This window comes from Massilia putida (genome assembly GCF_001941825.1).
Taxonomy (GTDB): Bacteria; Pseudomonadota; Gammaproteobacteria; order Burkholderiales; family Burkholderiaceae_D; genus Telluria; species Telluria putida.
The window spans coordinates 1,092,752-1,150,422 of sequence record NZ_CP019038.1; the positions used below are offsets into that span (position 1 = coordinate 1,092,752).

Consider the following 57,671-nt stretch of genomic DNA (forward strand, 5'->3'; position numbering starts at 1 on the left):
ACCGCTGTTCCTTTCGCGAGACGCTCGCGGCAAGAAACACCGTGCGCAGCGCCCATCCGCGCGCACATGCGGCGGATCATAACGTCGATCGCCGGGTTCTCCGGTCTAATGGACGCAGCTCTCCGGTGTTCACCCATGACCAACCCGATCGCCAGGCTCGTTCACCTGTCGTGCCGCCATCCGTGGGCGGTGGTCGGGGCCTTTGCACTGTTGGTGCTTGCCTCTGGGCTCTATGTCGCACGCCATTTCGCGATCAATACGGATGTCGGACAGTTGATCGACGCACAAACGCCATGGGCCCGCCGCGACGCCGCCATCGCCGCCGCGTTCCCGAACCGGGGCGACACGACCCTGGCCGTCGTGCGCGCCCCGGCGCCCGAGTTCGCGGCCCAGGCGGCGCGCGAACTGGCCGACCGCCTGCGCCGCCGGCCCGCCCTGTTCCGCACGGTCGATCTCGGCCCCGGCGACGACTTCTTCCGCCGCGCGGGCCTGCTCTACCTCGACGCGCCGGACGTGGCCGCGCTGGCGCAACGGCTCGCCGACGCCCGCCCGCTGCTGGACGCCCTCGCGCACGACCCGTCGCTGCGCGGCCTGGCGAACCTGCTGTCGGTCACGCTGGGCACGCCGCTGCTCACCGGCCAGGTCACGCTCGCGCACATGGCGCCGCTGCTGGCGCAGAGCGCCGCCACCGTCGAGGCGGTGCTTGCCGGGCGGCCCGCCGCGCTGTCCTGGCAGCGTCTCGTGACGACACCGGCGGCCGCCACGGAGGCCGGCCTGGTGGAAGTCAGGCCCGTGCTCGACTACAACGCCCTGCTGCCGGGCGCCGCGTCCAGCGACGCGATCCGCGCGGCCGCCGCCGACCTGCGCCTGGCCGAGCGCCACGGGGCGCACGTGGCGCTGACGGGGGCCGTGCCGCTGTCCGACGACGAATTCGCGTCGCTGCAGGAAGGCTCGCCGCTGGTCGGGGCCATCCCCGTCGCGATCGTGCTCGTGCTGCTGTGGCGCGCGCTGCGCTCGACACCGCTCGTGCTGGCGCTGTGCGCGACGATGCTGGGCGGTCTCGCGCTGACGGCGGCGCTGGGCCTCATGATGGTGGGCGCGCTGAACCTGATCTCCATCGCGTTCGCCATCCTGTTCGTCGGGCTGGGCATCGACTTCGGCATCCAGTTCGGCATGCGCTTCCGCGAATTGCGGCGCATCCGGCCCGGCACGGGCCCCGCGCTGCTGGCGACGGCGCGCGCGCTCGCGCTGCCGCTCACGCTCGCGGCGACGGCCACCGCGTTCGGCTTCCTCGCATTCCTGCCGACGGCTTACCGCGGCGTGGCAGAGCTGGGACAGATCGCGGGGGTCGGCATCCTGTGCGTCGCCCTGCCCGCCTGCGTGACCGTGCTGCCCGCCCTGATCCGCCTCGCCGATCCGCCGCCGGGCACGGTCGCGCCCGGTTATCCGTGGCTGGCGGGCGTGGACAACGCGCTGCAGACCCATCGCAAGACCGTGCTCGCGGCCACGCTGGCCCTCGTCATCGGCGGCATCCCCCTGCTGTGGCGCCTGACATTCGACTTCGATCCGCTGCACCTGAAGAATCCCGGCAGTGAATCGATGGCGACGCTGACCTCCCTCGCGCAGGGCACCGACATCGGTCTCGACAACGTGCAGGTGCTCGCCCCGTCGCTCGCGCAGGCGGCGGCGCTGGCCGTGCGCCTGGAGCGCCTGCCCGACGTGGCCCATGCGCTGACGGCGGCGAGCCTCGTGCCCGACCGGCAGCCGGAAAAACTGGCCGCCATCGCCGCCGCCGCCGTCCGCCTCGATCCGGCGCTCGACCGGCCGCCGGCCGCGCCGGCGCCCGACCCGCAGCGTGTCGCGGCGCTGCGGACGGCCGCGCTGTCGCTGCACAATGCCGCACTCGACCATCCGGGCCCGGGCGCGGACGCCGCCGCGCGGCTCGCGCAAGCGCTGACCGCATTGGCGCGCGCCGGCCCGGCCACCCGCGACCGCGCCGACCACGCGCTCGCGGGGCCGCTGCGGCTGGCGCTGGACGGCTTGCGCCTTGCGCTGCACCCGGCACCGGTGACGCTCGCGACCTTGCCCGCGCCGCTGCGCCGCAACTGGATCGCACCCGACGGCCGCGCGCTCGTCGACGTGAGTCCCAAACGCCCCGCCGGGACGGGATTCGGCGACGACAGCCGGCTGGGGCGCTTCGCCGACGCCGTGCTGCGCGTCGCGCCGGACGCCACCGGTGGCCCGATCTCCGTGCGCCATGCGGCCGACCTGATCATCGCGGCCTTCGTGCAGGCGGCACTGCTCGCCGTCGGAACGATCGCGCTGCTGTTGTGGATCGCGTTCCGGCGCGTCGGCGACGTGCTGCTGACGATGGTGCCGCTGCTCGTGTCGAGCCTCGCCACGCTCGAGGCGTGCGTGCTGCTGGGCATCCACCTGAATTTCGCGAACATCATCGCGTTGCCGCTGCTGCTGGGCGTCGGCGTGGCCTTCAAGATTTATTACATCATGGCCTGGCGCGCCGGCCAGCCGGCCCGGCTGGAACATCCGCTCACGCAAGCCATCGTCCTCAGCGCGGCGACCACGGGCACCGCGTTCGGCAGCCTGTGGCTGTCGCACCACCCCGGCACCGCCAGCATGGGCAAGCTGCTGGTGCTGGCGCTCGTCTGCACCCTGATCGGCGCCGTGTTCTTCCAGCCCGTCCTGCTGGGGCAGCCCCGCCCGCCGGCCCCTTCTTCCTGAGCGAGAACCGCCATGCCACGCTTAATGTCATGCCTGCCCCTCGTGCTGTTGTGCGGCTGCGCCACCGGCCCGCAACGCGATCCGGCCGATCCGCTGGAACCGCTCAACCGCGCCACGTTCCGCTTCAACGACACGCTCGACCGCCACATCGCCCAACCGGTCGCGCGCACGTACAACCGCGTCGTGCCGCGACCCGTCCGCACCGGCGTGGACAACTTCTTTTCGAACTTGGGTGACGTCACCGTGATGGTCAACGATTTCGCCCAGCTGCGCCTGATGGACGGCATGAACGACCTGATGCGCGTGGCCGTCAACAGCACGCTCGGCCTGCTGGGCGTGCTCGACATCGCCACGCCGGCCGGCATCGCCAAGCGCGACCAGGACTTCGGCCTCACGCTGGGGCACTACGGCGTGCCCGCCGGCCCGTACCTCGTGCTGCCGCTGTTCGGGCCCAGCACGTTCCGCGATGCGACCGGCTTCGGCGTCGACCAGTACGCCGCGCCGGCCAACTGGACCCGCCCGGCCGCGCGCAACACGCTGTGGGGCGTCGACTTCGTCAGCACCCGGGCCCGCTACCTGAATGCGACGAACCTGCTGGAGCAGGCCGCGCTCGACCGCTATCTGTTCGTCCGCGACGCCTATCTGGGACGCCGCCGCGCCCTCCTCGACCAGGGCAAGGAAGCACCCCTGCCGGACTACGGCAAGGACGATGGCAACACGGGCAAATGACGGCGCGTATCACCGCGCCGGCCATCCCAACGCGGCGCCGAGCCGTGCGCGCGCGCGCCGCAGTTCCCGCCGCGCCACCCATGCGTCGCGGGCCAGCGCGCACAACGACGCGAGCTGCCCCGGCTCGCTCGCCAGCGCACGCAGCACGGGCAGCACGGGCGGCGCCGCCCCCGCGGCGTCCATCCCGGCCAGCGCGCACGCGGGCACGCTGCGCCAGGCCGGATCGAGCACCACGCGGCACGCGGCGAACGGCAAGCCGTGCCGGCGCGCGGCCAGCGCGGCGGCATGCGATTCCATGTCGGCGGCGACGGCACCGGACGTGCGCCACAGCTGTGCCTTCGCGGCGCGGGTCGCGAGCGGCGCATCGACCCCGGCCAGCGCCGCCGCATGGGCACCGGGCAGGCGGGCCAGCAGCGCGCCCGTCCAGTCCGGGTCGGCCGCGACGGGGCCGTCCGGCGTCAGCACGCCCACGGCCACGACGCAGCTGCCGCACGGGAGCTGCGGGTCGAGCCCGCCCGCGCAGCCGAAGCTCAGGATGCCGGCCCACCGTCCCGCGGCCGCGTCGTCAAGGACATCGTGCAGCCTCTGCGCGATCCGCCACGGCCCCGGTCCGCACACGGTCACGACGCCGGGCCCGGCCGCGATCGCCGCCTCGAACGGCATCCCGCAGACGGCCAGCACGCGCGTGCCCGCCGCGTCCGCCACGGGTCACATCCCGAACGCCACCCGGCCGCTGCCGCCCGCGCGCAGGTTGCGGTAGCGCGCCAGCGCCCACAGCGGGAAATAGCGGGCGTAGCCGTGGTAGCGCAGGTAGAACACGCGGGGGAAGCCCGTCGCCGTGTGCTGCGGTTCGTCCCACAAGCCGTCCGGCCGTTGACGGTCGACGAGCCAGGCGATGCCGCGCGCGACGGCCGGGGTGTCGACGGCGCCGGCCGCCATCAGACCCAGCAGCGCCCACGCGGTCTGGGATGCCGTCGACGGCGCCCACGCGTGGCGGTCGTAGTCGAGCCAGTAGCTCTCGCCGCCCTCGCCCCAGCCCCCATCCGGATTCTGGACGAACGCCAGCCAGCGGGTGGCGCGCACCACGGGTGGCGCATCGGACGGCAGGCCGGCGGCGGCCAGGGCGCACAACGCGCACCAGGTGCCGTAGACATAGTTCACGCCCCAGCGTCCATACCAGCTGCCGTTCCGTTCCTGCTGGCGCAGGAGCCAGCCCAGTGCGCGCGCGGCCGGCGAACGGCGGTGCGCGCATGCGCCCGGCTCCAGCTGGGCCAGCATCGAAAGGCAGCGTGCCGACACGTCCGCCGTCGGCGGGTCGAGCAGCGCGCCATGGTCGGCGAACGGGATGTGGTTCAGGTAGTGGTGCGTGTTGTCGGCCTCGAACGCGCCCCAGCCGCCCCCGCGGCTCTGCATGCCGACGATCCACTCGCGGGCGCGGGCGACAGCCTCCAGATAGCGGTCCGGCACCGGCCGCGGTTCGAGGTACGCCGCCCGGTGCATCGCCATCGCCACGACGGCCGTGTCGTCGACGTCGGGATAACACGCGTTCTCATACTGGAACGCCCAGCCGCCGGGACGCAAGCCGGGCCGGCGCACCGCCCAGTCGCCGGACGTGTCGAGGATTTGCAACGGCAGCAGCCAGTCGAGCCCGCGGCGCGCCGCATCGACCGCCGCGGGCTCGCCCGTTTCCAGCAGCGCATGGCACATCAGCGCGGTGTCCCACACGGGCGACAGGCAGGGCTGGCAATACGCTTCGTCGCCATGGTCGACGAGCAGCCGGTCGATCGCGCGCCGCGCGGTGGCGGCCTCGGGCGTGTGGCCCAGCACGTCGAGCATCTGCACGGCATTGACCATCGCGGGGAAGATGGCGCCCAGGCCATGCTCGCCGTTCAGGCGCGCGCGCACGAACGCGGCCGCCTGCTCGAGCGCGCGCCGGCGCACGCGCGCCGGCAGGCGCGGCGCGAGCAGGCGCATCTGTGATTCGAGCGTGCGGAACAGCGCGAACCACAGGCGGCCCTGGTGCGGCGCGCGCGGCGCCAGCCCGAGGCCGTCCGGCGGCGCGAGGAAGAGCTCGCTCACACCCAATTCGCGCGGATTCTTGGCGCGCGGCCGCAGCGCGCCCAGCACGAGCAGCGGCGTCAGGACCGTACGCGTCCAGTACGAAACCTTAGCCAGGTGGAACGGCGACCAGCGCGGCAGCAGCGCGATTTCCACCGGCATCACGGGCACGGCAGTCCACGGCATCTCGCCGAACAGCGCCAGCAGCATGCGCGTAAACACATTGCTCCGCTCGGCGCCGCCGTGCGCGCGGATCGCTTCGCGCGCCCGCGCCATATGGGGCGCGTCCGGCGGATCGCCGATCATCTTGAGGGCGAAATAGGCTTTCACGCTGGCGCTCGGGTCGAACGCGCCGCCATGGAACAAGGGCCAGCCGCCGTGTTCGCCCTGCCGGTTACGCAGGTAGCGGGCGATCTTGCGCTCCAGTTCGGCATCCGGTGTTTCGCCCAGGTAGTGGACCATCAGCACGTATTCGGCCGGGATGGTGACGTCCGCTTCCAGTTCGTAGACCCAGTGCCCGTCCGCACGCTGATCGGCCAGCAGGGCCGCGAGCGCCCCGTCGATGGCGGGCTGCAGGCGCGCTCTGGCCGTCCGCGTCCGTTCGGCTTCGATGGCGCCGGCCTGGGCCGCCGCCCGGAAAGTCTCGTACCGCATGTCGCTTCTCCCGTCGCTACAGGACCGTGTGCCGCAGCAGGATGCCGATGCGTTGCAGACGCCCCACCTTCACCCGCGTGCGCGGACAGGCCCAGCCGCGCTTGGCGAGCCGCGCGAGCAGCGCCTCGTAGACGGCGCCCATCAGGCGGGGCGCGCGGCCGCCGGCGCCCCGGTGGCGGCGCAGCACGTAGCCGGCGGCCGCGTAGTGGCGGCGCGCCTGCGCGGCCAGGTCGACGCAGGCCCGGGGCAGCGCCGGATGCAGGGCGATCTCGCCCGCGCCCGCCGCGCACACCCTCGGTTCGACGCCGGCCGCGAGCAAGAGTTCACGCGGCAGATAGGCGCGGCCGATGGCGGCGTCGTCGTCGATGTCGCGCAGGATGTTCGTCAGTTGAAGCGCGCGGCCCAGGTGATGCGCGAGGACCAGGCCGTCGTCGCGCGGCAGACCGAACACGCGCACGGACAGCCGCCCGACGGCGGCGGCCACGCGGTCGCAGTACAGGTCGAGCGTATCCGCCGGCGGCGCGCAGATGGGGCGGTCCTGCGCGTCCATCAGCATGCCGTCGATGACGGCGTGGAAGTCGGCGCGCGCCAGCCCGTAGGCCGCGATGTGCGGCGCCAGGGCGGACAGGCGCGGCGGTGCGGCGCCAGCGCAGGCGGCGTCGACGTCGGCCCGCCAACGTTCAAGGGCGGCGCGGCGATCGGGCGGCGGCGCGGGACCGTCGGCGATGTCGTCGACGGCGCGGCAGAATGCATAAATGGCGAACATCGCCGCGCGCCGGTCCGCCGGCAGGACGCGCATGGCGATGGCGAACGAGCTGGCCGGCGCGTGCACCGGCAAGCTCGCCGCTTGCGTGTCGTCTGGCATGGCGTCCTCGTGTCAGTGGCTGGTGGCGACGAGCAGCGGTGCATCCATCTGATAGCGCTGGCGGATGGCGCCCGCGATGCCGGCCGCGTCCAGCCCCGCGGCGCCGAGCAAGGCGGCCGGATCGCCGTGCTCGACGAAGAGGTCCGGCAAGCCCAGCATCAGCAGCGGGCGATGGATGCCGGCCGCGGCCAGCGTCTCGGCGACGGCGGCCCCGGCCCCGCCCATCACGGTGCCCTCCTCCACCGTCACGAGCTGCGTGTGATCGCGCGCCAGCGCCGCGACGAGTTCCGCATCGAGCGGCTTAATGAAACGCATATTGGCGACGGTCGCCCCGAGTTCCGCGCCCGCGTCGAGGCTCGGCGCCAGCATCGGCCCGAACGCGAGGATGGCGATGCCGGACCCGCGCCGGCGCACCTCGCCCCGGCCGAACGGGAGCGCGTCGAGCTCGGGCGCCGGAACCGCGCCGGGGCCGGCGCCGCGCGGATAACGCACGGCAGCCGGTCCCGGGTGGCGGTAGGCGGTCGTCAGCATGCGCCGGCATTCGGCCTCGTCCGACGCCGCCATCAACACCATGTTCGGCACGCAGCGCAGGTAGGCGATGTCGTAGTTGCCCGCGTGCGTGGCGCCGTCCGCGCCGACGAGGCCGGCGCGGTCGAGCGCGAACGTCACATCCAGGTTTTGCAGCGCCACGTCGTGGATCAACTGGTCGTAGGCACGTTGCAAAAACGTGGAATAGATCGCGACGACGGGCTTCATGCCTTCCACGGCGAGGCCGCCCGCGAACGTCAGCGCGTGCTGTTCGGCGATGCCGACGTCCACGTAGCGGTCGGGGAAGCGCTGGGCGAAGTGCACGAGGCCGGAGCCTTCGCGCATGGCGGGCGTGATGCCGACGAGGCGAACGTCCTGCGCCGCCATGTCGCACAGCCAGTCGCCGAAGATGTCCGTGTACGCGGGCCGGCCGCGCGCCGCGTCGGGCAAGCCTTGCGCCGGGTCGAAGCGGCCCGTGCCGTGGTACAGCGTCGGCGCGGCCTCGGCCCGTACATAGCCCTTCCCCTTGCGCGTGACGACGTGCAGCACCTGCGGGCCCGTGCGCTGCCGCGCCGCTTCCAGCGCGGGGATCAGCGCGTCGAGGTCGTGGCCGTCGACGGGACCGGAATACGCGAAGCCGAACGCGTCGAACAGCGATGCGCCCGGCTCGACGCGGCCCGCGACCAAGTCCGCCAGATGGCGGTTCAAGGCGCCGACGGCCGGAGAGATCGACATGCCGTTGTCGTTCAGGACGACGAGCAGGCGCAGGCCGGGATCGATGCCCGCATTGTTCATCGCCTCGAACGCCATGCCCGCGGACAGCGCGCCGTCGCCGCAGACGGCCACCGCGTGCCGGTCGTCGCCCTGCAGCCGCGCGGCGAGCGCCATGCCGAGCGCGGCGGAGATGGCCGTCGACGAATGCGCCGTGCCGAACGTATCGTGCACGCTTTCGCAACGGCGCGGAAAGCCGGACAGGCCGCCGGCCTGGCGCAACGTGTGCATCTGCGCGCGGCGCCCGGTCAATACCTTGTGTCCGTAGCTCTGGTGGCCGACGTCCCACACGACGCGGTCGCGCGGCGTGTCGAACACGTAGTGCAGCGCGATCGTCAGCTCCACCGTCCCCAGGTTCGACGCGAGATGGCCGCCGGTACGCGCCACCGTGTCGATCAGGAAGCGGCGCAGCTGGTGCGCCAGCGGCGGCAATTGCGCGCGGTTCAATGCACGCAACGCGGCCGGATCGTTGATTGCCTCGAGCAGGTCCATGCGGTCCTCCATGCGGCGTGCGAAGGCACCGCAGGCGAACCATTCTAGAACATCCAGACCATCCGTTCAGATATGCGATTCAACCGTGCGCCACCCTTTATGGAGATATGGTACGCACGCAAAATCCCGCAAGAAATCACCGGCCGTCATCCTTGTAGCGGATCGCATCCAGCACGACGGCCAGCGCCCGCGACGCATGCCGCCGGCTCGGATAGTAGGCGTGCAGGCCGGGGAATTTGGGGCACCAGTCTTCCATCACGCTCACGAGCCGTCCGGCGCGCACATGCGGCAAGGCCACGTCGTCGGTCAGGAACGCGAGGCCGCAGCCGGACAGGGCCGCGCCGAGCATCTGGTAGACGCCGTTGAAGATGAACTGGCCGCGCACGCGCGCCTCGATGGCCTCGCCCTGGTTCCACAGCTCCCACGCGTACAGGCCGCCGCCCGCGAGGCGCAGGCGGATGCAGTCGTGCTTCATGAGGTCGTGCGCGGACGTGGGCACGGGACGGTGCGCGAAGTACGCGGGCGCGCCGACGATCATCGTCTTCGTGTCCGGCGTCAGGCGCACCGCGATCATGTCCTTCTCGACCTGGTCGCCCCAGCGCACGCCGATGTCGTAGCGCTCGGCGGCCACGTCCACCATGCGGTATTCGGCGCTCGTCTCGACCTGGATGTCCGGGTACTGCGGCAGCACGGCGGCCAGGCGCGGCCACAGGACGTTGTCGATCACGTGGTCCGTGGCCGTGATGCGGACCGTGCCCGACGGCCGGGCGCCCAGCTCGCTGACGGCCGCGATCTCGGCGTCGATCTCTTCCAGCCGAGGCGCCACGTTCCGCAGCAGGCGCTCGCCGGCCTCGGTGGGCGACACGCTGCGCGTCGTGCGCGTGAGCAGGCGCACGCCCAGGCGGCTTTCCAGTGCGCGGATCGTGTGGCTGAGCGCGGACTGCGTCATGCCGAGCTTGACGGCCGCGCGCGTGAAGCTGCGTTCGCGCGCGACGGCGAGGAAAACGAGGATGTCGCTGAGGTTGTCGCGTGCCATGCCGTGATTCTAAGCCCGCGCGGCCTTGCCGGCCAGCACGGCGGCGGCGGCGAGCAGCACCGCGCCCAGTCCGAACGCGGCGCGGTAGCCGAAGGCGTCGAACAGCACGCCGCCCAGCGTGGCACCGAGCCCGATCGCCAGCTGGACGACCGCCACGATCAGGCCGCCGCCCGCCTCCGCGTCATGAGGCAGGGTGCGCGCGAGCCACGTCCACCAGCCCGCCGGCGCCGCCGTCCCGACGAGGCCCCACACGGCCAGCAGCACGGCGACGACGGGCGCGGAACCGCCGAAGGCGACGAGTGCCGCCGCCAGCCCGGCCATCACCAGCGGAATCGCGACCAGCGTGCGGTACAGGTGGGCGTCGAGGAAGGCCCCGATGACCGTCGTGCCGATGAAGCCCGCCACGCCGATCGCCAGCAGCATGCCCGTCAACGTGTTCACGCCGACGTGCGTGACGGTTTCGAGGAACGGACGCAGGTAGGTGAACAGCGCAAACTGGCCCATGAAGAACACGCTCACGCCCGCCATGCCGTAGGCGACGGCCGGCCGTTTCAACAGCGCGAACACGTTGCCGGACTTCGCGCCAAGGGTGGCCGGCAGCGCGGGCAGGCTGACGAATTTCCACGCGAACGCCAGTGCCGCGACGGGCACGACGCAGAAGAACGCGCCGCGCCAGCCGACCAGCGCGCCGAGGAAGCTGCCGGCCGGCGCCGCGACGACGGTCGCCAGCGCGTTGCCGCCGTTGACGATCGCCAGCGCGCGCGGCACGGCGTGCTCGGGCACGAGCCGCATCGCCGTCGCCGCCGACATCGACCAGAAACCGCCGATCGCGACGCCGATGAACGCGCGTCCCACGAGGAACAGCGCGTAGTCCGGCGCGAACGCGGCGATGGTGCCCGACACGATCATCGTCAGGCAGAGGCCCAGCAGCAGCACCTTGCGGTCGAGCCGTCCGGCCAGGCGGGCGATGCACAAGCTCGTGACGAGCGCGAACGCGCGCGAGACGGCGATGGCCTGGCCGGCCTGCCCTTCGCTGATGCGCAAGTCGCCGGCGATGGGCGTGAGCAGGCTGACGGGCATGAACTCGGACGCGACGAGCGCGAACGCGGCCAGCGCCAGCGCGAACACGGCGCCCCACGCGGCGGGCGCGGCAGCGGGCACATGCGGCGCCGCGCCGCCCGGCATCGATGAGACCCCGGACTGCATCAGGCGGCCAGGGTCGCGTTGTCGATCACGAAACGGTACCTCACGTCGCCCTTGAGCATGCGTTCGTACGCGGCGTTGATCTCGTCGGCCCGAATCATCTCGATGTCGGCGACGATGCCGTGCGCCGCGCAGAAGTCCAGCATCTCCTGCGTCTCGGGGATCCCGCCGATCATCGAGCCGGCCAGCGCGCGGCGCTTCATGATCAGGTTGAACACTTGCGGCGACGGGTGCGGCGTGGCGGGCGCCCCCACCAGCACCATCGTGCCGTCGCGCTTCAGCAAGGTGAGATACGCGTCCAGGTCGTGCGGGGCGGCGACCGTGTCGACGACCAGGTCCAGGCGCTTGGCCCAAGCGGCCAGCGCTTGCGGATCGCGCGAGACGACCACCTCGTGCGCGCCCAGCGCTTCGGCGTCCCGGCGCTTGGATGCCGACGTCGTGAAGGCCACGACATGGGCGCCCATCGCCCGCGCCAGCTTGATCCCCATGTGCCCCAGGCCGCCGATGCCGACGATGCCCACCGTCTTACCCGGGCCCGCGTTCCAATGGCGCAGCGGAGACCAGGTCGTGATGCCGGCGCACAGCAACGGCGCGACGGCCGCGAGCTGCGCTTCCGGATGGCGCACGCGCAGCACGTAGCGCTCGTGCACGACGATGCGCTCGGCGTAGCCGCCCAGCGTGTGGCCCGGCGCGTCGTTCGTGGCGCCGTTGTACGTGCCGACCATGTGGTCGCAGTAGTTTTCCAGGCCCTCTGCGCAATCGGCGCAGTGGCGGCAGCTGTCGACCATGCAGCCCACGCCGACCAGGTCGCCTGCGCGGAAACCGTGCACGTGCGCGCCGACGGCGGACACGCGGCCGACGATCTCGTGGCCCGGCACGCACGGGTACATGGTGCCGGCCCACTCGGCTTTCACCGTGTGCAGGTCGGAGTGGCACACGCCGCAATAGGCGATCTCGATATGCACGTCGTGCGGCCCCGGCGCGCGGCGGGTGATGTCCAGGGATTCGAGCGGCTTGTCGGCGGCGTGGGCGCCATAGGCTTTGACAGTCATGGGTGATCCTTTCGTGGCGTTGGCGTTGCATCGTTGGGCGACGATGTTAACGGCGAACGCCGGTCGCAGGACCGGCCGGGATTGCTTGACCCTATGAATCCGATTCATGAATCCCGAGCGGAATCATGTCCGCTGCGTCATGAAAGTCAGGGGCGCCGCGACGGTGCGGGCAGCAGGTTCAGCATGCCCTTGAGCGCGTACAGGACGACCATGGCGCCCAGCATGTCGCCGGCCGCCATGACGGCGAAGCCCTGCGCCAGGTCGACGGGGTCGTGGTGGATCCAGAACCACAGGTGGTGCATCAGCGGGCTCGCCACGCCGAACAGGGGCACGAGCAGCAGCAGCCGGCGCGACGTCAGGTTGGCCAGCGACGCCTTCATGCCCAGCACCTGGAGCGCGAACAGGTACACGAGATAAGGCGCGAGGGCCGAGCTGATGCCGCCGGCGAACGAGCGCAGCGGGTCATCGGGATACAGGTGGAAGAAGCACTCGCACCACGAGCCGACCAGCACGCCGACGGCACCGGGCAGGCCCAGCAACAGCGGGCACAGCAGGCGGGCGCCCGCCGGCAGGTAGATCCAGCCCACGCCGCGGATGAACTGGACGTTGGGGAAGACCCAGTCCTGCAGCCGCGCCAGCAGCAGGTAGAACACCGCCGAGCCGACGATGCAGGCGAAGGCGAGCCCGGCCCGTTCGGCCATGCCCTGCCCGGCTTCGTCGCGAGGAATATAAGGGATAGGCATGGCGCGGGATAGTGGATGATGGATGGAGTTAGATAAGCGCTCGCATTATAATCTGCGCATGAGTAAATCAACCCGGCCCGCCGACATCTATCTGCGCTTTCTGCAACTCGCCGAAGCGTTGCGCGGGCTGCCATCCCTGCCCTCCCTCGACCCGCTCGAGGAACGCATCCTCGGCACGGTCGCCCGCGCCATGCAGGATGGCGAACGCCTGTGCGTGCGCGACATGATGGCCAAAAAAGAGCTCGGCGCCCCCGCGACCGTGCACAGCCGCCTGACGTCGATGCGCGAAAAAGGCTGGATCATGCTGACGGATACGGAAGACACGCGGCGCAAGCAGGTCACCCTCACGCAGGCGGCGCTGGCGCACTTCGACAAGCTGTCGAAGTGCATGGTCAAGGCGGTGGAAAAAACCGGCTAAGCTCAGTGAGCGTTTGATACGTCGTCCCCGCGCAGGCGGGAACGACGTGGCCAAGCAGCTTGTCCGGCTCGTGCACTGCCTCAGTGCCCGAGGTAATCCTCGTCACTCACCTTGTCCATCCACACCACGTTGACGCCGTCCAGCGCTTCCTGGATGGCCAGATGCGTCATGGCCGTCGTCGCCGTCGCGCCATGCCAATGCTTGTGGCCGGGCGGGCACCAGACGACATCGCCGGCGCGGATCTCGACCTTGGGCCCGCCCTCGCAACGCGTCCAGCCGCAGCCGGCCGTGACGACGAGCGTCTGGCCGAGGGGGTGCGTGTGCCAGGCCGAGCGCGCGCCCGGTTCGAACGTCACGCTGGCGACGGACACGCGCGCCGGCGGCGGCGGCGCGTTCAACGGATCGATGCGGACGGTACCGGTGAAATACTGCTCGGGGCCTTTGATCGACGGCTGCGCGCCGGGAGGTTTGAGTTCCATGGGATCCTTTCGGTAAAGGGCCCAATATAACGGTCAAGCGCCGGCGCGAATACCCCGCGTCCGTTCAATACCGCTATGAAACGCGTTCATCAATCCCCCGCCGTATAGCTGTACACGCGCTTGCGCTTGGACGTGATCGCCGGGCGGATGCGCTGCGGCGAGATCGCCACGCTGGCCCCGGCGGCCCCGTTGCCGCCCTTCTGCACGGCGCCCAGCACGACGGACACCGCCTTGCCGCCGATCGGCACGCTGCTGGCCTTGACGGGCGACGGCGGCAAGCCGCCGCCCACGAACACGGACGAGCGCGTCCCGCCGCACAGGCCCGGGACGTTGATCGCGCCCGACCCGTTGAACAGGTTGACCCAGTAGCCGCGCGCCTCGCCCAGCGACGTCGAGCAGCTGGCGGCGTCGGGCGGGACCGGACGGTTGGTGCTGAACGTGACCATGCCGCTGGCGATCAGCGCGGACGTGACCACCTGCTCGCCCTGGCCGTACTGGTTCAGGTTCATATACCAGCCCTTCGTGGTCGCATTGGGCAGGATCTTCGTGGTCGAGCAGTCGGTCGCGGTCGTGAAGTCGGTCATCGCGTCCAGATTCGTGGCCGGCGTGCCGGTGGCCGCCGTCAGGTCGTCCAGGTAGACGTAGAACCGGTTCGTCACATTGGCGTACGGGTATTGCGATTGCAGCGGGTGTTCGCGGTCGCCGCTGCCGAGGGCCACATAGACCTTGCCCTGGGTCGCCAGCAGGGCCGGGGCGAACAGGAATTTGCGGCCCGCGCCGGCCGTGTACGCGACCTTGCGATACGTCCACGCGTCGGGCGCGGCCGGGACGCGGCCCGCGTAGCTGCCCACGAAGTCGATCCGGTAGATGTCGCCCCCCGTGTCGGCCGCATAGGCGTAGTCGGGATAGCCGTCGTTGTCGGTGTCGACGAGCGCCACGTCGGCCGCCACCGCGCGGTCGGTCTGGAACGAGCGCAGCACCGCGCCCGTGTTCGCATCGAGCACGTACACGAAACCGCCCTTGCCGGTACTGCACGCAGGGGATGCCGTGTTGGCATCCTCGCAGGCGTCGTAGCCGCCGCCCACGACCAGCACGGGCGTCGTCGTCGAATAGCCTTTGACGAAGGCGACGTTCGGCGTCGACCACGTCTGGCCGACGCCGGACATGCCGGCCGTGCAGCCCGTGTCGTCGCCCAGATCCGGGCAGCCGGCCTTCCACTTGTACACAGGGCGGTCCGGATTGGTGACGTCGATGCCGTACAACATGCGGCCGCCGCGGCGCATCGCCGGGAAGATCCAGACCTTGGAATTGTCGGCGTTCTGGTACAGGCCGATCGAGCCGTCGAAGAAATAGTCCTTGGGCGTAGGCGCGGGCGAGATCGCGGCGGAGAGGTTCGGGTAGCTCACGAGCGGCGCATTGTCCATCAGGCGCTGCAGGCGGCCAAAGAACTCGGGCGCGACGAACGACCAGCTTTCGACGCCGTTGCTGGCGTTCACGGCATGCAGCGCGCCGTCGTTGGCGCCGTAGAACACGCGCACGCCCGTCGTGCCGCCGAAGTTCACGGGCAGCGGGCGCGAGTGGATCACGTCGCCGTGGATCGACGGCCGCGTCGTCGTCGTGCTGCCGGTCCCTTTTTCGTTGTTGACGTCCGCGCCCTGGATGAAGTTCACCAGGTTGGCGCTCAACCCCGTGTTGGCCGTGTTGAACGTGGCCAGCGTGGTGCCCGACAGGGTCAGCATGTTGCGGTTGACGGCCTGGTTCCCGCTCCACGTACCGGCGACGTTCCCCTGGCGCAGGATCTCGGCGGCGCCGCCCTTTTCCACCTGCGGACCGTCCGGCAAGTCCGAATACGGGCTCGCGCCGTTCGGGGCGCAGGCGCCGGCCGGGTCGGGGTTGATGCCCAGGCCGCTCCAGTAACTGCCCGAATCCGACGTCCAGTAGCTCGCCGCGCACGGCGTGACGAAGCCGGTCAGCGTGTTGACGGCGACCTGGCTGTTCACGTCGCCCAGTTCGATGTTGGCGCCGTTGTTGATCAGCTGGTAGCGCTTCAGGTTGCCGAACCAGCGCGGGTGCGCGTCCGGATCGGGGCGGAACATGCCGATGAACACCTGGTTCTCGTTCTGCGAGCGGTTCGTCGCATTGACCGGCAGGCTGGTCGAGGCGAACGTCGTGTTCACGGCCTGGATCTCGATGATGATCTGGCGCAGCGCGTCGAGGATCGCCTGCTCGTTCTTGGCGGCGAAATACTTGCCGCCGCCGGCCTTGGCCATGCTCATCAGCAGAGCCGTCTGCGTGGCGTTCGGCTGGGCGTTGTAGACGTCGATCGTGTACGTCGTCACCGGCGAGCGCACGGCCGATCCGGCGACGGGCACGCCGCGGTCGTGCAACAGGCGCGACCATTCGTCGGCGTTGCGCGGGCCGGTGTCGGTCGTCGTGGTGCCGGTCGGGACGTTGGTCAGCACGGTGCTCGTGCCGACGATGTTGTAGGCGCTCGTGCCGGCCGGGCACGATGCCAGCGTGGTGCTCGTCGGCGTATTGTTGTACGTGCAGCTGATGTTGGTGCCCGAGCACGACGACGCGTAGTCGGACGTCGACGCCGGCGGGCTCGAATAGCACTGCGACGTCATGCCGAGATTCGTCGTGGTCGTGTAGGCCGGCGTCGTCGTGTTGCTGACCGACGTCGGCGTCACGGTCTGCGTGATCGTGTACTGGCGCTTGGCCGTCGCCGCCTGCGTCACGGTCACCTGGCGATAGCCCGAGCCCGTGCAGCCGCTGGCGTTGCTGCTCAGGGCGCCGGAATACGTGCAGCTGCTGTTCGCCGGGCAGGTCAGGCCGCCGAAGTCCGTCGTCGCCGCCGGATTCCAGTTGCCGGACGCCGAGCCGACGCCGGTGTAGCAGCCGGCGCCCTTGCCGTTCGGGTTCTGGTTGGCGGTCGCGCTGCTGGTCGTCGTGCCGGCCGTGCCGACCGGGGCGCCGACCGAATACGTGCAGCTGTAGGTCGTGGTGGTGGTCGTGGTGCCGCTGGTCGTCGTCGAAGTCGACGGGCACGTCAGGTTGCCGTGGTCGCTCGCCGGCACGGCGGCCGCCGTCGCGTAATAGCCCGTCGTCGTACCGGTGGACGTCGTGACGGTGCCCTGCACGGGCTGGCCGGGGCTCGTCGTGGCCGGGTGATAGACGGATTGCGTCACCGTGTACGACAGGCTGCCGGCCGGGCATGCGACGGGCCGCGTGTTGGCCGTCGCGGAACCGATCGAGCAGCCTTCCGTGTAGGGGTCGCACTGCGCCGTGAACGCACTCAGCTCGGCCGCCGCGGCCGTCGGGCTCGCATAGCAGGCGCTCGTGACGCCCACATTGGTCGACGTGGTCGCGTTCTGGGTCGTGAAATTCGGCAGCCCAAGTTGCGTCGTCGGGCTGCCGTTGAGCGCATTGAGCGCCGCCGTGTTGGCCGCGGTATCGCTGGCCGGGCCGCTGGCGTTCGGGTTGCCGATGAAGATGACGAAGCTCTTGCCGCAGGTGTTCGCGGCCGTCAGCGGCGACAGGAACGTCGAGTATGGGGTCGTGTAGCCCGCGCTGTCGGCCAGGCTGGCGATGACGGCGCTGGGCGAAAACGCGTTGGCGCCGGCGAAATAATTGTAGACGTCGTACATCAGGTCGCCGTATGGCGTGTTCGAGTTGCGCTTCTCGTTCGGCGACGTGACGTTGTTGTAGATGGTGCTCAGCTGGCTCGTGAAGTTCGTCTTGGCCGTGGCGTCCAGCGGGCGGATCGCGGAACGGATGAAGCCGCCGTCATCGTTGGCGTTGCCGCCGGTGACGAATTCCATCAGGCCCATGCTGACCGTGCTGTCCAGCGTCGGCAGCAGATTGCTGATCGCGCGCGCTTCCGACTGCCCCTGCTGCAGGCCGCCCGGCCATTGCTGGCTGTGGCGCGACCAGTTCGACGTGTTGTCGAGCACGATCAGGATGCGCGGATTGACGGCGCTGCCGCCGGAGGCGCCGGTGAAGATGTCGATGTCGTCGGCGGCCGCGCCGATCGGCAGGCCGGCAAGGCTCGTGGACAGCGCCAGCGCGAGGGCCGCGGCGGGACGGGAACGGGTCATGGGCTTGCTCCGGGTTGCGGACAGTTGGTGGCGACGTCATCCTTGGCGATACGCACGGACACGCCCTGGACGACTTTGACGGAGGCCTGCGTGGCGGTGTCGGTGGCGACGGCGCTGACGTCCCAGACGCTGTTGTCGCAATCGGAATTGCCGTCGGACGCGCCGGCCACGCCATAGTTCTGGGCGACGCCGACGGCGCAGCCGGCGTCTTCGTTGTCGTTCAGGTTCAGGTCGGAATTCCGGATCGCCTGCACCTTCGTGCAGCTCGGCGGCGGGCTGAGCGTGACCTTGATGTCGGTCTTGCCGTCGCCGTCCGTATCGACGCAGCGCTGGTTCGGGCCGTCGCACGGGTTGGACAGCGCGCTGTTCGGCGTGGTGGTGAACTGGGGCGAACTGATCGTCTCTTCCAGCACGGCGTGGGCGGCGGCGAGCGTCTGGTCGCGCCGCTGCATATTGCCGACCACCTGCAGGTTCGAGTTGCCCAGGTTGACGCTGGTCAGCGCCAGCATCGTGAGCAGCAGGAGCATGATCAGGGCGGTCACCAGCGTGATGCCCTGCTGGCGGCGTGGGATCCTCATGGCTGTTTCCTTCCGACCGGGTTCGCCAGCGTCACGAGCGTCTGGAACACGTGGCGCTTGTAGCCGTCGTTGAACGGGCCGGCCGTGCGCGCGCTGCCGTCGGCGGCGGTGCCCAGGCCATACGTCCTGGCGTCGACATAGCCCGGCGTCGCGCTGGGGCTGCGCGCCAGCACGTGCAGTCGCACGGCGACGACATTGCGCCAGTTGGACACCGCGCAGGCCGCCTGGGCGCAGCCGTTCGCGCCGGCCGGGGCGCTGGTGTACAGGCCGACGGTGCCGTCGTTGTGCGTGTCGATGCCGTATTCGAACTGCAGGTTCTCGACGCCCTCGACCAGCGGCACGATCGTATCGAAGCCCAGCTGGCCGCCCGAGTAGCGCAGCTCGGCGCGTTTCAGCGTGGGGATGCCGTCGCCCGGCCGGTCGTTGTTGGCGACAAAATAGACATGGGTCTGGAAGCGGCGCGTGACCGCCGGCGTGCCCGTGCCGGCCGTCGTCGTGCAATCGCGCTGGTGGCGCGTCAGTTGGGCCGGATCGACGTCCAGCGCATACCAGTCGGCCGGGTTCGCGGACCCAAGCTCGCTCGCGTTGTTGCACAACGATGCCTGGAACAGCGGACCCGCGGGATCGTTGGCGCTGCAGTTCGGATCGCCCGTGACGCAGGCGCGCGTGTGGCGCACGACGATCAGAGCGGTGCCCGGGCGCACGTCCGTGACGCAGGACGGCAGCGTGTCGCCGACGCCGAACCCCTGCACGTGCAGCGGCAGCATGGCCTTGAGGGCGGCCACCGTCGCGGCGCACGGATCCGGTACGGCGGCCGGGTCGGGCAGCAGGGTCGGGTCGAATTCGCCATAGTAGCCGGCGTTGCGCAAGTCGTTGGTGAGCATGTCGACGGCGTACCGGCCGCTTTCGATCTGCTGGTTGGCGCGCTCGATCTCGGCCTGGGCGCGGCTGTTATGGAAGAACAGCGTCACCATCGCGATCACGATGAACAAGCCCATCGTGACGGACACGAGCAGTTCGGGCAGGGAAAAGCCGGCGGTGCGGCGGCGAAGCAAGAGTTGGGCGGCCATCATGGTTCCTAGCTGCAGCTGGGCAGGCCGATCGTCACCTGCACGGCGATCGCGCGCCGGTTGGCGTCCGGACCGTACAGGTCTTTTCCGCACGCCAGGGGCGAGGCGCGGGTTTCGTGCATGCCCTGCCAGGCGACGGTGACACGGTAGATGCCGGGCTGGCAGACGCCGGCCGTCGGGTCGGGCGCCTGCAGCTGCTCCACGCAGCCGCGCGCGCCGATCATGGCGCCGCTGTTCGTGCCGGAGGCAGTCTGTTCGGCGGCGCCCTTGAGTTCCTGGCTCCATTCGCACACGTCGCGCGCGCTGCCGATCGCAAGCGAGGTGCAGTCGGCGGGCTGGGTGTCGCCGGTGCCGAGCGGCGTTGACGTCAGATAGTCGGCGGCGTGGACCGGGTTGCCGAGCACGCGCGCGCGCATGTCGTCCAGCAGCACGACGGCCTGGGCGCGCTGGTACGACTCGATCGAGCCGACCTGCATCTTGGCCTGCAGCGCGGCGATGCCGAGCAGGCCGAAGGCCAGCACGACGACGGTGACGAGGACCTCGACGAGGCTCAGGCCCGCGCTGGCGTGAAGTCGCGGCACGCGTGTCATGTCAGCACCCCGAGGCCTGCATGCGCGGCCGGCCGCTCAGGTCGACCTGCACGCAGCGGTGACTGGACGCGCCGTCGACGGCGATGTCGAACGACGGCGCCGTGTCGCTGGCCACGCGGCCGTTCGGCAGGTACACGACCGCGGTCGGGCCCGTGATCGTCGCGCCCGCTACCTGCCCGTGGTTGGCGACCGGGTGGCCCGTGTCGGTCGGATTCGGAATGGTCCAGCCGGCCTGCCAGCCGCCGGTGAGCGACTGCAAGGTGACCTGGGCGTCGCGCTTGATCGCTTCGCTGCGCGCGAGCGAGAGGGCCGCGTACAGCTCGGTGGCCGTGCTGCGTGCGCGCTGCCCCGCCACCAGGCTCTTGAACGAGGGCGCGGCCATGGCGGAGAGGATCGCGGTGATGGCCACGACGGCCAACAGCTCGACCATCGTGAAGCCGCGGCCGCGGCGCCGGCTCACCATACGCTGGACGGCGTGCGGGCGCCGCTGTTGTTAATGGTAAGCACGCTGTCGCCGGTCTGGCGCGACCCCATCGGCGTGGCCGTGACCGTGAACGACGGCGGCGGGCCGTCGGACGCGTCGATGAAGACCTTATAGTTGGCCGCGACCTGGTCCGGCACCGGCTGGTTGAGCGCGGCCGGCGTGGTGGCATAGCTGTGCGTGTCGGCGAAATACTGCGCCTGCGCCTGCGCGAGCGTCAGCAGATACGCTTCGGCGGCCGCGCGGTTGCCGCGCACGATGTAACTGCCGTACGCCGGCAAGGCGATCGCGGACAGGATGCCGACGATGGCGACGACCGCCATCAATTCGATCAGCGTAAAGCCGCGCGAGCGGGACAATGGAAAACGGTAGGACATGATGAACCTCGTGGCGCCACGGATTGGCGGCAGGATCAACACTACATGTTGCCGCTCGGAAATTCTATCATAATGTCGCAATCTGTCGTATGTGTACGACATAAAGCAAAACATTACGGTGGCGTCATAGTCGTACAAGAGTGTTCCATATTCCCCAGGAGGTCGGTACGATGGCGCGATGAATATTGTCAAACGCATCTTGAAAGCGAACCAGGGCCGCGACCCGGAACGCCTCTCCATGAAATACCGCGCCCTGCGCGACAACCCGTTCTCCTTCCTGCGCGGCACCTGCCACTTATTCTACGACCGCTTGGCCGAGTCCGGCTTCGACGTCGCGGCGCCCGTCGTGTGGTGCTGCGGCGATCTTCACTTGGAGAATTTCGGCAGTTATAAAGGGGACAACCGCCTCGTCTATTTCGACATCAACGATTTCGACGAAGCCGCGCTCGCGCCCGCCTCGTGGGAGCTGGTGCGCCTGGCGGCCAGCGTGCACGTCGGGCTGGAGGCGCAAGGGATTCCCGTCGACCGCGCCACCGCGCTCGTCGAGGAATTGCTCGACCAGTACGCGCGGGCCCTCGCCTGCGGCAAGCCGGCCTGGATCGAGCGCGACACGGCGCGGGGCATGGTGCGCCAGTTGCTGGACCAGTTGCGCGAGCGCAGCCGGGTCGACTGGCTGAACGGCCGCACGCGCCTCGTGCGCCGGCACCGCCGTCTGCTCGTCGACGGCCGCCGCACGCTGCCCGTCACGGCCGCCGAGCGGGACGACGTCACCGCCACGGTGCAGGCGTTCGCGGCCGGCCAGCCGGCCCCGGCGTTCTACCGCGTCCTCGACGTCGCGCGCCGCATCGCCGGCACCGGCAGCCTGGGCGTCGCGCGCTACGTCGTGCTCGTCGAAGGCCGCGGCTCGCCCGACCGCAATTATCTGTTCGACCTCAAGCAGTCCGGGCCCTCCGCGCTGGGCCGCCGGTTCCGCGGCCTGCAGCCGCACTGGCCGGACGACGCCCACCGCATCGCCGGCGTCCAGCAGCGCATGCAGGCCGTGACCGCCGCCTTCCTGCACCCGGTAAAGCACGGCGGCCACCCGTTCGTGCTGCGCGCCCTGCAGCCGAGCGAGGACCGCCTGCCGTTCGAGCGCTTCAAGACCCAGCCGGAACTGTTCGACGGCGCCATCGCCATGCTGGCCCGCTGCGTCGCGTGGGCCCAGTTGCGCAGCGGCGGCCGCCAGGGCGCCGCGATCGCGGACGAGTTGATCGCCTTCGCCGGCAAGAAAAAATGGCGGCGCCAGGTCGCGCTGGCGGCAAGCGACGCGAGCCGGCAGGCGCTCGCCGACTGGCGCGAATTCTCGGCCGCCTACGACGCGGGACAGTGCCCGGCCGCCCCGCCGGGAGCATGAATGGACCACCTGGAAATCCTGCTGCGCCTGACCGCCTCGGTCGTCGTCGGCGGCCTGATCGGCCTGGACCGCAACCTGCACGGCAAGCCGACCGGCATCCGCACGCTGGGACTCGTCTGCCTGGGCGCCTGCGTGCTGACCTTGGCCACGGCCAACCTCCCGGACGGTCACGGCCATGCCGACCCCGCCGCCGCGAGCCGCGTGATTCAGGGCCTGGTGACGGGCATCGGCTTCCTCGGCTCGGGCGTCATCATCCACGAGAACGGCAGCGACCGCGTGCGCGGCCTGACGACAGCCGCGTCGATCTGGATCACCGCGATCCTCGGCATCCTGTGCGGCATGGGCTCATGGCAGATCGCCGCGATCGCCCTCGTCCTCGTGTTCGTCCTGTTCGTGTGCGGCAAGCCGATCGAGCGTACGCTGCACCGGCGCTGGCTGGACAAGCCGGAAAAGGAGAAGCAGGCGATCGACCTGCACGAGGAGTGAGCCGGTCAGCCCTGCTCGGGCGCCGTCGCCGACCCCGGCGGCGTGATCGGCAGGCGGATCGTAAACACCGTGCCGACGCCCGGCTTCGAGGCGACCTCGATGCGGCCGCCGTGCTTGTTGACGATGCTGTACGACAGCGACAGGCCGAGGCCCGTCCCGCTGCCGACCGGCTTGGTCGTGAAGAACGGTTCGAACACGCGCTTGAGGTTTTCCGGCGCGATGCCGCAACCGTTGTCGCTGATCCGCACCCACACCCAGCCCTCCTGGGTGCCCGTCGCGATCGTGATCACGCCGCGGCTCTGGATGGCTTGAGCGGCGTTGACGAGCAGGTTCATGAACACCTGGTTCAGCTGCGACGCCAGGCACTTGATCTCGGGTAGCTTGCCGTAGAGCTTTTCGACCGTGGCCTTGTACTTGATTTCGTTGGCGACGATGTTCAAGGTCGTGTCGAGGCCCGCGTGCACGTCCGCGTACTGCCAGTCCGTGAGGCCGACGTGGGAAAAATCCTTGAGTGCCTGGACGATATCCTTCACGCGCTTGAGGCCGTCCATCGACTCGCTCACCAGGTCGGCGATGTCGTCCTTGAGATAACCGAGGTCGGCCTCGCGGCTGATCGCCTCGATCTCCGCCGCCAGCGCCGAGCCGGGCGCCGCCTTGTTCACCGCCTCGCTGTACGAGTCCACCACCTGCAGCAGCGTGCCGACGTAGTGCTTCAGCGTCCCCATGTTCGAATTGACGAAGCCGATCGGATTGTTGATCTCGTGCGCCACGCCCGCCGCCAGCTGGCCGATCGACGCCATCTTTTCCGATTGCAGCAGCTGGTCGTGCGCCTCGCTCAGGCGCGCGATCAGTTGCTGCTGTTCCTGTTCCATGTGCTTGCGCACGGTGATGTCGGTCAGCGAGCCGATGACCTCGACCGGAGCGCCGCGGTCGTCGCAGATCAGGCGCAGGCGGTCGTGCATCCACAGGAATTCGCCGCTGGCCGTGCGGAACCGGTATTCGTACGTCTTTTCGCCGTCCACGAACAGCTGGGCCAGGCTGGAAAAGATGTTCGGCGCGTCGTCCGGGTGGATGTGGTCGAACCAGAAGTTCGGATCCGCCAGCATCTCTTCCGGCCGATAGCCGAGGACGTTGTACGCATTATTGCTCACGAACGTCATCTTGAAGTCGCCGCTGGGCACGGTGGCGTAGATGATGGCCGGCGTGTTGTCGATCAGGTATTGCAGCCGGACCAGCGGCGACGCGGCATCGCCCGTCGCTGGCGCGGGGCTCGACGACAATGATTCGAAAACTTCAAATTCCATGGCGGTGGCTCGACATAAGGCGGTAGGCCTATTATCCGTAGGAAATGCCTGGAAATGGTGCTTTGTTAAAACTCTTATACGCAAGAGTTTCGGTCACTATCGCCTGATTACAACACTTCCGATGAACCGATGTCGGACGAGCCTCGCCGAACCCGTGCGCGGACGCCGCACGAACGGCGCGCGCGCACGGTGCCGTGCTTACTGCTGCTGGCTGTCCAGGGTGATCCGGGTCGGCGCCAGGCCGTCGGCGCTGGCCGTCAGGGTCAGCTTGCCGGGTTCGCCCGCGCGGGTCTTCACGATGGCCAGCGCGAGGCCGTTGAACGCGCGGCGCTCGGGCGACTGGAACGATTCCAGGTCCGTCGCGTCGCCGTTGTCCGTCGCGACGATCTCGCCCGGTCCGGACAGCTTGAACGTGATCCGGTCGTGCGAGCGCGGCACCGGCCGGCCGTCCTTGTCGGCGATGGTGACGGTCACGAACGACAGATCGTGGCCGTCCGCATGCAGCCTGGCGCGGTCCGCCGATACGAGCAGCCTGGCCGGCTGGCCGGTCGTCGCGACGGTGTCCTCGGCCCAGCGCCTGCCCTTCTTGTAGACGACGGCTTTCAGCGTGCCGGGCTGGTAGACCACGTCGTCCCAGCGCAGGCGGTAGTCGCGCGGGCCCCGTTTCTTCCGGCCGAGCGATTTACCGTTCAGGAACAGCTCCGCCTCGTCGCCGGACGTGTACAGGTGCACCGGCGTCACCTGGCCCACGCGCTCCGGCCAGTTCCAGTGCGGCAGCAGGTGCGCCATCGGCAGGTCCGGGCGCCAGCGGGCCTGGTACAGCCAGAAGCGGTCCTTCTTGAAACCGGCCAGGTCGATGATGCCGAAGTACGAGCTGCGCGACGGCATCGCGATCTTCTTCAGCGTCGCCAGTTCTTGCGCGGCGCGCTGCTGCTGGGCGGGATCGGTGAAGTTCAGCAGGTTCGTCGTGTCGTCGTTGTAGGGCGTCGGCTCGCCCAGGTAGTCGAAGCCGGTCCACACGAATTCGCCGGCGACGGACGGGTTGTCGTCCTGGCCCTTGAATTCGACGTCGGGCGACGTCGCCCACGGCGGTGCAGTGAGGTCGTAGCTGCTGACCTGGAAGTTGGCCGCGCCTTTCGATTTGTCGTCGCTGACGGGGAAGAAGTATTCGCCGCGCGAGCTGATCGTCGATGCCGTCTCGCTGCCGAAGATCGGGATATGCGGCGCGTACGCATGAAACTTGCCGTACTCGCCCGGCTTGTAGTTGTAGCCGAAGAAGTCGACGACGTTCTGGAAGCCGTTATAGCCCGAGTCGACGTGGTTGTACGCGGACGTGACGGCGCGCGTGCGGTCTTCGCCGCGCACGATCTCCGCCAGGTGCGCGGCCAGCTTCCAGCCTTCCGGCTTGCCCTGCTCCGGAATCTCGTTGCCGGTGCTCCAGGCGATCACGCTCGGGTGGTTGCGGTCGCGCCGGACCTGCGCGCGCAGGTCCTTCTCGTGCCATTCGTCGAACGACAGGTGGTAGTCGTTCGGCGTCTTCGCCTCATGCCACATGTCGAATGCCTCGTCCAGCACGACGAAGCCCAAGCGGTCGGCGAGGTCGAGCAATTCGGGCGCCGGCGGATTGTGGCTCGTGCGGATCGCGTTCGTGCCCATCTCGCGCAGCAGTTCCAGCTGGCGTTCCAGCGCGCGCACATTGATGGCCGTGCCCAGCGCGCCCAGGTCGTGGTGCATGCACACGCCGTTCAACGGCACGCGCTGGCCGTTCAGGACGAAGCCGCGCGCCGCATCGAAGACGGCGGTGCGGATGCCGAACGGCGTCTCGACCACGTCGGTGACCTTTCCGTTGTCCGTGACCGTCGTGACGGCCACATAGCGCTGCGGGCTCGCGATGCTCCACAGGCGCGGCTGCGGCACGCTCAAGGTCTGCGTGATCTGGGCCTGGCGGTCGGTCACCACCTTGGCCGGCGCGGACGCCGCCTGGCGCGCGACCGGGCTTGCTCCGCGCTTGCCCGCCGCGTCGAGCAGGTAGATCTCGGTCGCGACTTGGACCTTGGCAGCCTGGCGGTCGCTCTCCACCGTCGTCTGCACCGAGACGGTCGCGGACTGCTTCGACACCTGCGGCGTCGTCACGAACGTGCCGTACTGGGCCACGTGCACGGGCGCCGTCTTGACGAGCCAGACGTTGCGGTAGATGCCGCCGCCCGGATACCAGCGCGACGAATCCGGCGGATTGTCGAGGCGGATCGCCACGACGTTGTCGCCGCCCGGCTTCGCGTACGGCGTCAGGTCGACGCGCCACGACGCGTAACCGTACGGCCACCCGCCCACGTAATGGCCGTTGACCCAGACGGCGGCGTGCGACATCGCGCCGTCGATGTCCAGGTAGACGCGGCGGCCCGCGTCGGCGGCCGGCAACGTGAAGTGCTTGCGGTACCAGCCCACGCCCCACCACGGCAGCTTGCCCGTCTCGCCTGGATACGCCTGCTTGAACGGCCCTTCGATGCCCCAGTCGTGCGGCAGGTCGAGCTTGCGCCAGGCGGCGTCGTCGAAGCCCGGTTGCGCGGCGGGGAGCGCCGTCGCCGGGTTCTTGATGCGCGCGTCGTCGAGCTGGCCGCTGCCGGCGGGATCGCCTTTCGCGAAACGCCAGTCGGCGTCGAACGAAAGACGTTCGCGCACGGGCACGTCGGCCGCTTGCGCCGCGCCACACAGCAAGGCGACGCCGATTGCGATGGTGGAGAGTGAACGGGGGATCAGGGTCATGGTCGCGGGATCGGTCAACGATATCGAACGGGGAAACCTCAAGTATGAGCCACGTCTTCCGCGCCCAGCTATATGAATTGGCCGGGCCGGTATCCAAAAGCGCGATAGCACGCCGTCAGGTCGAGACGGCCCCCGGCTTCGATTCGAATTCGGCGAACGCTTCGCGCACCGCCTCGTCCAGCTCCTCGTCGATCCACGGCTTGGTGAGGAACTTGAAGATCGCGCCCCGGTTCACGGCATCCGTCACCGATTGCAGGTCCGTGTACCCCGACAGCACGATGCGCACCGCGTTCGGATACATCTGCTTCACGCGGGCGAGGAATTCGGTGCCGCTCATGCCGCGCATGCGCTGGTCGCAGACGATGACGCCGACTTCCGTCGTGGCGAGGATCTCGAACGCCTCGCGTGCGCTGCTGGCGACCAGCACGCGGTAGCCGCTCTGGCGCATGGCGCGCCGGACCGCCGCCAGCAGGTTCACTTCATCGTCGACATACAACAGCGTGCGCTGGTAAGGCTGCGGCTGCAGCTTTTCCAGCGCGATCGATTTTTCCTCGCGCAGCATGCGCGCGCAGTCGTCGGCGGGCGCGGGCCGCCCGAACAGATAGCCCTGGATCTCGTCGCAGCCACTCTGCGCCAGCAGCGCCAGCTGCCCTTCCGTCTCCACCCCTTCCGCGATCACGTGGAGCCTGAGGCCATGCCCCATCGCGATCACGGCGCGCGAGATCGCCAGGTCGTCCGGGTCCGACGTCAGGTCGCGCACGAACGACTGGTCGAGCTTGAGCCGGTCGACCGGGAAGCGCTTCAGGTAATTCAGGTTCGAATACCCGGTGCCGAAATCGTCGATGGCCAGGCGCACGCCGATCTCCCGCAGCTTGCACAGGATGTCGACGGTCTTCTGCGGGTCTTCCATCGACGCGCTTTCCGTCAGCTCCAGTTCGAGCAGCTCCGGTTCGAGCCCGGTCTCGGCGAGGATGCGGCCGACCGTGTCCACGACCCGTTCCGAGAACTGGCGCGCCGACAGGTTGACCGAGACCGGCACGCCGCGCAGGCCGGCCTGCTGCCATGCGCGGCATTGTTCGCACGCCTTGCGCAGCACGCGCTCGCCGATCGACAGGATCAGGCCCGTCTCTTCCGCCAGCCCGATGAAGCGGCCCGGCGGAATCAGGCCCTGCTCCGGATGCTGCCAGCGCAGCAGCGCTTCGAACCCGATGATGCGCCCGGTCTTGAGGCTCGCCTGCGGCTGGTAGTAGACGGTCAGCTCGTCGCGCTCGAGCGCGCGCCGCAAGGCGTTCTCGAAGCGGAAGCGCTCGTACACGCCGTCGTTCAGTTCCGGGCGATAGAAGGCGTAGCGCTCGTCCTTGCTGGCCAGGGCGCGCTGCAGCGCGGCCTCGGCATCCTGCGTGAGGCCGTCGTAGTCGTCGGCGTCGTTCGGGAACAGCGCGATGCCGACGCACGGGTCCAGGTGGACTTCCTCGTCCTGGTACATGTAGATCTGGTCCATCCGCTCCAGTACCTGGCGCGCCAGCGCGGCCAGTTCCGCCTCGTTCGCGCGCAACGCGACGAGCGCGAACGTGCGCTCGCCCGTGCGCGCGACGGTGAGGTCGGCGTCGCCGAGTTCGGAGAGGCGGGCCGCCGCCTGGCGCAGCAGCGCCTGTTCGGCTTCCAGCCCGAGGCTGGCCCGGATCACCTGCAGGCGCGTCATGCGCACCAGCATGTAGCCGAGCAGCGGTTTGCCCTCGATGACGCGGGCCTGCATCTGGCGCACGCGGTCGCGCAGCAGCACGTCGTTCGGCAGACCGGTCTCGCGGTCGAAGTTGGAGAGGTAGCGCAGCTTTTCCTCGGCGCGGCGCAGCTCCGTCACGTCCATCCCCGTCGTGACCACGTATTGCACGCTGCCGTCGGCGCGGCGCAGCATCGTCGACGACCAGATCACCGAACGCACGCTGCCGTCGCGGGCGAGCCATTCGCCGCTCTGCTGCACCGGCACGGCGCCGGCCGGCGACGCGTTGAAGTCCACGGGGGCGTTGTCGGTGCGGCGGAACAGGTCGCGGAACGGCCGGCCCAGCACCTCGTCCGCGCGCCAGCCCGAGCTCTGTTCGCAGGCCGGGTTGAACAGGCGGATATTGCCGTCGCCGTCGAACACGCAGACGAGCGCCCCGGACAGATTCACCACGGCCGACAGCAGCGCGCGTTCCGACTCCAGCGCGGCCGTGCGCTCGTCCACCAGCCGCTCCATGTTCCCGTACAGGTGCGCGCGCTCGATGGCGACGGCGATCTGGCTGCCGACCGTCTCCAGCACCTGCCGGTCGTCGTCGGCGAGCGGCCGCTCGCCGAGCGTCAGGCACATCATCCCGCGGCTGCGCACGCCGGTCGACAGCGGCACGCGCAGGCTCGGCTCACCGCGGCACATGGCGCGCGCGACGCCCGCCGGCTGTCCCGGCTCCGCCGTCACGGCGCACTCGCACGGCGCCACCGGGGCGCCGGTGGCGTCGCGCGCGACGGCGAACGCCGGACGGCCGTCGAGCCCGATCAGCCGGATCGTGGCCCCCGTCACGCCCGGCAGATCCAGCACGCGGTCGAGCGCGCGCTCGGCCACGTCCTGCTCGGACAGCACCGGATTGATCGCCTCGGCGACGCGGTACAGGCCTTCGAGCGACTGGTACGAATGCTTGATGCGCTCCTGCTGGGTGCGCAGCTGCTCCGTCATGTGGATCGCTTCTTCGTACGTCGAGATCAGCAGGTCGAAGATCTGCTGCCGTTCCGCCGTGATGAAATGGGTCTGCCCGCCGAGGCTGATCTTCATCCCCAGCTGCACCCGCTCGTTCGAGCGCAGCGCGCGGTTGGCGAGGATGAAGCGGATGCGGCCCAGCAGATAGTCGGCCTCGAACGGCTTGCGGATGAAATTGTCGGCGCCGCAGTCCAGGCCCTTGATCACGTCGTACAGGCTGGAGAGGGACGTGAGCAGGATCACCGGCACGTCGCGCAAGCGCTCGTCCTGCTTGATCGCCTTGCACATCTCGAAGCCGTCCATGCGCGGCATGTTTATGTCGGTCACGACCAGGGTCGGCGGACGCTGTCGGGCTTCCTCCAGGCCCGCGCGCCCGTCGACGGCGATGCGCACGCCATAGCCCGCATTTGCCAACAGTTGCGCCAGCTGGCGGGCCTGGGTGGCGCTGTCCTCCACCACCAGGATCTCGATGTCGTTCTCGTTAGCGGGAGACGTGTTCATGGAGGGTCTCCATTCGTTGAAAAAACCGTGGACGGAAACGGCTCGGCCGGCAGGCGCGCCAGCACCTTGCCGATTTCCGCCGGTTCGAGCACCAGCATCGCAGCATCGAGGCGCAGGGCTTCGCCGGGCATGCCGTACACGACGGCGCTGGCGCGGTCCTGCGCGATCGTGAGCGCGCCCTGCTCGCGCAATACCTTGAGTTCGGCCGCGCCGTCCTTGCCCATGCCGGTCAGGAGGACGGCCGCCGTGGCCGGGCGCAGTTCCGGATCGATGGCGCGGAACAGGTAGGACACGGACGGGCGCATGCCGTGTTCCGGGGGCGCCTGCAGGAGCCGGCCGATCAGCCCCGGCCCCAGCGCCGCCTGCCAGCCCTCGGGCACCAGGTAGGCGCGCCCGCCCGTGAGCGCCGCGCCGTCGTGCAGCACTTCCACCGGGTAGCCGCTGGCATCGGCCAGCCATGTGGCCAGGCCGTCCATGAAGCCGGGCGCGAGGTGCTGGACGATCACCACCGGCAGCGGAAAGCCGGGCGGCAGTTCGGCCAGGATGTCGCGCAGGACGGTCGGCCCGCCCGTCGACGCGCCGATCGCGATCAGGCGCCGCGGCGCCCCCTGCAGCGGCCGCGCCGCGCGCCGCGCATCGCTCCAGCGCCGCACGACGCGCACCTCGGCCATCGCCTTCACGGTGCGCACCAGCTCGCGGGCGCTGTCGGCGTGCAGCGGATGGCCGATGCCGTACGGGCGCCGCACGAGCACCAGCGCGCCCGCCCCGATCGCGCGGAAGCTCGCGTCGACCTCGGCCCGGTCCTCGCTGCCGCTGACGACGACGATGCGCGTGGGGCACGTCTGCATGATGCAGCGGATCGCCTCGTAGCCGTCCATGCGCGGCATCTGCAGGTCCATCGTGATCACGTCCGGCTTGAGTTCGTGCGCCATCCGCACCGCTTCCTCGCCGTCGGCGGCGCACCCGACCACCGCCAGCCCCGGCGCCGTACCGAGGATGTGCACGAGCAGCTCGCGCACCGAATTCGAATCGTCGACCACCAGCACGCGGATCATGGCGCCTCCATCCCGGCGACGCGGCGCACCGTCGCCAGCAGGCGGTCCTGGTCGAAGCTGCCCTTGGTGAAATAGGCGTCGGCGCCGGCGCGCAGGCCGGCCTCGCGCTGTTCCGGCGTCTGCAGCGACGTCACCAGGATCACCGGCAGCTCGGCGGTCGCCGGGTTGGCGCGGATGCTGGCGGTGAGCGCCAGGCCGTCCATATTCGGCATTTCCACGTCGCTCACCACCGCGTCGTAGCGGCCGGCGCGCAGCCGCGACAGCGCGTCCAGACCGTCCTCCGCCGTGTCGACGCTGCAGCCGGCGCCTTCCAGGATGTGCTTGAGCAGCAGGCGCGACGTGACGGAGTCCTCGACGACGAGCACGCGCCGCGGTCCGGGCGCGGCGACAGGCGCGGCGGGTGCGGCGGACGCGCCCGCGAACCCGCGGCCGGCGATGTCCTCCAGCGCCAGCACGGGCGCCAGCGTCCCGTCGCCCAGCTGCGCCGCGCCGCTGAACCAGCGCACCCGGCGCAGCAGCGGGCCGAAACTCTTCGGCAGCAGGTCCTGCTCGGCGACGATGGCGTCGACCAGCATGCCGAACGCCTGCCCGGCCGCGCTCGCGACGAGCACCACGCCCCGCCCCCGCGCCTCGTCCGCCGCCCGGGCCGGTTTCGCCGTGCCGAACAGCGCGGCGAGGCGCACAAGCGGCAGCACGCGCGTCCCGGCCAGCACGGTCTCGCGGCCCTCGACCGTCCGGATGTCGGCCTGGGCTTCGCTGCGCACCGCTTCGAGGCCCGTCAGCGGCACCGCGTAGCGCGCGCCCGCGACCTCCACGACGAGCGCGCGCAGGTTCGCCACGCCGACCGGCAGCAACAGTTCGAACGTGGCGCCGGCCCCCGGCATCGTGGCGACGACGAGCTGCCCGCCGTTGGCCGCCACCTTGTCGGCCACGATGGCCAGCCCCATCCCCCGTCCCGACACGTGGGTGACCTCGGACCGGGTCGACACGCCGGCGCGCAGCGCCAGCTGCAGGCGCTGCTGCTCGCTCATCTGCGCCAGCTCGGCGTCCGGCAGGCCCGTGCGCCGGACCGCCGCCTGTGCCAGGGCCGCCGTATCGATGCCGGCGCCGTCGTCGTCGATCCGCACCGACACCATGCGCGCGTCGCGCTGCGTCACCGCGATCGCGATGCGCCCGGCGGGATCCTTCCCCGCCGCCTTGCGCTGCGCGGGCGTCTCGATGCCGTGGTCGACGGCGTTGGTGACGAGGTGGATGAGCGCTTCGCGCACGACGCCGAGCACGCGGCGGTCGATGTCCACGTCCGCGCCCCGCATCTCGAGCCGCACCTCCTTGCCGTGGCCGCGCGCCAGGTTGCGCACGAGCGCGGGCAATTCGTTCAGCGCGGCGGCGGACGGCACCAGCGCGGTTTCCAGCGCCGCGTCGAACAGGCGCGCGCGCACGCCGTGCAGCTCCCTGCCAGTGTGTTCCAGCGACGAGGCCAGCCGGGTGCACGCCAGCTCGATACGTACGCCGTCGTCGCTGCTGCCGCGTGCCGGGTCTTCGCGCCGGCGCGTCGCGATGTCGGCGGCCAGCGCGCGCAATTCCTCGACGTGGTGGCGCACCTTGAGTTCGACCGGCAACAGCGCCTCCACATGGGTGCGGATCGCATCGATGCAGCGGCCGTCGATGCGGATCCGTTCACCGGTGCCGTCGTCCGCGCCGTCGTCCGGCCCCGCGCCTGGCTCGGGCTCGGGCTCGGGCTCGGGCTCGGGCTGGGACCCGGGGGTCCCGGGCATGGGGAAGCCGGGCGCCGGGGCGGCGTCCGGCGGCGCGGACGCTTGCGCCAGCAGCGCGCGCGCCACGGCATCGACCTGCTCCGCCAGCATGCCCGCCACCTTGCGGCTGCGCAGGCCGGGCGCGTCGACGACCTGGCGCGCGGCGGCGGCGGCCTTGTGCAGCAGGTCGAACTGTTCGGCCGTCGCGTGCACGCCCGACTCGCGCGCGGCGGCCAGCACGCTTTCCAGCGCGTGGCACAGGTATTCCAGTTCGAGCTCGTCGACGGTGCGCGCCGCGCCCTTGAGCGTATGCAGCACCTTCAGGACCCGCTCCAGCAGCGCGTCGCGCTGGGGTTCGGGCGCCTGTTCGAGCGCGACCAGCCCGACGTCGATCTGCGCCAGGTGTTCGCGCGCCTCCTCGTTGAAGATGCCGCGCAATCTTTGCAGGAACTGCTCGTCGGTCATCGCGGTATCAGAGCTGGAAACGTTCCACGGTCTGGCGCAGCGACAGCCCCAGCGCATGCAGGTTGCGGGCCGACGCCTCCGCCTGGCGCGAGCCGGCCGCGTTTTCCGTACTGGCCTGCTGGATGTTTTCCATCGCCAGCGCCACCTGGTCCATGCCGGCCTGCTGCTGCTGGCTCGACACGGCGATCTGCATCGCCGCCTGCGCCGCCTCCGTCATGGTGTCCGACAGCGCGCGGATCGCCTGCCCCGCCTGCGTCGTCTGCTCGACGCCTTGCGCCACCGTCTTCGCGCCCTGCTCCGTGATCATCACGGCCGCGCCGACGCTCTTCTGGATCTCGCCCAGGATCTCGCGTACCTGACGCGTGGCCTGGCGCGACTGCTCCGCCAGGCTCTTGACTTCCTGCGCCACCACGGCGAATCCCTTGCCGTGTTCCCCGGCCTTGGCCGCCTCGATCGCCGCGTTCACGGCCAACAGGTTCGATTGCTCGGCGAGGCTGGCGACGGTCGCCGTGATCTCGCCGATCGCGTGGCTGCGCTCGGAGAGGCGCACGACCGTGCCCGCGATCGCCTCCATTTTTTCCTGGATGGTCTGCATGCCCTTCACGCTCTCTTCCAGCGCGCGGCGGCCGTCGGTGGCGGTCCGCGCCGCCTGCTGCGCCGCCTCGGACACGGCGCGCGATTTTTCCGACGCCAGCAGCGACGTCTGCTTGACCTCCTCGACGGTGGCCGTCGTCTCGCTGACGGCGGCCGCCGTCTCGGCCGTGCTGGCCGCCCCCTGCGCGGTGCTGGACAAGATCTCGCTCGCGGCCGCGGTCAGCGTGGCGACGCCGCGCGCGGTCTCGGCGGCCAGTACCCGCCACGATTGCACCATGCTGTCCAGCGCGCGCATCAGCTGCCCGACCTCGTCGCGGTTGCTCGTCACCGGCACGCCGCCGCGCAGATCGCCGGTCGCGATGCGTTCGGCGACGAGCGTCGCCTCGCGCAGCGGCCTGGCGATCGCACGGTTGAGCCAGTACGTCTTCGCGCAGGCCAGCAGGACGGCCGCCAGGTTCACCAGGATCAGCGCCGCGCCGGCGCTGTCCACGAGCGCCGCGCCGTCGCGCATGCGCGCGCGCGCCTCGTCGAGCTGCTTGGCGCCGATCTCCTCGGCGACGGACCTGAGCCGGTCGAACGTGTTCTGCAGCTGCCCGGTCGCCGCCTCCCCGGCGCTCGCGCGCCGTCCCGCGCGGGCCGACGCGAGCACCTCGTTGTCGCGCACGGCGCCGTACTCGCGGTAGGCGCCGGCCAGGCGCGCGTAATCGGAGGCGAAGTCGCGGTCGGACTGCGCGCGTGCGGCCAGGTCGGCGAGCAGAGCGCGGATCGCGGACTCCTCGACGACTAGCTGGCGTTCGAAGCCCGCCTGCGCTGCGCCGCCGGCGACCAGCGACGACAGCAGGGCCACCCGCTCGCGGTTGATCGCATTGCGCAGTTCCTGCATCTTGAACACGATCACCAGGTCGTCGTTGTACAGCTGTTGCTGCAACGCCCGCTGGCGCGCGAGGCCCTGCCACGACACCATGCTGGTCAGCGCCATCGCCACGACGATCACGCCGAAACCGAGTATCAGTTTCGCGCGGGTGGTAAGGTCGGCAAGCATGCGCATGGAAGTCTCCTATCGTTGTCAGTGGTCCGCATTCACGACGAGCGTCGGATCGGCAAGCAGGCGCCGCGCGTCGAGCAGCGCGGTGCGGTCGGGGGCGACGCCGAGCAGGTAGCTGGCGTCCGGGTCGGCCAGCATGGGCAGGCTGTGCCCCATGTCGGCATGCGCGAAGCGGCGTGTGCCGTCGATCGCGTCGGCCAGGACGGCAAACCGGTTGTCCTCGCCCCGCAGCACGATCAGCGCGCCGGGTTCGGCCAGTTCCGACAACGGCAGGGCAAGCAGCACGCGCAGGTCGACCACGGCCAGCAACTCGCCTTCCCACATCGCGATGCCGGCGACGTGGGAAGGCACGCCCGGGAGCAAGGTCAGGGGCAGCAGCGGCAGCGCGCGCGCGACCCATGCCGAGTCGAACGCATAGCGCTCGCCGCCGCAGCGGAAGGCCAGCACCTCCACGCCGTCGGCCGGCCGTTCGACCGGCGCGGCGGCGGCGGCCAGCGCGGCGGCGCGCTCGGCGAGCAGGCGTTCCTGGGCCGCCGGGTCGGGGCGGTCGAGCGCGGCCAGCGCGGCGCGCGCCGCTTCCAGCCGGCGCGACAAGGCTTCCCAATCGAAGGCGGACGTCATGACGCGCGCTCCATCCATTGCCTGAGGGCGCCGCGCAGTTCGGCGTCGGCACCTGGCGCGAGGCGGCCGAATTCGCGCAGCAGGATGCGCGCGCGCGGCCGCCGGCCCGCGGCGTCCTCGATCAGCGCGGACAGGTAATGGCCGATCGCGCTGTCGGGTTCGAGGTACAGCAGGCGCCGGACGCATTGGCGCGCCAGCGCGCGGTCGTCGTGTTCGAGCGCGAACAGCGCGGCGTCCTGCTGCAGCGGCGCCGACAACGCGTCGGCCTCGACGGCGCGCCGCAGGCCTTGCAGCGCCTCCTCGCGCCGGCCCGCGTCCGCCAGCGCGTGCACGCGCGCCATCGCGTCGTCGCGCCGCGGCGCCGGCGCGGGTGTGGGCGCGAATGCGGGCGCGGGTGCGGGCGCGGGTTCCGGCGCCGGCGTGAAGGCCACCGGCGCGGCGGCAGGCGCCTTGGCCGGCACGTCCGCGGGCGCCGGCAGCGCGCTCTTGCGGAAGAACACCGCGTCCTCCTGGTACACGGGCGTGAAACCGGCGAACAGCGACGTCGACGCTTCGCTCGCGTTGACCACGAGCCAGCCGCCGTCGACGAGGCAATCGCGCATGCGGGCGATCACGCGCCTGGCCTGCTCCTGGCCGAAATACATGAGCACATTGCGGCAGAAAATGACGTCCTGCGCGGGCGTGCCCGTCGCGCTGGACGGATACGCGCCGGACGCGAGATTCAGGCTGGCGAAGCGGACCGCCGCGCGCAGCTGCGGATCGATCTCGAAGCGGCCGTCGCCGAGCGGCCGGAAGAATTCGTCGAGGTCGGCCGGATCGGTGCGACGGAACGACCAGCGCCGGTACCTGCCGGCGCGGGCGAAGTCGAGGAAGGCGTCGTTCAGGTCGGTCGCGAGGATCGTCACGCCGTCGGGAAGGAGCCGGGGCGCGCAGCGGCGCAGCGTCATCGCGATCGAATACGGTTCCTCGCCCGTGCAGCAGCCGGCGCTCCAGATGCGCAGCAACCGGGTCTCGCCGCGCGCCAGGTGCGCGCGCGCGACGTCGCACACCAGGTCGAGGGCGCGCGGCTCGCGGAAGAAATAAGTCTCGCCGATGGTGAGAAAACGCGCGCACAGGGCGCTGCGGGCGGCGTCCCACGGACCGGCCAGCAGCCACGACGCGCACGCCGCCGCGCCGGGCAGGCCGAGCGCCTCGGCCATCCGGCCCAGGGCGGCATCGAACTGCCGGCGCCGGGTACCGGGGAATGTCAGTCCCGTCTCGGCCTCGACGCGCTGTGCGGCCAGCGCCAGCACATCCGTTGCCGGCACGCCCGTGGCCGGCACGCCCGTGGCCGGCACGCCCGTGGCCGGCAAGGTGGGGTCAGTGCCGATCACCGGCAGCTCCCGCCAGCGCCTGCGTCAGTTGCTCCCGTTCATGATCGAACAGGAAGCGGGCCGGCTCGACGATCAGGCACAGTCCGTCTTCCAGATGCAGTGCGCCGTCGACGAATCGGGCCTGGCCCGCCTCGGCCGGCCAAGCGGCGGCAGGCGGCGCAATGCCCGGGCCGACGATGCTGTCGACGACGAGTGCGCACGGGAAACCGTTCGATTCGACGATGAGAAATTGTTGAGAGGGTGTGATGACCGTCGGGCCGCCACACGCGCGGCGGGCGAAATCGAGGACGGTCACGGTCTCGCCGCCCACGTCGAGCACACCGAGGACGATGTCCGATGCTCCCGGCAACGGCACCGGCCGGGCGCTGAGCACGGCCCGCCGCACGGACGCCAGCGGCACGGCGAAACGCTGTCCCCAGCAGATGAACTCGAGGACTTGCAGTCTTGCCTGGGATACATCAACGGCAGCCGCTTCGGGCGCGAAAGCGGAGGAATTCATGGTGCACTCCTGTTCATGCGATATCAGGCGACCGCTGGCATTTGTCACATGAGTCTGATCCTAGCGGACCTTTGCGTCGCCGTCACAGCCGGGCCCGTGTGAGTCGGCGTACGGGACATGCCCCGGATTCACGCGCCGGGCGCGCTATGCTGCGGATTTCACGAAGTTTCCAGCTTTACATCGCAAATGAACGCATATACACGCTTCATAAGCGAAATATTTTGTCACAAATTAAACGACATGCGTTATCGATAAAATGTTGCGCAAAATTGACAGTTCTTGGCTGCAGTTATGATTTTCGTTGGAATCGTTCAGGCTTCCAGGTGGCTCAGCTTGCCCAGGCAGCGGCGCTGGAAGCTGTCCAGGCCATCCGTCACGAGCGCATCGTCCTCGCCGACGACGCCGGCGTCGAGCAGCAGGCGCAGCTTGGCGATCCGGTCGCCCAGGTCGAGCGCCTGCGCCAGGTGGGAGCCGTCCGGATCGCCCGCCTGTTCGATCGCTCCGGTGACCTCCGCCGGAAATTCCCAATGGCGCGCGATGCCGGCCGACATCTGGCGCCCGCAGGCCAGCAATTCGATGCCGAAGTCGGTGGAGCCCGGCACGGTGCCGTTCTGGCACAAACGGTCGGCCAGCCGGAATGCGACGATCAGGCCGACGTTCTGCATCAGGCCGGCCAGATACGCTTCGAACACGTCGGCGGTGAGGCCGGGCGCGACGAGGCTCGCGGCCAGCGCGCAGCGCTCGGACTGGCCCCAGACGTGCGGCGCGGCCTTTTTCGAGAAGCCTTCGGCCTGCATCTTGATGACGGGGCGGAATGCGACGCGGGCCAGCAGCATGCGCAAGCCGTTATGGCCGAGCATCATGATGGCGGCCTCGACCGTTTTTACCTGCGTCATCGGGCGGTAGTACGCGCTGTTGGCTTCGCGGATCACTTCCGCCACGAGCACGACGTCCTGCACGACGAGGCGCGACAGTTCCGAGGCGGAGACGTCTTCCTCGGCCAGGCTTTGCAACAGTTTGGGAATCACTTCCGGCACGCGCGGCACCAGTTCGGCCGCGTCGCCGGGACGGGCCGCCAGCGCGCGGACCTGGTCGAGGATCGCGGTCTCCACCTCGGCCGGCGCGTCGAACCGGGCGGACCCGGTCAACCAGCGGTAGTAGGCGGCGTCGATGTCATGGCTGATGCGCTCCGCCTGCTGTTCCTGCTCCTGGGCACTGGCCGCAGCCACCGCGGCCTGTTTGCCGCCGCCGTCCGCGCCACCCACTAAACGAGAAAAAAAGCCCATGAGATGTCTCCGCGGCGTTTAAAGAAAATTCCCTGATGCAACACATCTTACCCCTCAAACATTGACCTGCCAATGCCCGGACAACAGAATGTGCGGGTAGGAACCGTTAAAACAGGCGGATGTTGCCGTGCTCGTCCCAGTCGACGCGGGTGATGCCCGGCTCGTCCTGTTCGAGCTGGCGCAGCACGTCCTCTTGTCCGCCGGCGGCGGGTCGCGCGGGCGGCACGGCGGCCGTCCCCTGCTTCGCCTGGACCAGGGCGTCCCGGCGCGCGAACGCGTCCTGGACCGTCGCGACCAGTTCTTCCTGCTGCCACGGCTTGGCCAGGTAGCGGAATACCTCGGCCCGGTTCACGGCGTTGACGATGTCCAGCATTTCGGTGGTGGCGCTGACGACGATGCGGACCGCGTCCGGCTGCAGCCCTTTGACGAGCTGGAGCACGTCGGCGCCGTTGAGGCCCGGCATGCGGTAGTCGGAAATGACGACGTCGAAATCCTGCTCGCCGGCACGAAGGACGGCCGCTTCCGGCTCGTCGAAGGCTTCGATCACGACGTCCGCCTGCGGGAATGCCGCGCGCAGCGTGCGGCGCAGGGCATTCAGCACGGACGGTTCGTCGTCAAGAATGAGAATGCGGCGCATCGGCGGTTCCTGATTTCACGAATAGTTGTAATGGATGGCCCGACCGGCGCTCGAATTCGACGAGCTGCTTCAGCATCCGGTCGGACAGGATATGGTCCGCCGACAGCAACAGCGCGCCGTCCGTGGACAGCAGGTCGCGGCTCAGCACCATGCCCGGCTTGAGCTGCGCGACGCCCATGGCGACGTCGGCGATTTCCTCGGCCACGCTGCGGCCCGTCCGGATATCGTAGAACGCTTCGACGACGGCCGGGTCGTACCGTTTGCCGCGGCTCTCCGCCACGAGTTCCGTCGCCTGCGCGGCATCCGCGCGGCGCTGGGCGAGCACGCCCTGCTGCAGCGACTCGAAATCGTGGGCCACGGCCAGGATGCGCGCGCCGAGCGGAATGTCGAAGCCGGCCACGCCTTCCGGGAAACCGGCGCCGTCGAACCGCTCGCGGTGGGCGCGGATGATGCGCGCCGGCTCGCGCAATTCCTCGAGCGGCATGAGCAATTGCTCGCCGAGGTGGGGATATTTGCGGTACAGCCCCAGGTGATCGCCTTTCAGCGTCGACTCCGGCACGCCGATCAGCGTGTCGGGGAACCCGGTCTTGCCGATTTCGTGCAGCAGGCCGGCCACGAAGATGTCCTGCGCTTCGCGCGCCGACAAGCCCATGCGCAGCGCGATGCGGCGCGCCATGTCGGCGACCCGGCGGCCGTGTCCGGCCACGGCGCCGCCGCGCGTTTCGATCAGGCCCGACAGCACCTTGATCAGGGTGAGGAAGTTCGTCTTGAGGCGATCGTGCGACGCCTGCAGCGACTTCTGGGCCAGGCTGAGCTCGGCCGTGCGGTCGCGCACGCGCTGCTCGAGCGTGGCGTTCAGGTCGCGCAGCTGCTCGTTCTGCAGGCGGGTCAGTTCTTCCAGCCGGATCTTTTCGCGCTGCAGCGACTGGCGTTCCAACGCGTCGCGCACGACGAGCAGGATGGCGTCCTCGTTCCACGGCTTCGTGATGTAGCGGTAGACTTCGCCGCGGTTGATCGCGCCGATCGTGGCCTCGTGGTCGGCATGGCCGGTCAGCAGCAGGCGCAATGTGTCCGGCCAGCGCTGGCGTACGCGCTCGAGGAATTCCGTGCCGTTCACTTCCGGCATCTGCATGTCGGAAATGACGATGTCGACGTGCTCCTCTTCCAGCACGGCCCATCCGGCGGCGGCGCTGCCCGCGGTCAAGACTTTGTAGTTTTCCCGGCGAAACAGACGCCGCAACGACGCGAGGATGTTCGGCTCATCGTCGACGCACAGGATCGTGCCCGCGGACGTCTCCGATCTCATGGTGGCGGTCATGTTCATCATCTGATCCTACATTAAAAGCCGGCACGTTTCCTCGAACTGCCCTTCGGTGTCGCGGCATACGGTCAGCAAATGCTCCGGCGTGAGGCCCAGGCTGTCCCAGGCCGCGTCGAGCAGGCGCGGCACGGCGACATGCCGCCCTCCGCCCAGGTCCAGCGCGTGCACCATCGCGTTGGCCACGTGCACCACGCCGGGAAGATCGCCCAGATCGGCGCTGGCCGGTGCGTGATGCTGGCCGATCGCGCGCTGGATCAGCGGCGGAAACTTCCACGCCTCGGCCAGCATCTGTCCGGCGCGCTGGTGATCCAGGCCGAACACGCGCAGCTCGGCCACGTTCACCGGCGTATCGTTGCGCTCGCAATCGCCCTGCACTCTTGCGTACTCGGCGGGAAAACGGGTCGCCAGCACGAGCCGGCCGATGTCGTGCAACAGGCCGGCGATGAACGCGGCCTCCTGGTCGATGCCGGCCTGGCGCGCGAGATTTTTCGCGCACAGCGCCGTCGCGATCGAATGGCGCCAGAATTCCGCCACGTCGACCCGCCGGCCTGCGCCGCCGTGGAGGCTGCCGATGACGTTGCCGGCCACGGCCAGCGCCCGCGCGCTGTCGAACCCGAGCACGACGATCGCCTGCTTGACCGTCTTGACCTTGCCCGCCAGGCCGTAGAACGACGAATTCGCCAGGCGCAGCATCTTCGCGGCCAGGGCCTGGTCGCGCGACATCTTTTCCGCCAGGGCCGTCACGTCGACATCCTCTTGTCCGAGCGTTTGGATCAGGTCGAGAACGATGGACGGCAAGGCCGGCAGGTCGCGCAGGCTCGTCATCACCGGGGCCAGGTTCACCGCCGTCATGGCAATCCCCCCATCCGGTATTGTTCGACGACGGTGCGCAACAGGCCGTTCGCCCGGCCGTCGCCCGCGTGGCGGCACAGCCAGGACAGCCGCTCCTGCACGCGGCGGCGTTCGGCGGACAGCACGTCCGCTGCGGCCGGATGGTTGTCCGCACGGCCTGCGCCGCCGGGCACTTCACGGCAACGTTTGGTCAAGATGCTCTCTGCCATATCGGTCAATCGGTTTCCACGCCGTTAATGGCGATCAGCCAGCCGCGCGACTGGCTGCCGCTTCCCATCGGCCGCACCTCGGCCGTAAACCGTTTGCCGTCCGCACGGTGTTCGAACGAAAACAACTCGCCCTCGGGCAGCCGGTCCGGCATGCCGGGGAACAGCTGGCGGATGTCGCAACCGAGCACCTGCTCGCGGCCGGCGAACAGCTCGGACGCGGCGCGGTTGGCCAGCACGATCATGCCGAGGTCGTCGCTCGCCAGCACCGGCACGGGCACGTTGTCGAGCGCTTCGTGCACGATGTCGAGGCTGATCTCGCCCCGCTCGATTTCGCTCTGCTGCCGCGCCAGGCCCAGCTCGAGCTGGCGGTTCACGGCCGCGAGCTTCTGGTTGGCCGTGCGCACTTCGAGCGTGAGCAGGCGGTTTTCATTGGCCATCGCGCCGTACGCGACGGCTTCCTGGATGTGGCTGCGCAGCTGCTCGTCGTCCCAGGGCTTGGTCAGGAATTTGTAGATCGCGCCGGCGTTCACGGCGTCCGTCACCGTCTGCAGCTCGGTGAAGCCGGACAGCACGATGCGCACGGTGTCCGGATACAGCTGGCGCACGGTGCGCAGGAATTCGACGCCGGTCATCTCCGGCATGCGCTGGTCGGACACGATCACGTCGACGGTATGCTCGGCCAGGATCTTCAGGCCGTCGCTGCCGCTGTTCGCGGTCAGGATGCGGTAGCCGTCGCCCCGCAACAGGCGCTTGAGCGACGACACGATGCTCGTCTCGTCGTCCACCAGCAGCAGCGTGGGCTGCGTGCGGTTGAAGCGCAGCAGCCGCGGCGCCAGGCCGGCGCCGGTCTGCAGCAGGCCGGTCATGGCGTCGGCCGGCAGCGGTTTCGACACGAAGTCGCCCTGCACCTCGTCGCACATGTGGCGCGCCAGGAACTCGCACTGGTTCTCGCGCGCGACGCCGTTGGCGATGACGCGCATGCCCAGGCTGTGCCCCATCGAGACGATCGCATCGACGATCGCCGCGGCGCCGTCCTCGTCGGGCACGCGGCGCAGGAACGAGCCGTCGACCTTGAGCAGGTCGACGGGCAGGCGCTGCAGGTTGATGAGGCTGGAGGAGCCGGTCCCGAAGTCGTCGAGGCATAGCCGGATGCCGAGGTGGCGCAGCGCGAGCAGGCAGTCGACGACGCGGTTCATGTCTTCCATCACCACGTTCTCGGTCAGCCCGAGATCCAGGCACGTCGCCGGCATGTCCGCCTCCGCCAGCGCCCGCACGATGACGTCTTCCAGATCGGACATGGCGAACTGGCGTGCCGACAGATTGACGGCCACGCGCAGCGACGTGAAGCCCATCGCCCGCCACTGCGCGGCCTGCGCGGCGGCGGCCCGCAAGACCCACGCGCCCAGTTCCGCACTGAGGCCGCATTCTTCCGCGACGCCATTCAACGTCGCGGACGACAACGCCTCGTCCGCCTTGTCCAGGCGCACCGAGGCTTCCACGGCGCAGATCTCGCCCGTGACGAGGTCGACGCGCGGCTGGTAGTACACGGACAGGCCGTCGCCCGCCAGCGCTTCGCGCAGCGCGAAGCCCAGCCGGAGGCGCGCGATGCCCGCGTCGTCGGGCAGCGTATCGTCCCAGCGCTGCGTCCCGGCACCCGCTTCCTCCGCGCATGCCAGTGCGCGGTCGGCGGCCAGCAGCAGGCTGTCCGCCGTCTGCCCGCTCAGGGGGAACGCCGCGCCGCCCACGCAGCAGGTCACATAGACGCTGTGGTCTTTGTGCTCGAACGGTTCCGCCACGGCCCGGACCACGTCCTGGATCCGCGCGGCCGCGTTCGGCTGCTGCTCGCCTTCCAGCAGAAGCAGGAATTTGTCGCCGCTGTCGCGTGCGACCGTCACGTCCGGCCCGGCGGCCCGCTCGATGCGGCCGGCCACCTCGCGCAGGATGCGCTCGCCGCCCTGGCGGCCGACCAGCGCGTTGACACGCTTGAACAGGTCGAGGTGCAGGGCCGCCACCTGCAGCGGACGCTGGGCGCGCGCGGCCCGCCGCAACGCGTGTTCGAGCCGGTCGCGGAACAGCGCATGATTCGGCAAGCCCGTCAGCACGTCGTGCGTCAGGCTGAACTGCAGGTCGCGCTCGGACACCGTTTCCATCGTCACGTCGCTGCCCAGGATCAGCAGCGCCCCGCATTCCTCGCCATCGAAGCGCGGAATGGGTTGCGCGATGAAATCGACGTAGCGCAGCTGCGAAGCGCCGCCGTCGACGGCGAGTCGCACCGGACGCGCGCACTGGACCACGCGTTCGCCCGTCTCCAGCGCGGATTTTAATAACGGCAACACTCCCTGCTCGGCCACTTCCGGCAGCGCGACGCGGAACGGCAGGCCGACCAGATCCTCGCGGCCCACGAGGCGTTTGTAGGCGTCGTTCGCATGGGTGAACACGAGATCGGGACCGACGAGGCAGGCGACGAAGCCGGGCGCGTGCTCGAGCCAATCCAGTGCGACATAGCCCCCGGCGTAAGGCGGCACGGCAACTACGCCGGCCATGGCCGGGCGGCATGCGCCACCGTGGTCCGTGGACGCGGCATGTTGTGTTTTGGCTGCAGTCATGGTGGTTGTCTGAAATACACGACGGACACTTAATCGGGATCAAGCGCTACACCCCAGACTATAAAACATTGCCGTACGGAATGTTCTCAAATCTGGGGCGAGTGTGTCGTAACAAAGACACTTTGGCGATATTTCTGGACAACGCCATGTCACATCGGCCATGGCCGGTGTCGTCAGAGGCTCGAAAAGAACTGCGCCGGCTCCGGGCGCTGCCGTGGCGGCTTCGCGACGGCGGCCGTGCCCAGGCCGATGAAGCAGATCGCGCGCTCGTGCGGCTCCAGGCGCAGCAGGCGCCGCATCGCTGGCGCATCCAGCGCCCCGCCGCTCGCGAGGCCGCTGGCGAAGTCCAGCGCCTGCGCGGCCAGCAGCAGGTTCTGGATGGCGCATCCCAGCGACACCAGCTTTTCCGCCGTCGGGATGGGCGTGGCGGGCGCGTCGATGAGGATGGCCACCAGCAGGCAGGGCGCGTGCTGCGCCTTGTCGCGCGCGGCGGCGCGCGCGGCATCGTCGGCGGCCGGGTCGCGCTGTGCCAGCGCGTCCTCGAAGGCGGCGCCCAGGTCGGCGCGCCGGTCTTGCGGAACCAGTACGAACCGCCACGGCCGCAGCAGGCCGTGATCGGGCGCCTGCGCGGCCGCGCGGAGGATGCGTTCCAGGGCGGCGGCATCCGGGCCGGGCGCCAGCAGCCGGCGCAACCCGACGTGCCGGCGCGCCGGCAACAGGTCCCACAAGTGATCGTTCATGGCCGCCATTATAGGCGGCGAAACATGTCAAGGCGTCAGCACGGGGGCGTGGGCGGCGCTGTTGAGCACGACGCGAGGCGGGCCGAGGGCGCCGGCGCGATCCGAAAATAAACGCGCTGTTCGCGTTGCGGGTCTACGTGTCTACTTAACGCAGACAGCGCCAACTAAATCGGGATCGGAGGAATGACGTCACTTGCCCGCCAACGCCCGTTCGACGAACGCCTTGAATATCTCCACCGTGCCGCGCCAATAAAGGTCGAGGTGCCGGTAGATCGTTTCGGTCGGAAATCGCTCCACCGCCAGCCGCAGCGACGTTACGCCCGCCGCGTCCGCGAGGTCGAACGCGATCACGCTGTGGTGTTCGGGCAGATCGGGCAATCCCGAGACCGAACTCAGATGCGTGTACCTGAGCGTCGTTGCGGGCACGACCTCCAGCACGATGCCCGTGTTGCGGAACGGGCCGTGATGAACGCCGGTGATGACGATCGCCGCGCCCGGACGCCAGTCGGTCCGCACGTCGATGCGCATGTCCGGTTCGCCCATCCACGCGCGCATGGCGGCGGGATCCGTCAACGCCTGCCACACGGCGGGCCGCGGCGCGGCGATGACGATGGTTTTGTCGATGCGGTGCATCCAGCTACTGTACAGGCAAAGACGCCCGCCATGTGCTGGCGGGCCGGCGCTCACCAGTTCACGGCGCCGAAACCACGGGCGGGCTGGTACGCATAGTAGAGTCCGACCGTGTCGCGCCGCTGCTGCCGCTCGGGGACGTTCGTGAACGCGAACGTCCGGCGCGACGTGATGTACTTGACCGTGACCGCATGGTGGGCGGCCAGCCGGTACGTCAGCGAGGCGTCGCCACGGAACACGCGGTCGGTGCCCGCCGTCTCCGGACTGGTCAGCCTGCCGTCGAAGAATTCGCGCGCGGCCAGGTCGAGCGAGAGCTTTTCGCCGCCGATCAGGCGCATTTCCACCATCGCCTGTGGCGCGAAGCCGTAGTTGTACTGGCCGCTCGTGCTGGCGCGGACGGTGCCCGTCGACGTATAGCCGACGCCGGCCGACGCATGCCCCTGCAGCGCGATGCCGTCGGCCAGCCACAGCTGCGCATTGCTGCCCACGGTCAGGCCCGTGCTGGCCACGCGGAACAGTTGCGGCGCCAGGTAATCGTAGCTGCCGTACACCCCGAGAATGCCGCGCAGATCGCGGCCGGCCGCGTACGGGGCGCCGAACAGCAGGCCGCGCGACGCCAGGCTTTCGACGCCCTGGATATTCGACAGCCGGACGCGGAACAGGAAGTAATCGAAAGGCCGGTGATACGTGTAGCCGGGCTTGCCGGGCAGGCCGTAGTCGAGCGCGAAGTCGGCCGCGACCTCGTTGCGCCGGTCAGCCAGCGACGGCCCGACGATACTGCGCGAGAGGCCGCCCAAGCCCAGCTGCAGCCGCGCATAGATGGCCGGGTTGTTGCTGTTCCAGATGCCGGAACCGCGGCCGGGACGCACGTGACGGTTGAATCCCAGCGGCGGCGACACCGCCGCGGCCGCCGCTTCGCGCCATGGCGGCGACAGGCCATCGCCCCGCTCCAGCACCAGGTTCGCCATCCGGTACAGCGATTCGCCCAGGAAGCTGCCGCCGAAGCTGGTCGTGATCTGGTCGTTGCGCGACGGCGGGGTCGTCTCGCCGGCGATCTCCCAGACCGCGCTGCCCAGAAACGCGGCGGCCATCGATTCCCAGAACGTCAGCCCGTTGCTGCGGGCCAGCCCGAAGTAGACGGAACCCTGGTACGGATGGCCCAGCTGGTTGATCTCGAACGGATCGCGGTCGACCTCCCAGCTGCTGTGCAGGTTGCGGCGGATCGAACCCACGCTCACGCCATAGTCGTCCGGACGGACGAACGCGTGGTCGACGCGGTTCAACGCGGCCTGGAACGCCACGATCTCGAGCGCGGCCGCGCCGTAACTCTTGTAAGGGCGATCGTCGGGGCCGGTCCGGGCCGGCACATTGTCGTTCAGCGGATCGTCGCCGCCGACCGGCGCGGCCTGAGCGGCGCCGGCGGCCAGCGCCAGCAATACCCCGTAGATGAACCGGTTACTCGATTCCCTCATGTCCTCACACCCATCCAAGCATTCGTCCCGGCGGCTGCCGGTGTTGATTTAAATATAACGAATACGCGGGATGGATGTCGCACGGAACTGTTGAGAGAGAAATAGGCATGGTGAATTGCTGACATCACCACTCATCATTGGACAGTGTTTGTGCGATGCAGCATCATTACACCGTCTCCTCTATTCTCCTCCAAGAAAATAGATTCAGCCCGCCTCCGAGCGGGCTATTTTTTTGCCTGTCCGCACGCCGGCAGCACGACCCGCAACAGGTCGTCGGCGATCTCCTGCAACCCGGCGGCGTCGCCATACACGCGCTCCATGACGACGAGGCCACGCGTCATCGTTACGATGAGACGCGCCGCCGCCGCGGGCGGCAGCGCCAACCGTTCGACGGCATCCGGCTGCGCCAGGCGCTCTTCCAGCAATCGCCGCACGGCGTCGAGCAGGCCGCGCAACGCCGTCCGGATCGCCTCGTCCATCGCCGTCTCGTCCGTCGCCGTCTTGGTGGTGAGGCAGCCGCGCGAGGCGTCGTCGCCGTCCGCCGACGTCAGCGTCTCGATCGAGAACCGCAGATAGCGCGCCAGCGCCTGTTCCGCCGTCGGCGCGGCCAGCGCCGCGCGCACGGCATCGAGGAACCACGCCCGGTAGCGCTCGTAGATCTTCAGGAAGAGCGCCTGCTTGTCGCCATACGCGTGATACAGCGAACCGCGCAGGACGCCCGTCGCCTGCGCGATGTCCTGCATCGACGTCGCGCCGAAACCGCGCCGCCAGAACAGCAGCATGGCGCGGTTCAGCACCTCGTCTTCATCGAATTGTTTTGTGCCAGCCATGGCCGCGATTATCACCATCCTTGACACACCCGTCAAGTTTGACTACCCTGTCAAACATGCGCCGACTGCCATTCCGCGCCGTCGCCTTCGTCACGGACCTGAAATGCATACCTCATCGAACACCGCCGCGACCCGCGCCATCCTGGCCGGCCTGTGCGCCAGCCTGGTCGGCATCGGCCTCGCGCGTTTCGCGTACACGCCGCTGATCCCGGCCCTGATCGAAGCGCACTGGTTCGCCGCCGGCGACGTCGTCTTCCTCGGCGCCGCCAACCTGGTCGGCTACCTGGCCGGCGCGCTGGCGGGCCGCCCGCTGGCGGCACGCATGGGCGCGCGCCGCACGCTGCAGGCGATGATGCTGCTGGCCTCGCTCGCCTTCTTCACCTGCGCCCTGCCCCTGTCCGTCGCCTGGTTCTTCGCCTGGCGTTTCCTGTCGGGTCTCGCCGGCGGCATCATCATGGTGTTGGCCGCGCTGACCATCCTGCCGCAGGTGCCGCCCGAGCGCCGCGGCGTGGCCAGCGGCGCGATCTTCCTCGGCCTCGGCCTGGGCATCGCGGCATCGGGCACCGTCGTGCCGCTGCTGCTGAACGAAGGTCTCGCCGCCACCTGGGCCGGGCTGGGCGTACTGTCCCTGCTGCTGACGCTGGCCAGCTGGCGCTGGTGGCCGCAGGCACCGGCAACCGCGCCCGCCGCACCGGCCCGCGCCGCCGTCCCGGCGCGCACAGGCTTCGCCCTGAACCTGATCTATGGCCAGTACGCGCTGAAAGCCGTCGGCCTCGTGCCGATGATGGTGTTCCTCGTCGACTACATGGCGCGCGGCCTGCACATGAACACGCACACGGCGGCGCTGTTCTGGGTCATCTACGGCGCCGGCGCGACGGCCGGACCGATGCTGTACGGGATGCTGGGCGACCGCCTGGGCATCGGCAACGCGATGCGCGTGGCGCTCGGCGTTCAGGTCGCCGCCGCCGCCGCGCTGGTCGCGGCGCACGGCATCGCCGTGCTGGTGGCGGCGACGTTCGTCATCGGCACGTTCCCGCCCGGCATCGTACCGCTGACGCTGGGCCGCATCCGCCACACGCTCCCGGACGACGTGCCGGCCCAGAGCGCCGCATGGAGCCGCGCGACGACCGTGTTCGCCCTGTTCCAGGCGCTGGCCGGCTACGCGTATTCCTGGCTGTTCAACGCCACCGGCGGCCAGCACAGGGTGCTCATGCTGATCGGTGCCGTCGCGCTGGCGCTGGCCCTGCTGTCCGACCTGGCGCTGGCACGGGTGGCATGGGCGCCCGTGAAGGACGATGGCGTGGCGCGGGTGTGACGGCCGCCCGGAGACGTTTTCATCGCTCCGCCATCCCGGGGGAAAACTGGAACGTCGAGGAAATCGCGTAGTAGTCGTCGCCGACGCGGATCGCATCCAGGTCGCTGTAATCGGCCGGCAGGACGGGATTGCGATAGCGACCGTTGCCGAGGTCGCCCCACTGCGCCCAGTCGCCCCAGGCCGCGCCGTTCCCGGCCAGGCAAAGGCTCGCCACGACCGCGGCCGTCGCCAGGCCCACGCGCGCGACGGCGCAGCGGCGGGAGAAATTCGGTCGGATTCGTTGGTCGATGCGATGGCCGGCATGGTCGTCGTTGCGGAAGTTCTCTACCGGTAAAAATTTGTGCGCGCCCGTTGAAATTAGGTCTACAATTGGATGGTATCGATAACGTACGACCCTGTCCAGTGCCGATCGCGGCGTGATCGTCATGCGGCACGGGGCTGGCGCGGCGCCGTGCCGGACGTGAGCCGATACGCTGTGGATCAAGCGCACTTCGTAGATTGAAAAACCCTGGAGCCCGGTTCGGCGATGCAGTCCGCGCTGCCACGCCCTGCGTTTCCGGTCCGGCTCAGGTCAAAAAATGTTATCGGTAACCTAAACACGAAGAGGTTAACAATGAGGGGACAGACATGAGAGCAATCAGATTCGACCATGCGTTCAGGCGCATCGTCTGCATGGCGATTTCAGTCGGCATCGCGACGACGCTGGTACCTTTGCCGGGCCAGGTCGCGATGGCCGCCGACCCGATCGACACGATGGTGACCAGCTACCAGCCGGTCATCAGCGAGACGATCGATGCGAACGGATTCAAGCATCCCGGCGTCGGATTCACCAAGGACATGCTCGAGAACATGCGGGCCGAGGTCCTGGCGAAAAAAGAACCCTGGAATACGCATTTCAACATGATGCTCAAGTCGGCCAAGGCGTCGCGGACGCCGGGCATCTCGAACGTCAACGGTTCGGACCCGACGAAGCCGCGGATCTACGGGCTGGACTCGCAGGGTGCCGAGGGCATTTTCATCGCCGACGCCCTGACCGCCTACACGCAGGCGATCCTGTACTACGTGACCGGCGATTCGGCCTACCGCGCCAATGCCATGCGGATCATCCGCCTGTACGAGCAGATGGATCCGGCCAGGTACGTGTACTACACCGATTCGCACATCCACACCGGCATCCCGCTCCAGCGGATGACGGGCGCGGCGGAAATCCTGCGCTACACGAGCACCCAGGACCCGGCGCTCGCATGGACGGACGACGATACGCGGCTGTTCTCGACCAACCTGGTCACCCCGGTGATCCAGACCTTCGACAACTGCAACTGCCGCTTCATGAACCAGCATCTGTACACGACCATCGCCAAGATGTCCGGTTCCATCTTCATGGGCGACCGGGACGGGTACAACCAGGCCGTCGAGTGGTTCACCGTCAACAAGGATGCGCCCGACCCGGCATGGACCGGCTCGATCAGGCAATTGTTCCGGCTCGTCACGCGCAACGACGCCACCGGCGAGTCGATTCCGCCCCAGATCCAGCACGTCGAGATGGGCCGCGACCAGGCCCACGGCGCCGGCGACCTCACCAACTCGCAAATCCTGGCGCGCATGATGCTGTCGCAGGGGACCAAGGTCGATCCGGTGACGGGTACGCCGTCCACCGAGTCGAACGCGGTGGGACCGTACGAGTTCCTGGACGACCGCCTGCTGGCCGTCCACGAGCTGTTCGGCACATGGATGGTCGGCTACGACATCCCTTGGGTGCCCGTCGCCATGAGCGTCAATCCGGACGGCAGCATCCGCGCGATGTATAACAACGTGTCCTGGTCGTATCGGGGCCGGCTCACCCAGAACACCTGGGAAGCCTTCTATTACTACAAATACGTGCGCGGCCTCGACGTGGAGCATCTGGTCCCGAACTACACCACGATCTACGCCAAGCGCAAGGCCTACAACTGGGACGGCGCCGACGGCGGCGGCGATTTCTGGATGGCGATCCCGAAGGCGGCCGAGGCTGAAGGCAGCAACTACCTGGGCATCCCCATCATCGATCCGTATCGTGAAGTGGAAGACCGGTTCACGGCGTACGACGGCAATTCGGTCGCGCAGACGGAAGGCACGACCGGGTTTGTGAGAAGCACGGCCACGGCGGAAGGCACGCGCATCGCCGTGTACAGCTACAACGGCGCGGCCGTGCCGAGCATCGGCTTCCGCATCCGGACCAATGGCCAAGCCATGATGGACGTCTACGGCAATTCGCTCGCGTTGCCGAATACGCGGGGCCAGTGGCGTTACGTCGTGGTGCCGATGAACATCCCCGATTTCCTGCCGATCACCCTCACCGGTTCCGGTACGACGGTCGACATCGACCACATCAACGTCCAGTCCAGCACCTTGCTGAGCCCTCCGGTCTTCAAGTCCGGCAGCGGCGACATGACCGCGTACACGTACGCCGGCGCCACCATCCCGGTGACGATCGACCTATCGGCCACCGACCCGGCCGCGGGCGACGTGGTGACCTACAACATGGACAACCTGCCGCCAGGCGCCACGTTCGACACCGGCACCGGCGCATTCTCGTGGAAGCCGACGCAGGCCGGCACCTACACGTTCATCGCCGAAGCCTCGGACGGCACCACGGTGACCACCAAGCGGATCACCATCGTCGTGGGTGCGGACCGGCAGTCGGTGGTGACGGCCGTGACGGCGCCCGTCAAGCCGGACACGCTGTACGTCACGGCCACGAAGACGGTCTATGACAGTGCCTATGCGGACATGCAGAACACGATCGCCTCCGGCACCGACGATACGTACTTCCAGAAGCTGGCGACGTTGCGCAGCGCGGTCTCCGGACTGCGTGAACTGACGCCGCTGCTGAAGGACGGCAGCATGGACTACACGAACCTGTTCTTCAAGTCGAACCTGGCGACGAACTTCGGCGACGCGGCCGCGAACGGGGCCGATAACAATACCGATTCGTTCATCGCCTTCACCATCGCGACCGACAACAATCGCACGATGACGCTGGACTTCGGCCCCGGCTTCAAGGTGGCGGCCACCGCGTTCCAGATCCAGCCGCGCACCAGCTTCCCGGAACGTGTGGGCGGCGTGACCATCTTCGCGTCCAACGACAATCAGAACTGGACGCGGATCACACCCGGCGAGACGCTTGCGATCGAGGGCGTGCAGACGCTGAACGTGCAGGATGACTTGCGCACCCAGCGCTATCGCTTCTTCAAGATCTCGATGATCCATCTGATCTCGTCGTACAACATCCTCGAGCTCGGAGAATTCAGGATATTCGGCACGCGCTACGAAACGGTCAACAAACTGACCAACGTGTCGCTGAGCTCCGACCAGGCGCTGAGGAACCGTGTCGTGGCCGGCAATACGGTCAAGGTGTCGTTCCAGTCGTCCGAGCCCGTCAACAATGTGAGCGCCCTGATCCAGGGCGAGCCCGCGACCGTCACCACCGCCGACAACCTGAACTGGACGGCGACGGCGCTCGTCAAGCCCACCACCGCCCCCGGCCCGGTGAAACTCCTCCTCAACTACAAGACCGCGAACGGCACGGACGCCGAACCGGTCCTGTTCCCGACCGATTCCACGTCCCTGTTCATCGCGGACCAGAAGGATTACATCGGCAACCTGCTCGACATCGCGACCGTGACCGATTCCAACGGCCGCAACGCGACCGATGTGATCACGAACGTCAACCGGCTGTTCGACAGCAATCTGACGACGGCGACCGATTTCCGCCTCAACGGCAGCGGGAACAATGGCTGGGTCGAGTTCGATTTCCGGGCCGGCGGCACGGTGGCGCTGTCCAGGGTCGATCTGATCGCCCTCCAGAACCAGTACACGAGCCGTATCAACGGCACCGTCTTCCAGGGTTCGAACGACAACGTGACCTGGACCAACATCTCGACCTTCGCCGGGAACACGCCGGAGTGGCAGACCCTGAAGATCACCGATCCGACGCCGTACCGTTACATTCGCATGACCAATGCCAACGCATGGTTCGGGAACGTGACCGAGCTGCGCCTGTATGGCGTGGCGACGTCGACCAACCGGATCGCCATGGCGTCGCTCGGCTCGGCCCAGGCGCTGCGCAACAGGGTCGTGGCCGGCAATACCGTGAAACTGAGCTTCACCGCCAAGGAAGCGATCAGCAACGTGTCGGCGACCATCGCCGGCGTGCCCGCCGCGCTCGGCACGACGGACAACATCAACTATGCCGCCAGCGCGACCCTGCCCCAGGGCACGCAGCCGGGCCCGGTGAAGTTCGCCATCAATTACCTCACCAAAGACGGCAAGCAGGGCTACCAGGTCACCGAGACGACGGACACCACCTCGCTGTACTTTGTCGATGAATCCGACGTCGTCCAGAACGTCCCGGCCATCGCGACGCTGATCGATTCGACGACGAACCGCACCGCGGCCACGACGCTGGCGAACGTGCAGGCCCTGTTCGACGCGAACCTCGCCACGGGTTCGGATTTCCGTAACGGCGCCAGCGGTTCGGGAACGGGCGCCTGGGTGGTCTTCGACTTCAAGGACGGCAAGCAGGTCAGCCTGACCAGCACCGAGGTCATCGGCCGGCAAGACCAGTACTACACGCGCGTCAACGGGCTCGTGTTCCAGGGTTCGAACGACAATGCCACCTGGACGACGCTGACCCCGGCGGCGAAGTCCACCGCGGATTGGCAAACGCTGCCGGTCGCCAGCCCTGTTCCATACCGCTATATTCGCGTCTACAACCCGAACACGTGGTTCGGCTCCATCAATGAGGTGCGCCTGCACGGCTCGCTGCACGGCGTGGACGTGACCGCGCCAAGCACCACGGCCGCCGCGCCGCAAGGCACCGTGACGACGGATGCGACAGTCACCTTCACGGCCACGGACAACCAAGGCGGCTCGGGCGTCGCGGCGACCTATTACACGATCGACGGCGGTGCGCAGCAGAAGGGCAACGCGGTCACGCTGAACACGAGCGGCACGCACACGGTGAGCTACTGGAGCACGGACTGGGCAGGCAACAGCGAACAGCCGCACACCGTGTCGGTGTCGATCGATAAATCGGTGGACGTGACGTCGTTCGTGTCGATCGCGCGCTCGGGCCTGACGGTGAACCGCTTCACCAACAAGTACACGGGTACGGTGACGATCACGAATACCGGCGGCCAGACGCTGGCGGGCCCGCTCCATCTGCGCCTGCTGGGCTTGAGCGCCGGCGTCACGCTGGACAACCAGACCGGCGTGCGGAACGGCGTGCCGTATGTGGCGCTGCCCGTCGCCAGCCTGGCACCGGGCCAGAGCGTCACGCTGACGACCACCTTCTCCAATCCGAACAAAGTCGGCATCGCGTACACGCCGGCACTCTTCAGCATCAAGTAAAGGACGTCCTCATGTTCAACTTCAAGCACTTCCTTGCCAACCTCGCACTGGCGGCCGCCATGGTCGGCGCCTGTGGACAGGCGGCGGCCACGCCCCTGGCGTATCGGGTCGACATCGACACCGCGCTACTCGGCACGGGCCCGGCCTTCCTGGACCTGTATTTCCTGGGATTGGCCGGCGCGCCGGATGCGACCGCCACCGTGAACCACCTGACCGGCGCGCTCGACGGCGCCCCGGACCTGACGGGCATGGTCACCGGCGGCGCGGCCGGTCCGTTCGTGTTCAGCAATGCCGGCGGCGGCGGTGAACTGGTCCAGGCCATCCAGCTGGGCGGCACCTTCGGTTTCGACGTCAGCTTCACAATGGCGCCCGGCACCACCGGCACGACCTTCGGCTGGGCGCTGTTCGACACGACGCATTATCTGGGCGCCGATGGCGACCTGGGCGACCTGTTCCTGCAGCCTTTCGCCCCTGGCGAGCAACAGGTCCTGGTGGCGGCGCCGGCGACGCGGGTGACCAGCGTGACCACGATCCCGGAACCGTCGACGGCGGCACTGATGCTGGTCGCCATGCTGGCGATGGTCGCCCGGCGCGGGCCGGGCGCGCGCCGGCGCTGATCCGCCACGCCCTCGAAAGCCGGTGTTCGCCTGTCCGGCTTTCGGGGGCCGCGGTCACACGTCGATGTCCTCCAGCCTCGCCAGCAGCGTGAACAGCTGGTTGGTCGCGCCGATCATCACCGACTGCAAGTCCGCCGACACCTTGCCGAAACCGGCCGCCGCGAAGATGTCGTTCGTGTAGTACAGGATGGGCCAAGGTCAACAAATAAAAGAACGCCGCTGCCCCGTCAGTGCGCGTGCTGGCGGTCCAGCAGCTTCTCGAAGATTTCGCGCGTGACCGCTTGCGAGTAGTAATAGCCCTGGATGTAGTCGCAGCCGATGGCCGCCAGTGCGTCGCGCTGGGCGATGCTCTCGACGCCTTCGGCGATGGCCTCGATCCCGAGACGGTGCGCGAGATCGACGATCGCCTCCGTCAGCGCCTTGTCGCTGCCGTCGCTGACCAGGTTGTTGATGAACGATTTGTCGATCTTCAGGTAATCGATGTCGAAGAGTTTCAGGTAGGACAAGGCAGAGAAACCGGTGCCGAAATCGTCGATCGAGACCTTGGCCCCGGCGGCGTGCAGTTCCTCGAGGCAGTGGATGACCTCTTCCGCGTCATGGATCAGCACGCCTTCGGTGATTTCCACGGTGAGGCTGTTGCGGGGCAGGCCGGAATGCACGACACGGTCGAGCCAGGACAAAGGGCCGCGCTGTTCGAACTGCGTCGGCGAGATGTTCACGCTCAGTTCGACCACGTGGCCGTACATCCGGTGCCAGCGCCGGGCGCTCGCGATCGCCTCGCACAATACCCAGTCGGAGATGTCGTTGATCAGTCCGACCTCTTCCGCCAGCGGGATGAACCGGGCCGGGCTGATGGCGCCATGCATCGGGTGCGCCCAGCGCAGCAATGTCTCGGCTTTGTGGATGTGCCCCGTCGCGACCTCGACGATGGGCTGGTAGACCACCTCCAGTTGCCGGAGCGCCAGTGCCTGGCGCAGGTCGTTGGTCAGCATCAGCTTGGTAAGCGCCTGTTGCTGCAGCGAGGGCGTGAAATACTGGAATTGCCCGCGTCCGGCGCGCTTGGCCAGGTGGACCGCATGTTCGGCGTTCCTGACGAGTTCGTCCGCGTCGGTGGCATCGTCCGGATAGACGCTGATGCCGACACTGGCCGACACGTACGCCGTCTTTGCGCTCCCCAGGTGCAGCGGCGCGGCGATCGCCTTGATCACGGATTCGGCGATGGTGTCCAGGTGCGGACGCCGGTCGAACTCGCTGACCACCAGGGCGAACGTGTCGCCGCCCAGGCGTCCCATCGTGGCATCCGCGGGAACACAGGACGCGACGCGCCGGGTCAGCTCGATCAGGGCGGTGTCGCCGGCGGCGTGGCCGAGGCTGTCGTTGATGTCCTTGAAGCGGTCCAGGTCGAGCAGGAGCACGCCGAGTCCGCCGCCGGCGCCGAGTGCCTTCTTGATGTCCTGTTTCAGGCGGTCGAGGAACAGGCGCCGGTTCGGCAACCCCGTCAGCGAGTCGAAGTTGGTCTGGCGCCAGAGCAGATCGTCCTTTTCCTTTTGCGCGCTGATGTCGTTGAACTGGATCACGTGGCGGTAAATCCGTCCGTCGGGATGGCGGATCACCCGGACGTTCACGAACTTGGCGGTGAACGACCCGTCCTTGTTGCGGTCCGCAATTTCTCCCTGCCAATGATCCTTCGCCGTCAGGTCCTGCCACAAGCGCGCATAGAAACTGCTGTCGTGCATGGTCGAATCGAACAGGTACGGCACGGTGCCGAGCACGTCCCGCAAGGCGTAGCCGGTCTGGCTGGTGAACGCCGGGTTGGCGTCGACGATCCGGTTCGCCCCGTCCGTCACCACGATCGCCTCCGAGCTCGTCTGGTAGATCAGGTTCGCCATGCGCATCGACTCCTCGAGGTTCCGTCGATGGGTGATGTCCTGGACCGTACCGCGCAGCCTCGCGACCCGGTCGTTTTCGAGCACCGGACTGCAGATCAGGCGGATCCATTTGCGGTTGCCGGCATCAGTGACGACCTGCAGCTCCAGGTCGAACAGCTGGCCATGCGCCGCCGCGGCGTCGAGCGCGCGTTCGGCGCGCGCCCGGTCGGCGTCTTCGCAGCACGCGAGGCAGTGCGCGAAAGCGAGCGCCTGCCCCGGCGGGATGTCGTAGATCCTTGCCACCTCGTCGGTCCACTGGAACGCGCCGGTGGCCGGGTCCAGTTCCCAGGCACCGA

44 protein-coding genes (1 of these 44 cut by a window edge) are annotated in these 57,671 nt (G+C 69.0%); 8 read left to right on the plus strand and 36 right to left on the minus strand.

Going from position 1 to position 57,671, the window contains the following annotated elements; translation table 11 throughout:
- Positions 1–135: 135 nt before the first annotated feature.
- Entirely contained in the window at positions 136–2,739 is a 2,604-nt protein-coding gene (gene hpnN, locus BVG12_RS07160; protein WP_075791832.1) for a hopanoid transporter HpnN, read from the plus strand.
- 12 nt (positions 2,740–2,751) lie between these two features.
- Entirely contained in the window at positions 2,752–3,468 is a 717-nt protein-coding gene (locus BVG12_RS07165; protein ID WP_083684715.1) for an MlaA family lipoprotein, read from the plus strand.
- 9 nt (positions 3,469–3,477) lie between these two features.
- Here the strand turns inward: BVG12_RS07165 and BVG12_RS07170 are convergent, their stop codons facing one another.
- From BVG12_RS07170 to BVG12_RS07205, 8 genes are all read right to left on the minus strand, one after another.
- Positions 3,478–4,173, minus strand: coding sequence for a phosphorylase family protein (locus tag BVG12_RS07170; protein WP_075791834.1), 696 nt, complete (start codon positions 4,171–4,173; stop codon positions 3,478–3,480).
- Positions 4,174–4,176: 3 nt separating this feature from the next.
- A complete protein-coding gene (gene shc, locus BVG12_RS07175; RefSeq protein WP_075791835.1) occupies positions 4,177–6,180 on the minus strand; it encodes a squalene--hopene cyclase in 2,004 nt (667 codons plus the stop codon).
- Between the two features lie 16 nt (positions 6,181–6,196).
- Positions 6,197–7,045, minus strand: coding sequence for a presqualene diphosphate synthase HpnD (gene hpnD, locus BVG12_RS07180; RefSeq protein WP_075791836.1), 849 nt, complete (start codon positions 7,043–7,045; stop codon positions 6,197–6,199).
- Between the two features lie 12 nt (positions 7,046–7,057).
- On the minus strand, positions 7,058–8,836 hold the full coding sequence (gene dxs, locus BVG12_RS07185) for a 1-deoxy-D-xylulose-5-phosphate synthase (protein WP_075791837.1): 1,779 nt from the start codon (positions 8,834–8,836) through the stop codon (positions 7,058–7,060).
- Between the two features lie 136 nt (positions 8,837–8,972).
- The gene (locus BVG12_RS07190) at positions 8,973–9,872 is read right to left on the minus strand and encodes a LysR family transcriptional regulator (RefSeq protein ID WP_075791838.1); all 900 of its coding nucleotides are present in this window, start codon (positions 9,870–9,872) and stop codon (positions 8,973–8,975) included.
- 9 nt (positions 9,873–9,881) lie between these two features.
- On the minus strand, positions 9,882–11,078 hold the full coding sequence (locus tag BVG12_RS07195) for an MFS transporter (RefSeq protein ID WP_156895563.1): 1,197 nt from the start codon (positions 11,076–11,078) through the stop codon (positions 9,882–9,884).
- A complete protein-coding gene (locus BVG12_RS07200) occupies positions 11,078–12,127 on the minus strand; it encodes an NAD(P)-dependent alcohol dehydrogenase (protein WP_075791840.1) in 1,050 nt (349 codons plus the stop codon). The genes BVG12_RS07195 and BVG12_RS07200 overlap by 1 nt, the downstream gene beginning before the upstream one ends.
- Positions 12,128–12,273: 146 nt before the next feature.
- Positions 12,274–12,870, minus strand: coding sequence for a hypothetical protein (locus tag BVG12_RS07205; protein ID WP_229503828.1), 597 nt, complete (start codon positions 12,868–12,870; stop codon positions 12,274–12,276).
- Between the two features lie 58 nt (positions 12,871–12,928).
- Between BVG12_RS07205 and BVG12_RS07210 the strand changes: the two genes are divergently transcribed.
- Positions 12,929–13,288 (plus strand): MarR family transcriptional regulator, encoded by a 360-nt coding sequence (locus tag BVG12_RS07210; protein WP_075791842.1) that lies wholly within the window; start codon positions 12,929–12,931, stop codon positions 13,286–13,288.
- Positions 13,289–13,368: 80 nt separating this feature from the next.
- Here the strand turns inward: BVG12_RS07210 and BVG12_RS07215 are convergent, their stop codons facing one another.
- The 7 genes from BVG12_RS07215 to BVG12_RS07245 all read right to left on the minus strand — a co-directional run bounded on the left by BVG12_RS07215 (position 13,369) and on the right by BVG12_RS07245 (position 20,960).
- Positions 13,369–13,767, minus strand: a complete 399-nt coding sequence (locus BVG12_RS07215) for a (R)-mandelonitrile lyase (RefSeq protein WP_075791843.1) — start codon at positions 13,765–13,767, stop codon at positions 13,369–13,371.
- Positions 13,768–13,856: 89 nt separating this feature from the next.
- On the minus strand, positions 13,857–17,864 hold the full coding sequence (locus BVG12_RS07220) for a pilus assembly protein (RefSeq protein WP_075791844.1): 4,008 nt from the start codon (positions 17,862–17,864) through the stop codon (positions 13,857–13,859).
- Complete coding sequence (locus BVG12_RS07225; protein WP_075791845.1) at positions 17,861–18,442, minus strand: hypothetical protein; 582 nt, start codon at positions 18,440–18,442, stop codon at positions 17,861–17,863. Before BVG12_RS07225 ends, BVG12_RS07220 begins: the two co-directional genes overlap by 4 nt.
- The gene (locus BVG12_RS07230; RefSeq protein WP_075791846.1) at positions 18,439–19,512 is read right to left on the minus strand and encodes a PilW family protein; all 1,074 of its coding nucleotides are present in this window, start codon (positions 19,510–19,512) and stop codon (positions 18,439–18,441) included. Before BVG12_RS07230 ends, BVG12_RS07225 begins: the two co-directional genes overlap by 4 nt.
- Positions 19,513–19,520: 8 nt before the next feature.
- Positions 19,521–20,102 (minus strand): type IV pilus modification PilV family protein, encoded by a 582-nt coding sequence (locus BVG12_RS07235; RefSeq protein ID WP_075791847.1) that lies wholly within the window; start codon positions 20,100–20,102, stop codon positions 19,521–19,523.
- A 1-nt stretch (position 20,103) separates the two neighbouring features.
- Positions 20,104–20,565 (minus strand): GspH/FimT family pseudopilin, encoded by a 462-nt coding sequence (locus tag BVG12_RS07240; RefSeq protein ID WP_075791848.1) that lies wholly within the window; start codon positions 20,563–20,565, stop codon positions 20,104–20,106.
- Positions 20,559–20,960: a type IV pilin protein gene (locus BVG12_RS07245; RefSeq protein WP_075791849.1), complete on the minus strand. Its 402-nt coding sequence runs from the start codon at positions 20,958–20,960 to the stop codon at positions 20,559–20,561. The genes BVG12_RS07240 and BVG12_RS07245 overlap by 7 nt, the downstream gene beginning before the upstream one ends.
- Positions 20,961–21,138: 178 nt before the next feature.
- Between BVG12_RS07245 and BVG12_RS07250 the strand changes: the two genes are divergently transcribed.
- On the plus strand, positions 21,139–22,353 hold the full coding sequence (locus tag BVG12_RS07250; protein WP_075791850.1) for a DUF2252 domain-containing protein: 1,215 nt from the start codon (positions 21,139–21,141) through the stop codon (positions 22,351–22,353).
- Positions 22,354–22,839, plus strand: a complete 486-nt coding sequence (locus BVG12_RS07255) for an MgtC/SapB family protein (RefSeq protein WP_075791851.1) — start codon at positions 22,354–22,356, stop codon at positions 22,837–22,839.
- Between the two features lie 5 nt (positions 22,840–22,844).
- On the opposite strand, the gene BVG12_RS07260 is transcribed toward BVG12_RS07255, so the two are convergent.
- From BVG12_RS07260 to BVG12_RS07360, 19 genes are all read right to left on the minus strand, one after another.
- Entirely contained in the window at positions 22,845–24,143 is a 1,299-nt protein-coding gene (locus tag BVG12_RS07260; protein WP_075791852.1) for an ATP-binding protein, read from the minus strand.
- A 198-nt stretch (positions 24,144–24,341) separates the two neighbouring features.
- Entirely contained in the window at positions 24,342–26,906 is a 2,565-nt protein-coding gene (gene galB, locus BVG12_RS07265; RefSeq protein ID WP_075796247.1) for a beta-galactosidase GalB, read from the minus strand.
- A 115-nt stretch (positions 26,907–27,021) separates the two neighbouring features.
- Positions 27,022–30,135 carry an EAL domain-containing protein gene (locus BVG12_RS07270; RefSeq protein WP_075791853.1) on the minus strand — a complete coding sequence of 1,038 codons (3,114 nt, stop codon included), beginning with the start codon at positions 30,133–30,135 and terminating at the stop codon, positions 27,022–27,024.
- Positions 30,132–31,190, minus strand: coding sequence for a chemotaxis protein CheB (locus BVG12_RS07275; RefSeq protein ID WP_075791854.1), 1,059 nt, complete (start codon positions 31,188–31,190; stop codon positions 30,132–30,134). The genes BVG12_RS07270 and BVG12_RS07275 overlap by 4 nt, the downstream gene beginning before the upstream one ends.
- Positions 31,187–33,409 (minus strand): hybrid sensor histidine kinase/response regulator, encoded by a 2,223-nt coding sequence (locus BVG12_RS07280; RefSeq protein ID WP_075791855.1) that lies wholly within the window; start codon positions 33,407–33,409, stop codon positions 31,187–31,189. The genes BVG12_RS07275 and BVG12_RS07280 overlap by 4 nt, the downstream gene beginning before the upstream one ends.
- 7 nt (positions 33,410–33,416) lie before the next feature.
- On the minus strand, positions 33,417–35,051 hold the full coding sequence (locus tag BVG12_RS07285; protein WP_075791856.1) for a methyl-accepting chemotaxis protein: 1,635 nt from the start codon (positions 35,049–35,051) through the stop codon (positions 33,417–33,419).
- Positions 35,052–35,069: 18 nt separating this feature from the next.
- Positions 35,070–35,669 (minus strand): chemotaxis protein CheW, encoded by a 600-nt coding sequence (locus BVG12_RS07290; protein ID WP_156895564.1) that lies wholly within the window; start codon positions 35,667–35,669, stop codon positions 35,070–35,072.
- Positions 35,666–37,042 carry a CheR family methyltransferase gene (locus tag BVG12_RS07295; protein WP_156895565.1) on the minus strand — a complete coding sequence of 459 codons (1,377 nt, stop codon included), beginning with the start codon at positions 37,040–37,042 and terminating at the stop codon, positions 35,666–35,668. Before BVG12_RS07295 ends, BVG12_RS07290 begins: the two co-directional genes overlap by 4 nt.
- The gene (locus BVG12_RS07300) at positions 37,029–37,541 is read right to left on the minus strand and encodes a chemotaxis protein CheW (RefSeq protein WP_075791859.1); all 513 of its coding nucleotides are present in this window, start codon (positions 37,539–37,541) and stop codon (positions 37,029–37,031) included. Before BVG12_RS07300 ends, BVG12_RS07295 begins: the two co-directional genes overlap by 14 nt.
- A 311-nt stretch (positions 37,542–37,852) precedes the next feature.
- Positions 37,853–38,827, minus strand: coding sequence for an HDOD domain-containing protein (locus BVG12_RS07305; protein ID WP_075791860.1), 975 nt, complete (start codon positions 38,825–38,827; stop codon positions 37,853–37,855).
- Positions 38,828–38,933: 106 nt separating this feature from the next.
- Positions 38,934–39,464: a response regulator gene (locus BVG12_RS07310; protein WP_075791861.1), complete on the minus strand. Its 531-nt coding sequence runs from the start codon at positions 39,462–39,464 to the stop codon at positions 38,934–38,936.
- On the minus strand, positions 39,442–40,782 hold the full coding sequence (gene nosR, locus BVG12_RS07315) for a response regulator c-di-GMP phosphodiesterase, NosR family (RefSeq protein ID WP_156895566.1): 1,341 nt from the start codon (positions 40,780–40,782) through the stop codon (positions 39,442–39,444). The genes BVG12_RS07310 and nosR overlap by 23 nt, the downstream gene beginning before the upstream one ends.
- A gap of 15 nt (positions 40,783–40,797) precedes the next feature.
- Positions 40,798–41,637, minus strand: coding sequence for an HDOD domain-containing protein (locus tag BVG12_RS07320; protein ID WP_075791863.1), 840 nt, complete (start codon positions 41,635–41,637; stop codon positions 40,798–40,800).
- On the minus strand, positions 41,634–41,831 hold the full coding sequence (locus BVG12_RS07325; RefSeq protein WP_156895567.1) for a hypothetical protein: 198 nt from the start codon (positions 41,829–41,831) through the stop codon (positions 41,634–41,636). Before BVG12_RS07325 ends, BVG12_RS07320 begins: the two co-directional genes overlap by 4 nt.
- Before the next feature lie 20 nt (positions 41,832–41,851).
- On the minus strand, positions 41,852–44,452 hold the full coding sequence (locus BVG12_RS33410; RefSeq protein ID WP_083684730.1) for an EAL domain-containing protein: 2,601 nt from the start codon (positions 44,450–44,452) through the stop codon (positions 41,852–41,854).
- A 173-nt stretch (positions 44,453–44,625) separates the two neighbouring features.
- The gene (locus BVG12_RS07345) at positions 44,626–45,192 is read right to left on the minus strand and encodes a nitroreductase family protein (RefSeq protein ID WP_229503830.1); all 567 of its coding nucleotides are present in this window, start codon (positions 45,190–45,192) and stop codon (positions 44,626–44,628) included.
- A 189-nt stretch (positions 45,193–45,381) separates the two neighbouring features.
- Entirely contained in the window at positions 45,382–45,825 is a 444-nt protein-coding gene (locus tag BVG12_RS07350; RefSeq protein ID WP_075791866.1) for an SRPBCC family protein, read from the minus strand.
- A gap of 50 nt (positions 45,826–45,875) precedes the next feature.
- Positions 45,876–47,294, minus strand: a complete 1,419-nt coding sequence (locus BVG12_RS07355; RefSeq protein ID WP_083684732.1) for a DUF3943 domain-containing protein — start codon at positions 47,292–47,294, stop codon at positions 45,876–45,878.
- Positions 47,295–47,518: 224 nt separating this feature from the next.
- Complete coding sequence (locus BVG12_RS07360; RefSeq protein ID WP_075791868.1) at positions 47,519–48,124, minus strand: TetR/AcrR family transcriptional regulator; 606 nt, start codon at positions 48,122–48,124, stop codon at positions 47,519–47,521.
- A gap of 103 nt (positions 48,125–48,227) precedes the next feature.
- On the opposite strand from BVG12_RS07360, the gene BVG12_RS07365 reads away from it, so the two are divergent.
- Positions 48,228–49,439: a YbfB/YjiJ family MFS transporter gene (locus BVG12_RS07365; RefSeq protein ID WP_075791869.1), complete on the plus strand. Its 1,212-nt coding sequence runs from the start codon at positions 48,228–48,230 to the stop codon at positions 49,437–49,439.
- Positions 49,440–49,458: 19 nt separating this feature from the next.
- Here the strand turns inward: BVG12_RS07365 and BVG12_RS34800 are convergent, their stop codons facing one another.
- Positions 49,459–49,866 carry a hypothetical protein gene (locus BVG12_RS34800; RefSeq protein WP_218921050.1) on the minus strand — a complete coding sequence of 136 codons (408 nt, stop codon included), beginning with the start codon at positions 49,864–49,866 and terminating at the stop codon, positions 49,459–49,461.
- Between the two features lie 200 nt (positions 49,867–50,066).
- On the opposite strand from BVG12_RS34800, the gene BVG12_RS07375 reads away from it, so the two are divergent.
- A complete protein-coding gene (locus tag BVG12_RS07375) occupies positions 50,067–54,830 on the plus strand; it encodes a discoidin domain-containing protein (RefSeq protein ID WP_075791870.1) in 4,764 nt (1,587 codons plus the stop codon).
- Between the two features lie 11 nt (positions 54,831–54,841).
- The gene (locus tag BVG12_RS07380; protein ID WP_075791871.1) at positions 54,842–55,447 is read left to right on the plus strand and encodes an NF038129 family PEP-CTERM protein; all 606 of its coding nucleotides are present in this window, start codon (positions 54,842–54,844) and stop codon (positions 55,445–55,447) included.
- A gap of 227 nt (positions 55,448–55,674) precedes the next feature.
- Here BVG12_RS07380 and BVG12_RS07385 read toward each other — a convergent pair whose 3' ends face one another.
- Positions 55,675–57,671 carry the 3' portion of an EAL domain-containing protein gene (locus BVG12_RS07385; protein WP_075791872.1) on the minus strand. Its footprint extends 1,276 nt past the window's final position, so only the last 1,997 of its 3,273 coding nucleotides appear in the window; the start codon falls outside the window, past its right edge; the stop codon is at positions 55,675–55,677.

Coding starts and splice junctions, on each gene's coding strand:
- BVG12_RS07165 (WP_083684715.1), top strand. CDS start 2,752: ATGCCACGCTTAATGTCATGCCTGCCCCTCGTGCTGTTGTGCGGCTGC.
- hpnN (WP_075791832.1), top strand. CDS start 136: ATGACCAACCCGATCGCCAGGCTCGTTCACCTGTCGTGCCGCCATCCG.
- BVG12_RS07350 (WP_075791866.1), bottom strand. CDS start 45,825: ATGCACCGCATCGACAAAACCATCGTCATCGCCGCGCCGCGGCCCGCC.
- BVG12_RS07190 (WP_075791838.1), bottom strand. CDS start 9,872: ATGGCACGCGACAACCTCAGCGACATCCTCGTTTTCCTCGCCGTCGCG.
- BVG12_RS07245 (WP_075791849.1), bottom strand. CDS start 20,960: ATGTCCTACCGTTTTCCATTGTCCCGCTCGCGCGGCTTTACGCTGATC.
- BVG12_RS07310 (WP_075791861.1), bottom strand. CDS start 39,464: ATGCGCCGCATTCTCATTCTTGACGACGAACCGTCCGTGCTGAATGCC.
- hpnD (WP_075791836.1), bottom strand. CDS start 7,045: ATGCCAGACGACACGCAAGCGGCGAGCTTGCCGGTGCACGCGCCGGCC.
- shc (WP_075791835.1), bottom strand. CDS start 6,180: ATGCGGTACGAGACTTTCCGGGCGGCGGCCCAGGCCGGCGCCATCGAA.
- BVG12_RS07255 (WP_075791851.1), top strand. CDS start 22,354: ATGGACCACCTGGAAATCCTGCTGCGCCTGACCGCCTCGGTCGTCGTC.
- BVG12_RS07300 (WP_075791859.1), bottom strand. CDS start 37,541: ATGAATTCCTCCGCTTTCGCGCCCGAAGCGGCTGCCGTTGATGTATCC.
- BVG12_RS07380 (WP_075791871.1), top strand. CDS start 54,842: ATGTTCAACTTCAAGCACTTCCTTGCCAACCTCGCACTGGCGGCCGCC.
- BVG12_RS07200 (WP_075791840.1), bottom strand. CDS start 12,127: ATGACTGTCAAAGCCTATGGCGCCCACGCCGCCGACAAGCCGCTCGAA.
- BVG12_RS07290 (WP_156895564.1), bottom strand. CDS start 35,669: ATGACGTCCGCCTTCGATTGGGAAGCCTTGTCGCGCCGGCTGGAAGCG.
- BVG12_RS07305 (WP_075791860.1), bottom strand. CDS start 38,827: ATGGGCTTTTTTTCTCGTTTAGTGGGTGGCGCGGACGGCGGCGGCAAA.
- BVG12_RS34800 (WP_218921050.1), bottom strand. CDS start 49,866: ATGACGATCACGCCGCGATCGGCACTGGACAGGGTCGTACGTTATCGA.
- dxs (WP_075791837.1), bottom strand. CDS start 8,836: ATGGACCTGCTCGAGGCAATCAACGATCCGGCCGCGTTGCGTGCATTG.
- BVG12_RS07260 (WP_075791852.1), bottom strand. CDS start 24,143: ATGGAATTTGAAGTTTTCGAATCATTGTCGTCGAGCCCCGCGCCAGCG.
- BVG12_RS07345 (WP_229503830.1), bottom strand. CDS start 45,192: ATGAACGATCACTTGTGGGACCTGTTGCCGGCGCGCCGGCACGTCGGG.
- BVG12_RS07365 (WP_075791869.1), top strand. CDS start 48,228: ATGCATACCTCATCGAACACCGCCGCGACCCGCGCCATCCTGGCCGGC.
- BVG12_RS07225 (WP_075791845.1), bottom strand. CDS start 18,442: ATGAGGATCCCACGCCGCCAGCAGGGCATCACGCTGGTGACCGCCCTG.
- BVG12_RS33410 (WP_083684730.1), bottom strand. CDS start 44,452: ATGACTGCAGCCAAAACACAACATGCCGCGTCCACGGACCACGGTGGC.
- BVG12_RS07210 (WP_075791842.1), top strand. CDS start 12,929: ATGAGTAAATCAACCCGGCCCGCCGACATCTATCTGCGCTTTCTGCAA.
- BVG12_RS07230 (WP_075791846.1), bottom strand. CDS start 19,512: ATGGCCGCCCAACTCTTGCTTCGCCGCCGCACCGCCGGCTTTTCCCTG.
- BVG12_RS07320 (WP_075791863.1), bottom strand. CDS start 41,637: ATGACGGCGGTGAACCTGGCCCCGGTGATGACGAGCCTGCGCGACCTG.
- BVG12_RS07375 (WP_075791870.1), top strand. CDS start 50,067: ATGAGAGCAATCAGATTCGACCATGCGTTCAGGCGCATCGTCTGCATG.
- BVG12_RS07235 (WP_075791847.1), bottom strand. CDS start 20,102: ATGACACGCGTGCCGCGACTTCACGCCAGCGCGGGCCTGAGCCTCGTC.
- galB (WP_075796247.1), bottom strand. CDS start 26,906: ATGACCCTGATCCCCCGTTCACTCTCCACCATCGCAATCGGCGTCGCC.
- BVG12_RS07195 (WP_156895563.1), bottom strand. CDS start 11,078: ATGCAGTCCGGGGTCTCATCGATGCCGGGCGGCGCGGCGCCGCATGTG.
- BVG12_RS07270 (WP_075791853.1), bottom strand. CDS start 30,135: ATGAACACGTCTCCCGCTAACGAGAACGACATCGAGATCCTGGTGGTG.
- BVG12_RS07360 (WP_075791868.1), bottom strand. CDS start 48,124: ATGGCTGGCACAAAACAATTCGATGAAGACGAGGTGCTGAACCGCGCC.
- BVG12_RS07285 (WP_075791856.1), bottom strand. CDS start 35,051: ATGCGCATGCTTGCCGACCTTACCACCCGCGCGAAACTGATACTCGGT.
- BVG12_RS07280 (WP_075791855.1), bottom strand. CDS start 33,409: ATGACCGACGAGCAGTTCCTGCAAAGATTGCGCGGCATCTTCAACGAG.
- BVG12_RS07215 (WP_075791843.1), bottom strand. CDS start 13,767: ATGGAACTCAAACCTCCCGGCGCGCAGCCGTCGATCAAAGGCCCCGAG.
- BVG12_RS07220 (WP_075791844.1), bottom strand. CDS start 17,864: ATGACCCGTTCCCGTCCCGCCGCGGCCCTCGCGCTGGCGCTGTCCACG.
- BVG12_RS07355 (WP_083684732.1), bottom strand. CDS start 47,294: ATGAGGGAATCGAGTAACCGGTTCATCTACGGGGTATTGCTGGCGCTG.
- BVG12_RS07275 (WP_075791854.1), bottom strand. CDS start 31,190: ATGATCCGCGTGCTGGTGGTCGACGATTCGAATTCGGTGCGCGAGCTG.
- BVG12_RS07240 (WP_075791848.1), bottom strand. CDS start 20,565: ATGGTGAGCCGGCGCCGCGGCCGCGGCTTCACGATGGTCGAGCTGTTG.
- nosR (WP_156895566.1), bottom strand. CDS start 40,782: ATGACCGCCACCATGAGATCGGAGACGTCCGCGGGCACGATCCTGTGC.
- BVG12_RS07205 (WP_229503828.1), bottom strand. CDS start 12,870: ATGCCTATCCCTTATATTCCTCGCGACGAAGCCGGGCAGGGCATGGCC.
- BVG12_RS07250 (WP_075791850.1), top strand. CDS start 21,139: ATGAATATTGTCAAACGCATCTTGAAAGCGAACCAGGGCCGCGACCCG.